Raw genomic sequence first — 56062 nt, 5'->3', positions numbered from 1 at the left:
AGGCGCATGTCGATGATGCGCACGCCATAAAAGCCCTTGAGTTCCACTCTCAGGCTGCCATCGGCCCTGTAGAAGGCATCGGTCCAGCCCCACTTGCAGTCGCGGGGGATGCAGGAGGTGAAGGCGCGTGCGCGAATGAACACTCGGTCGTCCTCGCAGCGGCTGGTGACCTCGATCTGCGTCAGCTCCTTCGGCTTGGCACCGCGGGTCACCCAGGTTCCATGTTCGGGAATCGGGCAATAGCTGCGCTGCTCCTGCGCTGTGGCGGGCACAACGGGCAGGATGAAAAGACCGCTCATGATCACCAGGGCGGCGAGGCCAGCGTTAAACATCATGTCCTCCTGCCTTCAGCCTGAAGCCTGCGCATTAACGTTGCGTTAACGGATTGGCGGGAGGGGCACAGGAGTCACGGACAAAAGAAAAACCCCCGCTGGCAACGGGAGTATCCCGTGTCAGTCAGGGGTCTTTTATCCGGTTGTCCGGAGATGCCCTGCCAGATGGTTGCATCTGGCAGACAGGCAATTAGCGGCGCGGACCTGCGGCGACCTTGCGCTTCGGACCTGCGATCAGGCCTTCGCGCTGGGCGAGCTTGCGCGCTGCCTTGCGGGCGCGGCGAACAGCTTCGGCCTTTTCACGGACGCGCTTTTCGGACGGCTTTTCGAAGGAGCGGCGCGCCTTCATCTCACGCAGCACGCCCTCGCGCTGCAGCTTCTTCTTCAGGACGCGGAGCGCCTGCTCGATGTTGTTGTCGCGAACGAGTACCTGCAAGGTAAATCCTGACGTTGCCTGCGCCGCAGCACTCATGTGAGGGCAGCAGGGGTTAGACCTAAAGCCATATGGCACGAGAAGTGGCGCAACCTAACAGGTTCCGCGCAAATTGCACCCCCTTGGGTGCAAAAAAATGCTGCGAGCCCGATTTTTCTTTGCGATGCGCCAGTTCTGACCGGCGTTTCCGGTCCCGATACATGACGTTTTGCACTGTCTGCTGCACAACGCCGGGAGGTTTCCTTGGTCCGGACAGTACCCCTTCGGGCTTGGCTGCCGGTCGGCAGAAACGCCGCAGATACAGGCCTGCATCGCGCTGAATGCAGAACCGGGCACCCCTTGGATGCCCGGTCCTTGTCACTTGCAGAGGAAGCTGGGCTGCTGCCGTGCCCTTTCGGGCTGGCGCAGGGGGTGCTTCCGCCTGAAATCAGGCGATCTGCAGGTTGGCAGCGGCGCTGCGGCCCTGACGGTCGGTTTCCAGCTCGAAGCTGACCTTCTGACCTTCATTGAGGTGGCCGATGCCAGAGCGCTCGACGGCACTGATGTGAACGAACACATCGCGCTCGCCGTTATCCGGCTGGATGAAGCCGAAGCCCTTCTGGGTGTTGAAGAACTTTACGGTTCCAGTTTTCATGATGATAGTACCTTGCAAAAAGAGTCATACCCGCCCCGCAGGACAGGCGTCGATACATCGCCGGATTTTTCGAAGAAAGATTTGGCGGGTCGATATCGTTGACACCGCAAACAGCCAAGTCTGGCCCAAAAAGACGATGACTTACTGTGACGGTAGAATGAGGCTTATGCAAGGCATTCTTTTATTTTATTTTCGCGGGTGAGCCTTGTCATAGGCCTCCAGCAGCCTTGCCGCATCCACTTCCGTGTAAATCTGGGTGGTAGAAAGGCTTGCGTGACCCAGAAGCTCCTGAATTGTACGCAGGTCCCCGCCCCCGGCCAGAAGGTGGGTTGCGAAGGAATGACGCAGGGCATGCGGCGTTGCGCTGTCCGGCAGGCCGAGCGCTCCACGAAGTTTTGCCATGGCCAGCTGGATCAGGCGCGGATTGAGCGGCCCGCCGCGTGCGCCAAAGAACAGCGGCCCGTTGGGCTCCGGCGTGTAGGGGCAGAGCTTGAGGTAGGCCTCCACGGCCTCGCAGACGACGGGCAGCACCGGCACCACCCGTTCCTTGCCACCCTTGCCGATGATGCGAAGGCTGCGCGTGCCTGTGCGCGGCGCATTGCGCCCGGTGATCGACAGGGCCTCGGAAATGCGTAACCCGCAACCATAGAGCAGTGTCAGCACCGCGGCATTGCGGGCCTCGATCCAGGCCTCGCTTTCCATGGCCAGGTCACCGGAGGCAACGGCGGTGGCATCGGAGGCAGTGAGGGGCTTGGGCAGGGAGCGCGGCTGGCGCGGCGCGCGCACAGCACCGGCCGCCGCAGCATTCACCTCGCCCTTGCGTTCCAGAAAGCCAAGGAAGGACCGGATGCCGGCCAGCCCTCGCGCCAGCGACCGGCTGCCCGTTCCGCCGGTTCGCCGCCGTGCCATGAAGGCGCGGAAGTCGGCAGGCTTCAGTTCCTGCACGTCCTTGAGGTCCGGGGCCCCGCCCAGATGGGCTGTCAGAAACCGCAGGAACTGGCGCACGTCACGCTCATAGGCAACCAGCGTCTTGTCCGCGAGGCGCCGCTCATCGCCCAGATGATCCAGCCATGCGCCGACGCGCGCGTTCAGCTCCGGCGTTGCGGTGACCAGCAGGGAATCAGTGTCGCTCATCGTGTGAGTTTACCGTGGCCAAGGGCCGCGCCAAAGCGAAAGAGGCGGCCCCTGCCGGGTGCCGCCTCCTGATACGGTTGCACTTGTGTCTCGGGATCAGGCCGTGGTGTCGACGCCGCCGGTCTGGCCAGCCTGCGGGGCTTCCTTGGGGCCGCCCTTGGAAACGCCAACGAGGGCGGGGCGCAGCACGCGGTCACCGATGACGTAACCGGCCTGCACCACCTGCACGACGGTGTTGTTCGGCACTTCGGTATTCGGCACTTCGAACATGGCCTGATGGAAGTTCGGATCGAACTTCTGGCCCGCCGGGTCCAGCTTCTTGACGCCATGCTTGTCCAGCTGGTTCAGCAGCTCGCGCTCGGTCATTTCCACGCCTTCGATCAGCGCGGTCAGGCCGGCATCGGCGCTCTCGCGGGCGTCAGCGGGCAGGGCATCCAGCGCACGGCGCAGGTTGTCGGATACGGTCAGGATGTCGCGGGCAAAGCCGGTGACCGCATAGACGCGGGTATCCTTGATTTCCTTTTCCGTGCGGCGGCGCAGGTTTTCCATTTCGGCCATGACGCGCAGCGCACGGTCCTTCAGCTCCGCGTTCTCCGCCTGGAGAGCCTCAATGGGATCGACGGTGGTCCCGGCCTCGGGCGCAGCGGCTTCTTCGTTTTCCGCTTCGGGGGTCTTGCTCTCGTCGGTCATCTGGGTTCCATCAATTGGGTCTGCGAATATGAAAACGCAGGCCGTTCAACCATCGGGCAGGCGGTGTTTCCGCAAGGGAAAATTCTCACCTGTTGCTTGCCCGTGACTGGAAGCGGCCTGCGGCTGTCTTTATCCATTCCCGCCGCCGCTGCCAACCTCTGCAAGAACGGCGTTGCCGGTGGCGGGAAAAAGAGATGCAGGATCAGAGGGCGCTCTTGATCCAGTCGGACAGCTTGCTCTTGGGAGCAGCGCCGACCTGAACAGCCATCGGCTCGCCATTCTTGAACATGACGAGCATCGGGATGGAGCGCACGCCATACTTGACGGCCATGGCCTGATTCTCGTCGATGTTGATCTTGGCGATCTTCACCTGGCCTGCCAGCTCTTCGGAAATTTCCTCCAGAGCCGGGGCAATCATCTTGCACGGACCGCACCACTCGGCCCAGAAATCAACCACGACCGGCTCGGACGACTTGAGGACGTCGGCATCGAAGCTGGCGTCGGTGACTGCGGTGGTAGCCATTTGCGTTCACTTTCCATGCGGTGGCCCCTGAAGCAGCTGGCTTCAAGGACTCACCTTGTTGCGTTGTCCCGAACGTAGGAAGGCGGACCCGCCCCGTCAAGTAATCCAGCCCCTGAAGCAACTGGACATCAAGCTATCTTGTCCGTGCTCTTGAGGCTGGCGAGCACTGCATCCAGTGCATCGCCGGGCACGGGCATCAGCTTCGGCGCGCTGGTCCACAGCAGTGCCGCCGTCACTCTGCGGTCCGGATAGATGTCCGAAACCAGCCGGCGGTAGACGGCAAGCTGGGCCAGATAGTCCGGTGGAATGCCTGAAGCATCGGCCGGCACATGCCGGTTGGTCTTGTAATCGGCAATCAGCACTTCGTCCGGCATAACCACCAGCCGGTCGATCTGGCCGGAGACGAAAGCTGTCACGCCGTCCGCCGTCACCATATGGCCGGAGATGGGCACCTCCGCCCGCCCGCCGGGGGTAAACAGGGGGGCAAGATCCGGGTCTTCCAGAATGGCCATCACCTCGCCCAGCAGCTCGTCCTTGCGGGCGGCAAAGCGGGCGGGCAGGGAGGTTTCGACAAAGCGGCGTCCAGCGGCTGCGCGTTCGGCCTCCGGCAGATCCGGCAGCAGCTCCAAAAGCCGGTGCAGCAGACGGCCGCGCTCCAGCGGATAGGCTTCCGCCTGCCGGTGCGCTTCCAGCGCCGAAAGCCCGTCCGGCGCCTCGATGCCCTCCTTCATCTCCATGGCCTCGAACACGCGCGAGGGCTGAAGCCGGGGCATGCGGGCGGGCGGTGTCACCGGGCGGGTCAGCCACTCCGGCACGGCAGCAGCAGGTTTCTCTGCCTCAGGCTCAGTGTGGGAGCTGTGCTTTTTCAAAGGCGCTGCCGGATCGGTGCCTGGTTTGCGCCACAGCCAGGCGGTGACCGTGCCATCGGGGGCTGCCACTTCCTCGGCTTCCGGCTTCAGCGCCCTGGCGGCTAGATCATACCAGCAGCCTTCTTTGGGGCCTTTGGCAGGCTGCCAGCCGCAGATGATCAGCCGGTCCTCGGCACGGGTCATGGCCACATAAAGCAGGCGCCGGTATTCCTCGGCGGCACTGGCGCGGAACTTGTCGATGGCCTCAGTTTGCCAGCTCATGCGCTCGGCCTTCACCGGCAGCCACACCAGTGCGGGGGCCTGTTCTGCGTCATCCTTCGGTTTGAAGGGCAGGAAGGACGGGTCGTGATGGCTGCTGACGGGGGCGTTGCACGGGTCCACCAGAATGACAATCGGCGCTTCCAGCCCTTTGGAGCCGTGCACAGTCATGATGCGCACCAGCCCGGCGGCATTTGTCAGCTCGCGCTTGATCTCGGTGGGAGCAGCGGCGAGCCAGGCGAGGAAACCTTCGAGGCCGGGAATGCCGGTCTGCTCATAGCCCATGGCCAGCGCCAGAAACTCGTCCAGCACGTCATCCACTTCCGGCCCCATGCGGCCCCGGAAGGCCCGCCGCCCGCCATCGACGGACAGCAGCCTTGCGTAGAACTCGAAGGGCGGCATGAAGTCGGCCCGCGCGCGCCAGGCTTCCAGCTGCAGGCGCACATGGTCCCAGCGGTTACCGTCCTCTGCCTTCTTCAAAAGCCCCTGCCACAGGGTGCCGGGGCGCAGCCGTTCCACCGGATCGCGGGCAATTTCCAGCAGGGCATCGTCATCAAGGCCGAAAAGCGGGCTTTTCAGCACGGCGGCCAGCGACAGATCATCTTCCGGCAGCAGCATGAAGCGGCCAAGGGCAACCAGATCCATCACCGCAATATGCTCGGTCAGCACCAGCCGGTCACTGCCTGCGGCGGGTACGCCAAGCCGTTTCATCTCCCGGTTCAGCGCTTCCACAAAGGGCCCGCGCTTGCGCACCAGGATCATCACGTCGCCGGGCCCAGCGGTGCCTTCGTCCATCCACCGGCGCAAGGTGGTGGCAATGCGCCTGGCCACCCGCAGCATGGGCGAGCCGGTGCCCAGATGATCGACGGGCAAGGTCCAGTCTTCCGGCTCCTCGCTTTCCAGCGGCTCTTCCAGCGGCCAGATTTCAACGAGTCCCGGATCCCGGCGGATCGCCTCATGCACCGGGGGCTTTACCTCCTGCGACAGGCCTGCATGGGCTTCGACGGGCAGGAACACCCGGTCCACCGCGCCCAGCACATCGGGCGTCGAGCGGAAGGACAGCTGCAGCTCCACCGGATGGAACGGCTGGTCCGCCTGCGCGGCGCGCTTGTCGAAATAGCGGCGCATCTCGTCGAAATAGGCGGGCACGGCACCTTGAAAGGAATAGATCGACTGCTTCTCGTCGCCCACGGCGAAGATGGTGCGCGGGCCGCGTCGTGCGCCTTCGCCGGAGAAGAACTCTTCCGCCAGCGAGCGGATTACCTGCCACTGCCGGGGGCTGGTGTCCTGCGCCTCGTCCACCAGAATGTGGTCTAGGCCCTGATCCAGCTTGAACTGCACCCACTGGGCCGCATCGCTGTTGGCCAGAAGATTGGCGGCGCGCACGACGAGATCTTCGAAGTCCAACAGCCCGCGCCGGGCCTTGCCCGCCTCGTAATGGCCGATCACCCCATCGGCGAGGCGGAAGATGGCGGCGGTGCCTTCCAGCGTGACGATGGCGCGGCGCTTGTCCAGCAGGGCCACAAGCCGGTTCTGCTCGGCCAGCATGGCCTCTGCCACTTGCGGAAACTGCTTGGTGACGCCAGCCGTGCACAGGCGCTTGGCCGGTTCCATGGCCTGCGTGAAGAATGCCCGCAGCCAGTTGTGGCGGAAGGCGGCGGGATCACCGCCGGGCTTCAGTCCCTCGGCGGCGGCAGTCAGAAGGTCCGCCTTGTCGCCATCGGTCTTGGTGCCCAGCCGCAGCGCTTCGGCAACGGCCAGCGGATCGCGGATGAGGCGGCCTTCCAGAAGCTCCTTGTCCAGCGCCTCAAGACTTGCGCCCGGCTCCAGCCCGAAATCCCGAGCAAGGCTTTCGAGCGCGGCGTCCAGATCTCCGGCACTGACGATCCAGTTGCGCAAGGCATCGCGCCGGTTGATTGCCTCGGCCAGCACATCTTCCACCGCCGCATCCGGCATCAGCCCGATCAGCCGTTGCAAGGCCGCACCCAGCGGGCTTTCCGGCTCGGTCTCTGCCGCATGCAGCACGTAGGCGCGCGCTTCTGCCATCAGCTCTGCCGCCAGCCGGTCGTCCAGCACGGAGAAATGCCCGGCCACATTGGCTTCCAGCGGAAACTGGTGCAGCAGCGCTTCGCAGAAGGCGTGGATGGTCTGGATCTTCAGCCCGCCCGGCGTTTCCAGCGCCTGCGCAAACAGCCGCCGTGCCCCGGCAAGGCGGGCGCGGGACGGGGGCGTTCCGTCGATGGCGGCAATTTCCTTTGCCAGCTCATCATCGCTCAGCGCGATCCACTGGCCGAGGATCTTGAACACACGTGTTGCCATCTCCGCAGCAGCCGCCTTGGTGAAAGTGAGGCACAGAATGCGCGAGGGATCGGTGCCATCCAGCAGCTGGCGCACCACCCGGCGGGAGAGAACGAAGGTCTTGCCTGAGCCCGCATTGGCGCTCACCCAGGCCGAGGCGTGAGGCCTTGAGGCAAGGTCCTGCCGCTGCAGCGTTGCAAGGGGGATCTGCGGCCCGCTCATTCGCTGTCCTCCGAACCGCTGGCCCATTCCTTCACCCGGGCAAGGTGATCATAGGGGCCGTTGAGGTCGCGCTCCTTCTCCACCCTTGCACGGGAGAGATAGCCGCGCCCCTCGTCCTGATAGGCGGCCACCAGCTGTTCCAGGCGCTTCCAGGCATCTTCGGCCAGTTCCTCGATGGTGCGGTCCTTCGGCTGGCGTGATTCCACCTTCAGCGCCGTGCGCCCGCCTTTCAATTCGATGTAGAGCATATCGGACACCGGATCGCCCGCAGGCACGCTGCCGAAGCCGCCGCGCCGGATCATGGCCACTTCCAGCGGCAGCTGCGGCGAGAGCAGCGCCTCCACCTGCTTGATGCTGGGCACGGCGCCGGTCTTGTAGTCGATCACCGCCAGCGTGCCGTCCTGCATCAGGTCGATGCGGTCAGCGCGGCCGGTCAGGCGGAATTCGGCACCCGGCAGGGTCAGCTCGACGCCGCCGGAGATTTCAAGGAAACGCTGGCGGATGGAAGGTTCCCGCTGGCGTTCAAAGGCCACGAATTCTTCGGCAATGCGCAGGAAGCGCGGCCACCACAGGGCGCGGATGGCCGGGAAGGCATCGAGCGGGGCAAACAGTTCCGCGCCGATTTCGATCAGCCGCGCCACAGCCGTGTGGTCCAGATCACCATGCCATTCGGACAGGAACAGCGCCAGCGCGTCATGGATGATCGAGCCCTTGTCCGCCAGCGTCGGCGAGCCGCCGATGGGGTCCACCGGCTCAAGGCCGAGGATGCGGCGGGCAAAGATGGCGTAAGGATCACGCACCAGCCGTTCGACTTCGGTGACCGACAGGCGCACAGGCCTTGCGCTCAGCGGCGGCTTCGGGGCGGGCCGCTCCGCCGGGGTGACGGGGCCTTCCGCGAGGTCCAGAAGGCCAGCAAGCTCCGTCCAGCGCCGCCCTCGCTCCAGCAAGGCAGCTTCCGCTTCAGGTCCGGCCAGTGTCAGCAGCCTTTGCAGCCAGCGTGATGTGACGGTTGGCGCGCCATCGGCGCGGCTGGCGCGGGAAAGAATCACCCGGCGTGCGCCCAGCCCTTGCACGAAGTCATGGGCGCCAGCCCCGATGCGCCGCTCCGGCGGCTCCAGCCCCATGTCGCGCTTCATCGGGCGGTTGAGCCATGGATCGTTGCGGGTGCGCTGCGGCCAGATGCCTTCATTGAGGCCGCCGAGAATGACCAGATCAGGCCGCTGCAGGCGCGCTTCCATGGGGCCGAGGATCTGCACCCGCGGATCGCCCGGCAGGCGCCGCCGCACGGCGGTTCCGGCAATCAGCGCGGCGAAGACGGAAGGCCATTCGCGCGCGGGCACGGCAAGGCCCGCACGGCTGCTGTCCATCAGCCCGGTCAGCATCAGCGCCAGCGCATCGCCCGTCTCGCCCCGGTAAAGCTCTGCATCCGAGCCAGCGGGGTCGCCAGCAATCTGTTGCAGCACCCTTGCATGGGCACGGGCGAGTTCATCGACGGGAACGGGTTCTTTCCGCTCCAGCAGGCATTCCAGCGGCTCCAGCGCCGTAATCAGCCGGTTGGCAAGATCGCTGACTGCGGCCCAGTCGTCTTCCACCAGCTTCTTCCAGCGGGGCGTATGGGCATCTTCGGCAGCAAGGCGCGCGGCGGCAATCGCATCAGGCAGCCCGCGAGAGCCGAATTTCGGCGCAGGCCCGCGCAGCACGCCGCGCTCCAGCGAGCGGGCGGCAGAGCGGATGTCTTTTGTTTCCAGACCGAGGCGTGCCAGCGGATGCTTCAGGAGGGCCAGCAGATCCAGCGGCGCGCAGCCTTCGAGCGCAAGGCGCGCAGCCAGCATGGCCAGCACGGCGGGCGGCGTCTGGTCGAGCGGGCGTCCGGCGCTGTCATCCACGGTGATGTTCCAGCGGCCCAGCTCTTCCGCCACGCGGCGGGCGAGCAGGCGGTCGGGGGAGACAAGCGCCGCCGTCCCGCCGCGCTCCACCGCCTCGCGCAGGGCTATGGCAAGGCTCAGGGCTTCTTCCGCTTCGTTGCGGGCAATCACCAGTTCCACCCCGTCAAGCGCGGCCTTGCGCTCCTCTGCCGGTGTCTGTTGCAGGAAGGCGGTCCATGCGTCGGTGGTGGAGGCCGGGCGCAGGGCTTCGCTCACCAGCGCCTCGCGGGCGGCGAGCTGCGGGGTTTCCGGCGGGCAGAGCGGCGTGACTTCGCGCCGGTCCACGCCCAGCCGGTCGAGCAGCTGCTTCAGGCCATATTGCGGATGCCCGTTGGCGCTGGGCTCATCCTGCGGCAAAGTCTTGCCTGCTGCAGTCACCCGCCGCTGCGGGGCGCGGCCAAGGGCGGACCAGGAGGCATCATCCATGCGCATGTCCAGCCCCGGCAGCACGATGGCACCCTGCGGCAGGTCTGCAATGGCTTTCAGCAGCTCGGCTGTGGCGGGCACGGTGCCGGTCGATCCGGCGGCGATCACGGGGCCCTTGGGCGGGGTGAGGCGCAGGCGCTCCGCCTCGCGCCGGATCAGCGCCGACCGGCGGGCCTTGGGGTCCATGGCGCCGCATTCGGCCAGATAGGCCGGCCAGGCAAGGCGCACGATATCGAGGAATTCCAGCGTCACCTGCCAGTAGCGGGCGTGATCCTCCGGCACGAGGCTGGCGAGCGCCGACGAGTCGGCTTCCTCGGTTTCCAGCTCGTCCATCAAGGTGATGAGATCACCGGCCAGCCACGCGGCATCAGCGGCGGAAGCAGGAAGGCCCAGAGGCTCATCCTCGCCAAGGGCCAGCACCTGACGGCGCAGCGCCGCCTTCCAGCCCATCACCAGCCGCGTCATCGCCAGCTTGCGCTCCAGCGGCGGCAGTTCAGGCGGCAGCGCCTCGCCATCGCCGGGGGCGGAGAGAAGCTGCAAGTCCTCATCCGCATCGCCCAGCGGGCGGATGCGCGGCAACAGAACGGGCCGGCCGCCGAACATGTCCTGCACCAGCGCGGGCAGGGCGCGGGCGGCACGGCGGGTCGGCAGATAGAGGGTGACATCGGAGAGCAGCAGCGGATCATCCAGCGGGCGGAAGCCCTCGATCAGCCGCCCGTCCACCAGCGCTGCGATCAGCTCCCGGGAAAAATCCGCCGAGGGCGGAATGGAGAAAATCCGCGCTGCCATCTGCTCCTGCCTGCCTTCGGGAATGGTTTCAGTCCGCGCTTTCGCGCACGGCGAGTTCCGCTTCGGCAATCGCTTCCGGCGTGCCGATATGCAGCCAGATCCCTTCCATCAGCGTGCCATGCAGGCGCCCTGCCTCGATGGCCCGGTCAAACAGCACGTTGAGCGAGAACTTGCCCTCCGGCGCATCCCGGAAGAGGCGCGGATGCAGGATGGCCGCGCCTGCATAGGCAAAGGGCGCCACCGAGCGTTCCGGACGGCGCTCCAGAATGCCGTTCGGATCCATCAGGAAATCGCCGCGCCCATGATAGCCGGCGCTGTTCACCATGTCGGACACCAGCAGCAGCGCATCCATGCGCTCCGGGTCAAAGGCCTCGATCATGTGTTCCAGATTGGGCTTCACGCCTTCCACCCAATAGGCAGTATCGGCATTCAGCACGAAGAACGGGTCATCGCCCAGCAGCGGCAGAGCCTTGGCTATGCCGCCGCCGGTTTCCAGCAGCGCCTCGCGCTCGTCGGAAATGATGATCTCAAGGTCCTTGCGGCGGCGGGCATGCACCTCCACCAGATCGGCAAGGTAATGAACGTTGACGACGCAGCGTTTCACCCCGGCAGCTGCCAGCTTGTCCATGCCATGGTCGATCAGAGCCTTGCCGTTCACCTCGATCAGGGGCTTGGGTGTCGTTGCCGTGATCGGGCGCATGCGCTTGCCAAGCCCGGCAGCCAGGATCATCGCGCTATGGGGACGGAAAACGCCGTTCGTCATGAGAAACCTGCAAACTGCTCCGGTTGAAATCACCTGCCGGAGATAGGAAATGCCGAAGCCTCCAGCAAGCCGGGGCCTTCGCCCGGCACCTTTCAGGCTCGGATCGAGCCTGAAAGGTGCCGGGTGACTTTGTTTCGTTTGTCTTTTCGGGAAAACCGGTACCCACTTTTCCCTGACAAACTCTAGCAGTGCCTGCTTCGCGCCCTCAAGGCAAGTGGGGCCGGGTGCGGCTTGTGAGCCTCTACCAGCTACCGGCTGGAACGTGACTGAATTCTCAAGGCACATGAGCATTTTTCGCGGTGTGCCATTTGACCGGTTTTTTCAGCTATGCAAAGCACAGGGTGCCTTGGTGAGGCCTCTCAAGGGCCCGGTCCGGAGTTTGCCATGACAGTGAATGCGCCCGTTCTGCTCTTCTCCTATGGCACGCTGCAGCTGCCGTCCGTCCAGCAGTCTTCTTTCGGCCGTCTGCTTTCCGGGGAAGAGGATGCCATGACCGGCTACACAACCGGCATGATCGAGATCACCGATCCCGAGGTTCTGCGCCAGAGTGGTCAGCGGTTCCACCCAGTGGTCGTGCCCAGCAGCAATCCGGACGATGAAGTGAAGGGCACCGTGTTTGCGATAACGGCTGAAGAGCTTGCCGCCGCAGATGCCTATGAGGTGGATGATTACATCCGTGTCGAGGTGCTGCTGAAGTCCGGAAAGCGGGCTTGGGTCTACGTCAGGGCCTGACCGGAAGGCGTCAGGGAACCGGCCTCTGACGCCTTGCAAATGCCCATGGATGGCTCGGGTTAACTCACCCGTGCCCGGAACCAGTCAGCCAGTTCCGCCAGCGCCGGATGGGCGAGGGTGCGGTCGAGATAGTCCGTCATGCGCGTCATATGAGCCATGTACTGCGGCTTGCCATAGGCATATTTCAGCCGGACGAAAGCGCCGAGGATCTTCGCAACGCGCTGCGCACCCATGACCGCATAAGCGGCCCGGAACAGCTCTTCGTCAAAGCCCGCATCCTGCGCCTTGCGGCTGGCGAGATAGCCGGCCAGCAATTCGTCTTCCAGCGTGCGCGGGATATCCACCCTCGCATCGAGCAGCAGGGAGGCAAGGTCATAGGCAACGGGGCCGATGACGCAATCCTGATAGTCGATGAGGCCCAGCTTCGCGTGCCCCTCGCGTTCCTTCAGCCACAGGATGTTGGGAGAGTGATAGTCCCGCATCACCCAGCCTGTCTGGGCACCTGCGATCCGGGCTAAGGCCGTCTGCCACAAGGCGCGGTATTCGGCCCGCTCCTGCGCATCCGGTGTTGCGGGCAGGGTGGCGGGATCAGCTCCGGCGCGCCAGGGCACATACCATTCGAGAAAGAGATCAGCCTCCGTCAGCAGGGCATTTTCCGAATAGGCCGGGACGGCATGGCGCGCCAGCTCCATGCCACCCATGCCGGACACGGGCAGATCCTGCGGCCAGTCAGTGTCCGCATGCATCTCCGCCAGCAGCTGCACGGCGGCGGCATAGCGCTCCGGAATAGGGCGGCGGTCAGGCGTGATGATCCCTTCGCCGCCAAGGTTCTCCTGCAGCAGCAGGCCCGCGTCCCGGTCGATGGCATAAAGCTCCGGCGCGCTGTAGCCGCGCCGCCGCAGCTCGCCGGTCAGCGCGATGAAGGCATCGACGGTGCGGGCGCGGTGCACGGTCTCGCTGTAGCTCGGCATACCGCCCGGCTTTGCCAGGTCATAGGCGGCAGGGGAATTCATCAGCACCGCAGATTTCTGCGGCTTGCGGATCACCTCATAGGCCCGCGCCGAGGCGTCTCCGGTCAGGTAGCGCCGCTCTGCGCCTTGGAAACTGGCAGCATCTGCCAGCGCCCGGATGCGCTGCGTCCGCGCCAGCCGCTCTGTCCAGCGGCTTTCAGCGGCGGGGCTGGCGAAAGAGAAGGTCACCTCACGGGCGTCATCTGCTCCCGAATGGGCGATGGACAGGATCAGGCGGCTGGCTGGAAGGAAACGGCCGGCCTTTTCCGGCCATTCGATCAGCGCAGCGCCCGTGGCCGTCAGATCATCCAGCCCCAGTTCTTCCAGCTCTTCGGGCTCTTCCAGGCGGTAGAGATCAAGGTGGGAGATGGTCAGCCGCTTCAGATCATAGGTCTGGACAAGGGTGAAGGTGGGGCTCGGCACTTCCAGCGCGGGGTCACCGGCAAAGGCACGCAGCAGGGCGCGGCTGAAAGTGGATTTGCCCGCGCCCAGATCTCCACTGAGTGCAATTACATCACCGGGGCCAAGGATGGCGGCCATGTCTTCGGCCAGCCGCTCCATGGCGGCTTCATCGGCGATGGTGAGGCTGAGTGTGGGGGAGAGCGGATGCGCGGGGCTCATGCCGGGCTTACTCGGCAGCAACCCGGCCGGTCACTTCGGGCTTGGCGGGAAACGTGCAGGTCACGGTCGTGCCGTTACCCTCCCGTGACTGGATCTCCACATGGCCGCCGTGCAGTTCCACGAAGCTCTTGACGATGGACAGGCCCAACCCTGCACCCCGGCGCCTTGCGCCCGAGTCATGGCCGACAAAGCGGTTGAACACGGCCTCGATCATCTCCTGCGGAATGCCGCAGCCATGGTCCTTGACAGTGAAGACGACAGTCGCGCCCTGCCGCTTGCACGTGACATCGATGATGCCGCCTTCCTCGGAATAGCGGACGGCGTTGGAAATGAGGTTGAACAGCACCTGCCGCAAGCGGCGCTCGTCCGCCAGAATGGTGCCGATATCGTCCGGGACATGGGTGCGCAGCACGATCTGGGAGTCGACCAGCCGGTCCTTCAGGCCCTCGACGGCGGCAGACACGGTCTGTGCCACGTCCACTTCGCTCAGATCCAGCTCCATGATGCCCGCATCGATGGTGGCAAGGTCGAGAATGTCGTTGATGATGGCCAGCAGCGCCGAGGACGAGGACAGGATGTACTCTGCGTACTCGCCCTGCTTGTCGGAAAGCTCGCCGAATTTCGGATCGGACAGAAGCTGGGCGAAACCGATGATGTTGGTCAGCGGCGAGCGCAGTTCGTAGGAGACGTGCTGGATGAAGGCGTTCTTCAGATCGTCCGCCTGCTGCAGCGCCTCGTTCTTTTCAACGAGCGCGCGCTCCATGTTGACGCTGTCGGTAACGTTAACAAAGGTCACCAGCGTGCCGCCATCCGGCAGAGGCACGGTGGCATAGTCCAGCACCGAGCCATCGCGCCGCTCCATGCGGCCTGCCAGATGGGTACGGCTGTCCATCAGTCCGGTGATGGAGCCTGCCAGCTGGCGCCAGGCATCCATTTCGCCCGTATTGGCGGCGCAGGTGTTCACGATGTCATTGACATGCGGCATCACCGAAAGCTGGTCTTCCGGCATCGCCCAGATTTCGCTGAAGGCCGGGTTCCAAAGGCGCAGGCGCCCGTCGGAGCCGAACACGGCAACGGCCTCGGACAGATTGTCCAGCGTCTCGCCCTGCACGCGGATCAGCGCGTTGTAGCGGCTTTCGAGGTCCAGCCGCTCGGTCACGTTCTCGTAGATATAGGTGACGCCGCCCTGCGGATGCGGGTTGGCGATGACGCGCAGCGTGCGCCCGTCCGGCAGATGCCACCAGCTTTCCCGCGCTTCCAGCGACTGATAGCTTTCCAGCATCTTGGTGCGCCAGACGCGGTAATCGGCCTGCTCGGGCAGCTTGCGCCCGGCACGCAGCGTGTCGAGGACGATGCCGTCTTCCGGCTGGCCATCGAGGAAACCGGTGTCCAGATCCCACAGGGCGCGGAAGGCGGCGTTGTAGAACTGCAGCTTGCGGTCGGCGCCATAGATGGCCACGGCCGTTGCCAGCTGGTCCAGCGTGCGTCCGTGGAATTCCTCGGTGCGCTTCAGTTCCTTCTTGGTGCGGTCCAGCTCGGAAATGTCGATGGCAATGCCGGCACTGCCGACGTTGGAGCGGACATCCGTCACTTCAAAGACGCGGCGCTCACCAGCGGCCACGATCGGCATGCGCGAGCGGAAGCAGCCGTCATCGTTGCGCTCGCGGCTCATGGCCTCGCGCGCCGGGGCATCCAGGAATTCAACGGCGCCGCTGACGGCCGCCTCGGGCGAGGCGCAATCGACGGCGCGGGCATAGGCGCGGTTGGCCCAGTTGACCTTGCCTTCCGCATCCGTCTGCCAGGCCGGGGCGGGCATGGCCTCCAACAGGGCATGCAGCATGTAAAGTTCGCCGGACAGGCGCGCGTTGCGGGCGGCAAGTTCCGCCTGCGACTGGCGGTCACCGGTCAGATCGCGCAGGCGCAGCACGGAGGCGGCGCCCGCCGTGCGGCCTACAGCCTCGATATAGGTCCGGTGGCGGGTTTCCAGCGTGATGCAGAAAGCCTCGCCAATGCTGCGCAGGCGGGCGAGGTGATCTTCCAGCAGCTCGGCCGATTTCGCATCCAGCCAAGTTGAAAAGCTCAGGAGCTGGGCGGCGCTGCGCGGCGCACCGCAGGTGTCGGGCAGATTGCCCCAGACATGCGGCGTCAGGCCCGGGCGTTCGCCAAGCCCGGTCCAGGCGATGATCCGCTGCTCTTCGGTATTGAGCATGGATTCGAGCCGGTCGACGAAAAGCTTGAGATCGCGGTTCTCGCGCGAAAGTGCGCCGATGCGGGCAGCGCTGGTGCGGCGGTTGCGCAGGAAGGCGAAGGAGGCCGTGACGGCAAAGGCGCAGGCCCCGCCAAGGGCAGCCAGCCAGACCATCTGGTCGGCGCCGAACTGTGTGGTGGAGGTGTTTGCAGCCTGTGCCAGGCTGCTGCCCATGCTGGCGGCGAGGGCAAGAGCGCTCACGCCCGAGAGGGAGAGCGTTTTCAGAATCCGTCTCCGCCGCCCTGCGCCCTTGCGCAAGCGTGAACCGCCGTCTACCGGCATCTGCCTACCTCTTTTGCCGCCATTCAGTCCGGCCGGGGGCCGGAGTCGTCAGGGAGCTGCCTCAATCCCCTGATTCGTCTTGACCATACCTTGTTCGGGAATCGCGCTAAAGAGTCTGTTGATGAAAAGTTAACAGGCCCCGTCAGGGTGGACGGGGCCTGCATTTGTGCTTCTACGCAAGTCCGATTCCATACGGCACAATATCTGGTGTGCCGTGCGCTTGAAATCAGTACTTGTAGTGCTCGGACTTGAACGGACCGGTCTTGTTAATCCCCAGATATTGGGCCTGGTCGTCCGACAATTCGGTTAACGTGACGCCCAGCTTGGCGAGGTGCAGGCGGGCAACCTTCTCGTCCAGATGCTTCGGCAGCACGTAGACCTCGTTCTTGTACTGGTCACCACGGGTGAAGAGTTCGATCTGCGCCAGCACCTGGTTGGTGAAGCTGGCCGACATCACGAAGCTCGGATGGCCGGTGGCGTTGCCAAGGTTGACGAGGCGGCCCTGCGACAGAAGGATCATGCGCTTGCCGTCCGGGAAGACGACCATGTCCACCTGATCCTTGACCGGGCGCCACTGCAGGTTCTTCAGCGCGGCAACCTGGATCTCGTTGTCGAAGTGGCCGATGTTGCAGACGATGGCCATGTCCTTCATCGCCCGCATGTGGTCGAGGGTGATGATGTCCTTGTTGCCGGTGGCGGTGACGAAGATGTCAGCCGTGCCTGCCACCTGATCCAGCGTCTTCACGTCGAAACCGTCCATGGCGGCCTGCAGGGCGCAGATCGGGTCGATTTCGGTGACGATGACGCGCGCGCCGGCACCGGCCAGCGACTGGGCCGAGCCCTTGCCCACATCGCCATAACCACAGACCACGGCGACCTTGCCGGACATCATCACGTCGGTGCCGCGGCGAATGCCGTCCACCAGCGACTCACGGCAGCCATAGCGGTTGTCGAACTTGGACTTGGTGACGCTGTCGTTCACGTTGATGGCCGGGAAGGGCAGCTGGCCCTTCTTCTGCATCTCGTAAAGGCGCAGCACGCCCGTGGTGGTCTCTTCGGTGACGCCCTGGATCAGATCGCGCTGCTTGGTGAACCAGCCCGGGTTCTTGGCCATGCGCTTCTTGATCTGGGCAAAGAGGTATTCTTCCTCTTCGGACTTCGGGTCTTCGATGAGGCCGGTCTCACCGGCTTCGACGCGCGCGCCGAGCAGGATGTAGAGCGTGGCATCACCGCCATCGTCGAGGATCATGTTGGCGCCTTCCGGGAAGTCGAAGATCCGGTCGGCATAGTCCCAGTACTCTTCCAGCGTCTCGCCCTTGATGGCGAAGACCGGAATGCCGGCAGCAGCGATGGCAGCGGCTGCCTGATCCTGGGTGGAGTAGATGTTGCAGGAAGCCCAGCGGACTTCGGCGCCCAGAGCCACCAGCGTCTCGATGAGCACGGCCGTCTGGATGGTCATGTGCAGCGAGCCTGCGATGCGGGCGCCCTTCAGCGGCTGGGACGCGGCAAACTCGGCGCGGCTGGCCATCAGGCCCGGCATCTCGGTTTCGGCGATCTCGATTTCCGTCCGGCCCCAATCGGCGAGCTTGATGTCCTTGACGATATAGTCGGTCATGACCTGATCCTGTTCTGTTTCAGCAACCGCCCCTTGGCGGCACGAAGGTGCGATGCACCCGGCCAGGCCTGCCCGCCTCACGGCAGCAGCCCCGGAATCCCATTCCGCTCCTTATATAGCGGCCTTTCAGACCTATCAATGCGGATATAAAGATTTCTTTATATGAGGAACGAAATGCGGGAACGGGGTTAAGGGAGTGTTGGCGGGCGCGCGCAAATATCCGGCACGCTGAAATGCGCGCGCGGTCAGGCTCTAGATATCACTGGGAAAATTCCGGAAAGTGCGAAGATGGGGCGTTGCCCCTCAATCTTCCTCGCCAAACTTGTCCGCCACAAGTGCAGCGATGGCGGTCAGGGCAGCTTCGGCTTCGGGGCCGGTCACTTCCACATGTATGCTGCAGCCGGGCGCAGCGGCGAGCATCATCAGGCCCATGATCGAGGTGCCGCCGACGGTCTGTCCGTCCTTTGACACGCGCACATCCGCGTTGAACGTGTCCACCAGCTTCACCAGCTTGGCGGAGGCGCGGGCGTGGAGGCCGCGCTGGTTGACGATCAGCAGGCTGCGTTCGAGGCGTGTCATGTTTGGCGCGGCATCCATCGTGGTCAGTGTCTTTCTTCGGGGCGCTGGCGTCAGCCGTTGCCGGACAGAACCTGGCTGGCGACGGAGATGTATTTCTGGCCGGCCTTGCGGGCTTCTTCCACCGCATCGGCAAGGCCCCGGTCGGCGCGCACGCTGGCCAGCTTGATCAGCATCGGCAGGTTCACCCCGGCAATCACCTCGATGGTCTTGCCGTCCATCACGGAGATGGCAAGGTTCGAGGGCGTGCCGCCGAACATGTCGGTCAGGAGCACGACACCTGCACCGGTGTTGACCTCCTCGACAGCGCCGAGGATATCCTGACGGCGCTGCTCCATGTTGTCCTCCGGACCGATCGCAATCGTTGCGACCTGCGTCTGCGGGCCAACCACGTGCTCAAGTGCCGCCTTGAACTCTTCCGCCAAGCGGCCATGGGTCACGAGTACCAGTCCAATCATGCCTTGCCGACCTGTGTCTTTCGTCGTGGGTCCGGTCTGTCCGGTTTCCCGGGGCTTGCGCCGGATCTGAACGCTGTTGCCGCAATGTCGGCAAGCGTGGCGCCCAAAGCAAGCAGTTTTCTCTTTACACGGCCTAAACAGGCGGCCGCTTTCCCGGATAAATCGCGCGCAGAGCCTCCCGGATCAAGGCCACTGCGCCTGCCGCATCGCCAGAGGGCACTGGCTGACGGGCAATCCTGCTATCAAGCAGCACTGTGGAGAGGGCATCTGCCTCCGGCATGCGCTCGATTTTTGCTGCCGGCTCAAGATCGGCCACAAGGCTGATCAGGGCCGCGGGTTCATGAATGACAGGCACGATCCCGCGCCCGCGCAGCTCCGCCAGCCCGGCGATGGTCTGCGGAGCCCGTGCTCTCAGGCCGGCCTCCGTCGCGTCCAGCAGGCACTGGTCATCGGCCACATGGGCAGCGAAATGGCCGTTGCGGCCTGCCCGCTCCACCAGTTCCGCCGCCAGCCGCGACTTGCCGGACCCCGAGGGGCCGCGGATCAGCACACCCGTGGTGCCGAGGATGACCGCACAGCCATGCACCAGCAGGCCACCATGAGACGCGTGGCCATTCATGCGCTGCCGCCTGCGGGCAGGGTGATGATGAAGCGCGCACCCAATATGGTCTTCTCTCCGGTTTCCGGATCGGTCTCCGTGCGGTTCTCCGCCGTGATCGTGCCCCGGTGCGCCTCGATGATCTGGCGCGAGATCGACAGGCCAAGGCCGGAGTTGTTGCCAAAGGCCTCACCATCGGGCCGGTCGGTATAAAAACGCTCGAAAATGCGCTCGATCTTTTCGGCACGGATGCCGGGTCCGTCGTCATCGACGGTGATGACGACTGCATTGCCCTTGCGGCTGGCGCCAACGCGCACAGTTCCCCCAGGGGGGGAGAAGGAGCGGGCATTGTCGATCAGATTGTTGATCACCTGCGCCAGCCGGCTGTCATGGCCAAGGATCAGATAGCCCTTCTCTTCCGCCTTTTCAGTTGCCTTGTCTGCATGCCGGTCCTGCCGGGTGCTGCTGCCCTTCACATCGGCATTCTTCACGTCAGCGATGGTCAGGATCACGCGCGGGGCATCTTCGGCGGCACGCTGGTTGGCCATGTCGGCGACATTGCGCAAGAGGCGGCTGGCGTCCAGCGCTTCCGCACTGCCTCGCGCCAGTTCTGCATCCAGCCGCGAGGCGTCGGAGATGTCGGTGATCAGGCGGTCAAGGCGGCGCACGTCATGCTGGATCACCTCCAGCAGGCGGGCGCGCGAATTGTCTGATTTCGCCAGCGGCAGGGTTTCCACGGCGCTGCGCAGCGAGGTCAGCGGGTTTTTCAGCTCATGCGCCACATCGGCCGCAAAGCGCTCGATGGCATCCATGCGGTTATAGAGCGCATTGGTCATGTCGCGGAAGGAGCGGGCAAGATGGCCGATTTCGTCCTGCCGGTCGGAAAACTCCGGGATCTCCTGACGAGACTTGCCGCCGCGCCGCACCCGCTCTGCCGCCGCAGCAAGGCGGCGTACGGGGCCGGCAATGGTTCCGGCCGTCAGGATCGACATGACGAGCATGACGCCTGCGGCCACCATGAACACGCGGATGATCGCAATCCGTTCGGCGCTGACGATCGCGTCAATGTCTCCCCCTTGCGTGGAGAGCAGAAGTGCGCCCACCACCTGACGGAACCGCTGGATCGGCACGGCCACGGAGACGATAAGCTCGCCGCGCGGTGACAGGCGCACGATGCTGGCCGGGGAGCCGGAAACGGCGGCTTCGACCTCTGGATAGATCAGCCCGTCACCGGCACCGGCCTCCTGATAGACAGGCAGATCGCCGCGCCGCAGCCAGGTTTTCACCGACTGCCAGATCCGGTCAAAGAAGCCATCCTCCTGCACCGTGGGCGGGGACAGGTCGTAGCGCATGACCTGGCTGTAAAGCTGGCGCGAATCGAGGATCAGCATCCCTTGCGTGTCGTAAATCCGGGCACGGGTCTTGGTCGGCGAGATGAGCCGCCGCAGCACCGGCCCCACACGCTCGGGATTGACGGGAAAATCGAGGGATTCCACCGTTGTCGTGCTGGGCATCAGCGTTTCGCCCGCCTGCATCTGCAGCAGGCGCTCCGGGTCCACGGTGATGGCACCCGTGTCCACCGTGGCCGATGCGGCGATGGCGCCGGCGATGATCTCGCCCTGGGTCAGAAGGCTCTGCACACGCGCGTCGATCAGCCCGGCGCGGAACTGGTTGAGATAGAGAATGCCGGACACCAGAGCAATGAGTCCGGCAAGGTTCAGCACCACGATGCGCCGGGTCAGCGATGAGAAGACATAGGTGCCGAGAAGCGCGCCGGCCCGGTTCAGGAAGCGTCTGCGCAGGCGCGGGTTGCCGAGGTGCCGCAAGGCAGCCGGAGACGTGCGTTCACCCGCGCTGGCTTCAGCGCGGGTGTTACCGTCCTGCTCCTTCTCGTGAAGGTGCGTGTCTTCCCCGGTGTCAGTTGCCATCTGGCGTCAGGAACCCTCAGGTCTCCCGGAACCGGTAGCCGACGCCATAAAGGGTCTCGATCATGTCGAAGTCGTCGTCCACCATCTTGAACTTCTTGCGCAGGCGCTTGATGTGGCTGTCGATGGTCCGGTCGTCCACATAGACCTGGTCGTCGTAAGCTGCGTCCATCAGTGCGTTGCGGCTCTTCACCACGCCCGGGCGCTGGGCCAGCGCCGAGAGGATGAGGAATTCGGTCACGGTCAGCGTCACCGGCTTGCCGTTCCAGGTGCAGGTGTGGCGCTCCTGATCCATCAGAAGCTGGCCGCGTTCCAGCAGCTTGTCGCCATCCTCGCGCGGGGCGGAGGCATCGCGCGGCTGCACCCGGCGCAGCACGGCGCGCACGCGCTCCACCAGCAGGCGCTGGGAGAAGGGTTTGCGGATGAAATCGTCCGCGCCCATCTTCAGGCCGAACAGCTCGTCGATCTCGTCATCCTTGGAGGTGAGGAAGATCACCGGCAGGTCCGAGGTCTGGCGCAGGCGGCGCAGCAGTTCCATCCCGTCCATCCGCGGCATCTTGATGTCGAAGATCGCAAGATTGGGCGTGTCGCTGAGAAGACCATCCAGGGCGGAAGCGCCATCCGTATAGGTCTGGACCCTGTATCCTTCGGATTCCAGTGCAATGGAAACCGAAGTCAGGATGTTACGGTCATCGTCGACGAGTGCAATAGTCGGCATGATGCGGGTCTTCGTCCTTTGATCCGTCAATGTCGTAACTCACCTTCAGCCTTTGGCCCCGCAATTGCGCATAAAATAAGGCAAAGGCAATTGCATACCAACTCTTTAATATTGTGCCGGTTCCATTAGCCGCCGTTTTTATAAGGCAGGAACCTGAGCGTCCCTCTGTCATGTGGGTGTGATCTGCGAAAGACAAAGTGTTCTGCGTCACAGTTTTGCTTAAATTCACGGTCCGAAATAAATCGTTTTGCCAAGTCTTTGTTTTTTAATCGATTAAATGGTCAAATCATCCTTTCTGTTCTCTTGTTGCGCAGCAGCAGATCAACTAGGGTCCGCCTGCGCCGGGACTTGAGGGGCAGCAGATCAGGTGCGATCCCCCGGCCCTCCGGCGCGTGTAGACAGATTAAGGGACTGCGCGATCATGAAAGAGACAGGTGTCCGGAACCCGGCCTGCGGCCTTGAAACAATCGGCCTGACGGGGCTCGGTGCGATTTATTGGAACCAGAACGAACCGTCTCTTTACGAATACGCGCTGCAGCGCGGTGAGGCGCGGCTGTCGGCCGGCGGGGCTCTGGTGGCTGACACCGGCACCCACACGGGCCGTTCGCCGAAGGACAAGTTCGTTGTCTGTGATGCTTCGACCGAAGATCAGGTCTGGTGGGACAACAACGCAAAGATGACGCCGGAGCAGTTCGACGTTCTGCTGGGCGACTTCCTCGATCATGCCAAGGGTAAGGATCTGTTCGCGCAGGATCTCTACGGCGGCGCCGAGGCGGCCTATCGTCTTCCCGTACGTGTCTATACCCAGTTTGCCTGGCACTCGCTGTTCATCCGCAACCTGCTGATCCGCCCGAAGGCGGACGAGCTGTCCACCTTCGTGCCGAAGATGACCATCATCGATCTGCCGGACTTCAAGGCAGATCCGGCACGTCACGGCTGCCGCTCCGAAACGGTCATCGCCTGCGACCTGTCGCGCATGATCGTGCTCATCGGCGGCACGTCCTATGCAGGCGAGATGAAGAAGTCCGTCTTCACCTTCCTCAACTACCTTCTGCCGCCGCAGGGCGTCATGCCGATGCATTGCTCGGCCAACGTTGGCAAGGACGGCGACACGGCTGTCTTCTTCGGCCTGTCGGGCACCGGCAAGACCACGCTCTCCGCTGATCCGGAGCGCACTCTCATCGGTGACGACGAGCACGGCTGGGGCAAGACCGGCGTCTTCAACTTCGAAGGCGGCTGCTACGCCAAGACCATCAAGCTGTCGAAGGAAGCCGAGCCGGAGATTTTCTCCACGACGCAGCGTTTCGGCACCGTGCTGGAAAACGTGGTGCTGGATGAAGCCCGCGTGCCGGATTTCGACAATGGCTCGAAGACCGAAAACACCCGTGCGGCCTATCCGATCCACTTCATCTCGAATGCCAGCACCACAGGCGTTGCACCGCAGCCGAAAACGATCATCATGCTGACCGCCGATGCCTTCGGCGTGATGCCCCCGATCGCCCGGCTGACCCCGGCGCAGGCGATGTACCACTTCCTCTCCGGCTACACCGCGAAGGTGGCGGGCACGGAAAAGGGTGTCACCGAGCCGCAGGCGACCTTCTCGACCTGCTTCGGCGCGCCTTTCATCCCGCGCCATCCGAGCGAATACGGCAACCTGCTGCGTGATCTCATCGCCGAGCAGGGCGTCGATTGCTGGCTGGTGAACACCGGCTGGACGGGTGGGGCCTATGGCACGGGCAGCCGCATGCCGATCAAGGCAACCCGCACGCTGCTGCGTGCGGCGCTGGATGGCTCGCTGAAGAGCGCTGCCTTCCGCATGGACCCGAACTTCGGCTTCGCCGTTCCGGAAGCCGTTCCGGGCGTCGACAGCGCCATTCTGAACCCGCGTGAAACCTGGGCGGACAAGGCCGCCTATGACGCGCAGGCCAAGAAGCTGGTGCAGATGTTCATCGACAACTTCGCCAAGTTCGAAGACGCAGTGGACAGCTCCGTGCTGGCCGCAGCTCCGGCATCGCGCAACGCGGCTGAGTAATCCGCTTCCCGGCTGGGAATGACGGAAGGAGAACAGAGACAGCCGCAGCAATCGCTGCGGCTGTCTTGCGTTTTACAGCTTTCCAAACGGGCCCCGGCATGCGCACCCATCATGCCGGGTTCCGCTGCAGCGCCCCGGCCCTCCGGGGCGCTGTTCCTTTTTCGGCCCGTATTTATGCAGCTGGTCCGGCTGAACGGGTTTTTCTTTCCAGCGCCTGCATCATCCCTATATCCTTGTGGGAAAGACCATGAGGGAGAGAGCCATGGCGGACGAACTGGCAGTGGCAGAAGCCTGGGTGAAGGCAGGCCGCAAGGTGGCGGTGGCGACGGTGGTGGAGACCTGGGGCTCGGCCCCCAGACCTGTAGGCTCCCATCTTGTTATTGACGCGGAGGGCAATTTTGAGGGCTCGGTCTCTGGCGGCTGTGTCGAAGGCGCAGTGGTGGCTGAAGCGGCGGATGTGATCGCTTCCGGCAAGGCCTCCATGCTGGAGTTCGGCGTTGCCGATGAAACAGCCTGGCGGGTTGGCCTGTCCTGCGGCGGGCGCATCCGCGTCTATGTGGAGCCGGTGACCCATGCAGCTTGATCTTCTTGCCGCTCTCAATGAGGAGCGTTCGGCCCGCCGTGCCGCTATTCTGGTGACGGAGCTTGCCAGCGGCGCCCAGCGGCTGGTGAAAAAAAGGGAGCTGGATGCCGCGGACCCTTTTGCCGCAGAACTTGGCAAGCGGTTTTTATCCGGTGCGTCCGGGCTGGTGACGGCAGAAGATGGATCGCAGGCGTTCCTCACCGTTTCCGTGCCATCACCGCGCCTCATGATTATCGGCGCGGTGCATATTTCGCAGGCGCTTCTGCCCATGGCGCAGATTGCCGGATTCGACGTCACGGTCATCGACCCGCGTACGGCCTTTGCCTGTCCGGAGCGCTTTCCGGCTGACGTGCTGATGGCCGACTGGCCGCAGGATGCCTTGAGCACCCGCCCGCTGGATGCCTATACGGCACTGGCAGCTGTTACCCATGATCCGAAGATCGACGACTTTGCGCTGGAAAGCGCCCTTGAGGCCGGGTGCTTCTACGTGGGGGCGCTTGGCAGCCGCAAGACCCATGCCTCCCGCTTGCAGCGGCTGGCGGCAGCAGGCGTTTCAGAAACGGACCTTGCCCGCATCCGCGCCCCCATCGGCCTTGATATTGGCGCGGCCTCCCCGGCAGAAATCGCTGTCGCGGTTCTGGGCGAGGTGATTGCCGCGCTGCGCAAGCCGGGCGGAGGGCGCTGATGCAGTTTGGCTCAGTTCCTCTGGCGCAGGCCGAAGGTGCGTTGCTGGTTCATGCGACGCGCACCGCAAACGGGCTGCTGAAGAAGGGGCACCGCCTTACCGCAGCCGACATTGAGGCGCTGGCCGCAGCGGGACTGACGGACATAACGGTGGCGCGGCTCGAACCGGGCGACGTGGATGAAAACACGGCAGCGCAGCGGCTGGCAAAGGCAGCCGCAGGCAGCGGCTTGATCCGCGACGGGGTGCAGACCGGCCGCGTCAATCTTCATGCGGAGGTGAATGGCGTGCTGGTCATTGACCGGCAGAAGGTCGATGCCATGAACCGCATTGATCCGGCGCTGACCTTCGCCACCCTGCCGGAATTTGCCGCCGTCAAGGCGGGCCGGATGGTGGCGACAGCGAAGATCATTCCTTATGCGGTGGCCGAACAGCATCTGGCTGCGGCGGAACTGGCCGGAGCCGGGGCAATCCGCGTTGCACCCTACCGGCCCCGCCGGGTGGGGCTGGTGGCAACCCTGTTGCCGCAGCTAAAGCCGGTCACCATGGACAAGACCCGCAAGGTGCTTGAGCGCCGGCTAGAGCCTTCCGGCAGCACGGTGATTGCCGAGCACCGGGTGCCCCATGACAGAGACCCGGTAGCTGAAGCGCTTGCCGCCCTGAAGCGCCAGGGGGCGGATTTCTTCGTTCTGTTCGGCGCCTCCGCCATCGCCGACCGGCGCGATGTTCTGCCCGCAGCCATCGAACAGGCGGGTGGCCGGGTGATTCACTTCGGCATGCCGGTGGATCCGGGCAATCTGATGCTGCTGGGCGAGCTGGAGGGCATGCCGGTCATCGGCGCGCCGGGCTGTGCCCGCAGCCCGGCGGAGAATGGCTTTGACTGGGTGCTGAACCGGCTTCTGGCGGGGCTTCCTGTCACGCCAGATGTTGTGACCGGGCTTGGCGTCGGCGGTCTCCTTATGGAAATCGCCAGCCGGCCGCAGCCCCGGCAACAGGGGGCGGGCAAGTTTTCAGCCGCGAGTGCCAGCGGCCGTTATGGCGGCATCATTCTGGCGGCGGGCAGCTCCAGCCGCATGGCGGGCGGCAACAAGCTTCTGGCGCAGCTGGAGGGCAAGAGCGTGGTGCGTCATGTGATTGACGCGGCAGATGCCAGCTATCTCGAAGAGGTGATCATGGTCACCGGCCACATGGCGGAGCGGGTGAGTGAAGAAGCAGACGGAAGCCGCGTGCGGGCGGTCATCAATCCCGGCTTTGACGAGGGCATGGCGAGTTCCATCCGGCTTGGGCTGCGGACCCTGCCGGAAGATCTCGATGGGGTCGTGATTCTGCTGGGTGACATGCCGCGCATCACCGGCGCCATGATCGATGCCCTGATCGCAGCCCATGACCGCAGCGAAGGGCGTCTGATCGTGCTGGCGACGGCAGAGGGCAAGCGCGGCAATCCGGTGCTCATCGACACGCGTTTTCGCGAAGATCTCATGCAGCTTCAAGGTGATACGGGTGCCAGACATCTCATTGGCGCGCATGGTGATGTCTGTGCCGAAGTTGAACTGGGCCGGGCGGCGCGGCTTGATCTCGACACGCGTGAGTCTCTGGCTGCGGAAGGCGGAGTATTGACAGAAAGTTAACTGCAGTTGCAGCCATGCTTTGCCTGCAGGTCTTCCATGACGGCTAAGCTCTTGCGCAAAGTCTGCAAGGGCATTATGTAACCTGCACTTGATTTGCGGTTGCTGACGCGGACTTGGTCCTGTTTGGCTCCGCCATGAAATTCCAGCACGAGAATGCGACGTCTGGCCGCCCGGGATGCTCCGGAGGAGCGGCCTGTCTTTTGCTTTTCCGTGCAACAGAGACCGCCAAGAAGGAAAAGAAGATGGAAAATGCTCTGAGCCTCCCGCGTCCTGGCCGCTGCAAGTGGGCCGAAGGTGACAGCGGCAACTACACGTTCCCGTGCAATGTGCGTGTCGAGTCCGGCACGTCTTACTGCGCTGATCACCGCGCGCTTGTCTACATGCCGCCGGAAGAACGCCGCCGCTCCAGGAGCGCAGCTGCTCCGGTCTTCAAGCGCATCGCAGCCTGAGACAAGCGGAACTCAAGACAGGGCAGCTTTCCTCCTCCTGGCTGTCCTTTTTCAACCCGGCTCCCCGTTGAGCCGGGTTTTTTCTTGGGCGGACGCGTGCTTTGAGCTTGCGATCAGGCAAACAAAAAACGCGGCTCCGGAGAACCGCGTTTCGAAATGCATACGGTATGAGCGTGACCGTTCGTTACCCTCAGGCCGCCTTGAGCGCCGTCTGGATCTCGATCAGCTGGGCCAGCGTTGCTTCGGCTTTGGTGCGGGCCTCATCGTCGCGGGCGTCGGCAACATCCTCACGGGCGTCCTGCACCTGCTGGGCGATGACGTCGGCCTTCAGCTCCGAAACCGGAATGGCCTGCTCGGCCAGAACGGTGAGGCCGCTGGTGGACACGTCGGCAAAGCCGCCGCGCACGAAGTACTCGACCAGCTTTCCTTCGCCGGTGCGAACCTTCAGCAGGCCCGGACGCATGGTGGCCATGAACGGGCTGTGATCCTTCAGGACACCAAACTCGCCTTCGCTGCCGGGAACGGTGACCTCGAGAACCTTGTCCGACAGGAGAAGGCGCTCAGGGGAGACAAGCTCAAACTGAAATGGCTGTGCCATCTGGCGTGTCCTTTGTTCGTCGCAATGCGGGCGGCAAAGCCGCCCTGCAAGAGGCGGCGCCACGCGGGCGCCCGCCGGTTACAGGCCGCTGCCGGGGTCCGGCAGCGGCAGATCGCATCAGGCAGCTTCAGCAGCCAGGCGCTGGGCCTTCTCGATCGCTTCCTGGATGTTGCCAACCATGTAGAAGGCAGCTTCCGGCAGGTGATCGTATTCGCCTTCGACCAGACCCTTGAAGCCCTTGATCGTGTCTTCGAGAGCGACGAGCTTGCCCGGCGAACCGGTGAAGACTTCGGCCACGAAGAACGGCTGGGACAGGAAGCGTTCGATCTTGCGGGCGCGGGCCACGGTCAGCTTGTCTTCTTCAGACAGCTCGTCCATGCCCAGGATCGCGATGATGTCCTGCAGAGCCTTGTAACGCTGCAGGGTCTGCTGCACCTGGCGAGCCACATTGTAGTGCTCTTCGCCGATGATGCGGGCATCCAGCATGCGCGAGGTCGAGTCCAGCGGGTCCACGGCCGGATAGATGCCCTTTTCGGCGATCGAACGGTTGAGAACCGTCGTTGCGTCGAGGTGGGCGAAGGTCGAAGCCGGCGCCGGGTCGGTCAAGTCGTCGGCGGGCACGTAAACGGCCTGCACCGAGGTGATCGAACCCTTGGTGGTGGTGGTGATGCGTTCCTGCATGGTGCCCATGTCGGTCGCCAGCGTCGGCTGGTAACCCACGGCGGACGGGATACGGCCGAGCAGAGCGGACACTTCGGAACCGGCCTGGGTGAAGCGGAAGATATTGTCCACGAAGAACAGCACGTCCTGGCCCTGGTCACGGAAATGCTCGGCGACGGTCAGACCGGTCAGAGCAACGCGGGCACGGGCCCCGGGGGGCTCATTCATCTGGCCGTAAACGAGAGCAGCCTTGGAGCCTTCGCCGCCGCCCTTCTTGTTCACGCCCGATTCGATCATTTCCCAGTAAAGATCGTTGCCTTCACGGGTACGCTCACCCACGCCTGCGAACACGGAGTAACCGCCGTGCGCCTTTGCGACGTTGTTGATGAGCTCCATGATCAGAACGGTCTTGCCGACGCCAGCGCCGCCGAACAGGCCGATCTTGCCGCCCTTGGCGTAGGGAGCCAGCAGGTCCACCACCTTGATGCCGGTGACCAGGATCTGCGCTTCGGTCGACTGCTCGACGAAGCTCGGAGCTTCCTGGTGAATGGCACGCTTGGCGTCATGGGGGATCGGACCGGCTTCGTCAACCGGCTCGCCGATCACGTTCATGATGCGGCCGAGGGTGCCATCGCCAACCGGCACGGCAATCGGGGCACCGGTGTCGGTGACCTTCTGGCCGCGCACGAGGCCTTCGGTGGAGTCCATCGCAATGGTGCGAACGGTGTTTTCGCCGAGATGCTGGGCAACTTCGAGCACCAGACGGGTGCCCTGGTTGTCCGCTTCCAGGCTGTTCAGAATCTGCGGCAGGTGGCCGTCGAACTTGACGTCGACCACGGCGCCGATGACCTGGGTGATCTGTCCGACTTTATTGTCAGCCATCCCTCAATCCTCGATCCGGTCAGAGCGCTTCGGCGCCCGAGATGATTTCAATCAGTTCCTTGGTGATCTGAGCCTGACGCTGGCGGTTGTAGCGCAGTGTCAGTTTCTTGATCATGTCGCCTGCGTTGCGGGTCGCATTGTCCATGGCGGACATGCGGGCGCCCTGCTCGGAGGCAGCGTTTTCAAGGAGCGCACGGAAGATCTGCACCGACACATTGCGGGGCAGAAGGTCGGTGAGAATAGCGGCCTCGTCGGGCTCGTACTCGTACACCAGCGACGCACCACCGGCAGCCTTGGCCGTCTCCGGCAGCTTGGCCGGGATGAGCTGCTGCGCGGTCGGCACCTGGCTGATCACCGACTTGAATTCGGCAAAGAACAGGGTGCAGACGTCGAACTCGCCGGCCTCGAACATCTTGAAGACAGTGTCCGAGATGTCAGTCGCATTGGCATAGCCAATGGACTTCACGCCGCGCAGCTCGATGGTGCGGATGACGTACTTGCCAAGCTCGCGCTTGATGGCATCGAAGCCCTTCTTGCCCACGCAGAGGATTTTCACCTCCTTGCCCTGTGCAATCAGGCTCCGGGCCCGCTCGCGCGCCAGCTTGGCGATCGAGGAGTTGAAGCCGCCGCACAGGCCGCGTTCGGCGGTGGCAACGATCAGGAGATGTACCTGATCGCGCCCCGTACCGGTCATCAGCTTCGGCGCATCATCGCGGCCTTCAAAGGCAGCGGCAATGTTGGCCAGCACCTGCTCCATGCGTTCCGCATAGGGCCGGGCCGCCTCCGCAGCGTCCTGGGCGCGACGCAGCTTCGCCGCGGCCACCATTTTCATGGCCTTGGTGATCTTCTGCGTCGCCTTGACCGAGGCGATACGGTTTCTTAGGTCCTTCAGGCTCGGCATGGCCGCCCCTGCTCCTTATCCCGACAGCGTTTCTGGTTTACGAGAAGCTCTTGGCGAAAGCTTCGATCGCGGCACGAAGGCGCGCGGTCAGCTCATCGTCGAGGGCCTTCTTCTGCCAGATGGCGTCGAGGAGGTCAGCATGCTCACCACGCAGGGAGAGCAGCAGGCCAGCCTCGAACTCGCGAACGCGTTCCACCGGGATCTTGTCCAGGTAGCCGTTCACGCCGGCGTAGATGACGGCAACCTGCTCCTGCGTCTTCAGCGGTGAGAACTGCGGCTGCTTCAGCAGCTCGACCAGACGGGCACCGCGGTTCAGCAGGCGCTGGGTGGTGGCATCGAGGTCTGAGCCGAACTGGGCAAAGGCCGCCATTTCGCGGTACTGAGCCAGCTCGCCCTTGATCGGGCCTGCCACCTGCTTCATCGCCTTGATCTGGGCCGCGGAGCCGACGCGCGACACCGACAGACCCACGTTCACGGCCGGGCGGACGCCCTGGTAGAACAGGTCGGTTTCAAGGAAGATCTGACCGTCGGTGATCGAGATCACGTTGGTCGGAATGTAGGCCGACACGTCGTTTGCCTGGGTCTCGATGACCGGCAGCGCGGTGAGCGAACCGAGGCCGTTGTCCTCGTTCAGCTTGGCCGCACGCTCCAGCAGACGGGAGTGCAGGTAGAACACGTCGCCCGGGAAAGCTTCGCGCCCGGGCGGGCGGCGGAGCAGCAGGGACATCTGGCGGTAAGCCACGGCCTGCTTGGACAGGTCGTCGTAACCGATCACGGCATGCATGCCGTTGTCGCGGAAGTACTCGCCCATGGCGCAGCCGGCGAACGGAGCCAGGAACTGCAGCGGTGCTGCATCCGAAGCGGTCGCGGCGACGACGATGGAGTAGGCGAGAGCACCGCTGTCTTCCAGGGTCTTCACGAACTGCGCGACGGTGGAGCGCTTCTGGCCGACTGCAACGTAGATGCAGTACAGCTTGTTGCTCTCGTCCGAGCCTTCATGAAGCGGCTTCTGGTTGAGGAAGGTGTCGAGGATGATCGCGGTCTTGCCGGTCTGGCGGTCACCGATAACGAGCTCGCGCTGGCCGCGGCCGATCGGGATCAGGGCGTCGATCGCCTTGAGACCGGTGGACATCGGCTCGTGCACGGACTTGCGCGGCAGAATGCCGGGAGCCTTGACGTCGACGCGGCGCATTTCAGTCGCTTCGATCGGGCCCTTGCCGTCCAGCGGGTTGCCCAGCGGATCGACAACGCGGCCGAGCAGGCCCTTGCCGACCGGGACTTCCACGATGGCGCCGGTACGCTTGACAGTGTCGCCTTCCTTGATGTCGCGGTCGGAACCGAAGATCACGACACCGACGTTGTCGGTTTCAAGGTTGAGCGCCATGCCCCGGATACCGCCCGGGAACTCGACCATTTCACCGGCCTGGACATTGTCCAGACCGTAAACGCGCGCAATACCGTCACCGACGGAAAGCACTTGACCGACTTCGGACACTTCGGCTTCTTGGCCGAAACCCTTGATCTGGTCCTTGAGGATAGCGGAAATCTCCGCGGCCCGAATATCCATCAGCCGACCTCTTTCATTGCGAACTTGAGAGTATTGAGCTTGGTGCGCAGCGACGTGTCGATCATGCGGCTGCCGACCTTGACGACAAGGCCGCCAATGAGGGCAGGATCAACGCTCGCGGCGATCTTGACGGACTTGCCCGTGGAAGCCGAGAGAGCCTCCTTCAGGGCAGCGACATGCGCATCCGACAGGGGAGCAGCGGAAACGACTTCAGCAGTCGCCTCGCCACGCTTCTCGGCGAGAAGCGCCCGGAAGGCCTTGATCATGTCGGGAAGAACGAAGAGGCGGCGGTTCTTTGCAGCCAGCTTCACGAAATTCGCGGCAAGACCGGTGATACCGGCCTTGGCAAGCAGCGCGTCCAGAGCCGCAAGCTGCTCTTCGGCGCTGAATACGGGGCTGCGCACCAGACGGACGAGATCTGCGCTTTCGGCAAGCATGCCTTCAAACGCGTTGAGATCACGCTCGACGTCTGCGGTCACGCCGCCGTCCCCGGCAAGGTCCAGCAGGGCAGAAGCATAGCGCTTCGCGACGCCGGATACGAGAGATACGTTGTCAGTCACCAGGTCCGAGCTCTCTGACACATTTCTTGGCACCGGCAAGGGTCAACCCCGAGTCAATGCCTTGAAAATTATTGGTTTTTCAGGGTCATAAGGTTTGACGGCAGAACCGCACCCCCCAGAAGCCGCGCCTCGAATAACACAGCCCACCGAGGTGTGCAACTTTGCCAGTGGGCAGAAATGCTGCATTTCGGCGGAATCTTGCCGCAACGTGCAACAGCGGTCACAAAAACTGCTGCGGGTCGATATCGATCTGCAGCCGCAACCCGCCGCGAGCGGGGGGAACAAGGCTCATCCAGTGCCGCAGATAGCCCTGAAGGTCCACCTGCCGGGGTGCCATGGCGAGCAGGCGGAAGCGGTGGCGGCCGCGCACCAGCGCCATCGCCGCCTCGGCCGGGCCCAGCACGGTGATGCCCTGATGCGGCGGGGCGGCGCGCAGCACGGCGCGGGCAAATCCTTCAGCCTGGGCCTTCTCGGGGCCGGAGATGATCAGCGCCGCCAGCCGCCCGAAAGGCGGCAGGCCTGTAACGCGGCGGGTCTCGATCTCGGCCTGGTAAAAGGCCTCGCGGTCAGCAGAAACCAGCGCCTTCAGCACCGGATGATCGGGTGAGTAGCTTTGCAGCAATCCGCGCCCGCCGCCGGTCATGCGCCCGGCCCGGCCTGTCACCTGTGCCAGCAGCTGGAAGGTGCGCTCGGCCGCACGCGGGTCACCATGGGCAAGGCCAAGGTCCGCATCCACCACGCCGACAAGCCGCATGAGCGGAAAATTATGGCCCTTGGCGACAAGCTGCGTACCGATGATGATGTCGGCACCGCCATCCTCGACGATCTTCATTTCCCGCCGCAGCCGCTCCGGGCCGCCGCTGATATCCGACGACAGGATGAGGGTGCGTGCCTGCGGAAAAAGCCCTTCCACCTCTTCGGCGATTCTCTCCACGCCGGGGCCGCATGCAACAAGTGCATCCTGCGTGCCGCACGCGGGGCAGGCGCGGGGCACGGGCTCCTGATGGCCGCAGTGGTGGCACACCAGTTTGCCCTTCATCCGGTGTTCCACCAGCCAGGCGCTGCAATGACCGCACTGGAACCGGTGGCCGCAGGAGCGGCAGAGCGTCAGCGGAGCATAGCCGCGCCGGTTGAGGAACAGGAGCGACTGATGTTTTTCGGCAAAGGTCTGGCGGATGGCTTCGATCATGGCAGGCGCCAGCCAGCGGCCGCGCTCCGGCCCTTCGGTGCGCATGTCGATGAGCCCCAGTTCCGGCAGGGCTGCGCCCGTCGCACGCTCCGGCAGCACATGGCGCACGTAGCGGCCCGTATCCGCATTCACCCGGCTCTCGACAGAGGGCGTTGCAGAAGCCAGTACCACGGGAAAGCGCGCCAGATGCCCGCGCACCACGGCCATGTCGCGGGCGTTGTAGGACACCCGGTCATCCTGCTTGAAGGCGGTGTCGTGTTCTTCGTCCACGACAATGAGCCCCAGATTGGCAAAGGGCAGGAACAGCGCCGAGCGCGCGCCAACCACCACTGGGATCTCGCCCTTCGCCACCCCGCGCCAGACGCGGGCGCGTTTCTTCGGCGTGATTTCCGAATGCCACTCGGCCGGCGGCACGCCGAAGCGCTGCTCGAAGCGGCGCAGGAACTGTTCCGTCAGGCCGATTTCCGGCACCAGAATCACCGCCTGGCGCCCGCGCCGGATGGCCTCCGCCACAGCCTCGAAATAGACCTCCGTCTTGCCCGAGCCGGTGACGCCATCAATCAGCGACACCACGCCGCCCTTGGCGAAGCTCTCCACAAGCGCGGAAGCAACGGTGCTCTGGGCTGGTGTCAGCTGCGGCGGGGCAAAGGCCGGATCCGGCGGCAGGGGCAGGGGGCTGGCGGTCATCGCCACGGTTTCCAGAACGCCCTGCTGCAACAGCCCGTCGATGACCGAGGCGCTGACACCCGCCGACGCGGCGAGGCCCGGCTTCGTCCAGGCCATGCCGTCTTCCATCAGCGCCAGCACCCTAGAGCGGGCAGGGGTTGCCCGGTCAGGCGCCGCGCCTTCGACGCGGATGACGCCGGAAACGGGCGCTTCCGGCTCCAGCGCATCTTCCGAGCGCAGCACCATGCGGGCCACCATGCCCGGAGCGGCCAGCGTCCAGTTCGCCACCCAGTCAATGAAGCGGCGCAGTTCATCGCCCAGCGGCGGGGCGTCATAGACATGGGTGATGGATTTCAGCTTGCGCGGATCGATGCCCGCTTCCGGCTCTACATCCCAGACGACGCCCACCACCTCGCGCGGGCCCAGCGGCACACGCACGATCGCGCCGGGGCGCACGCTCATCTCCGCCGGAACCTTGTAGGTATAAGGCGCAGGCACGGCGACCGGCACCAGCACGCTGACGATGGTCTCATGGTTGCGGGGCAGATCGTCAAACAGCATGGGCCCTCGCTCCGCGGCGCGCTGTGCCGCGCACGTCAAAAAGCCGGGTCAGATGCTGAGGGACGTATCGCAATCGCTTGTCACATTCCGAATCGGGGGTGTTGCTCGGCGCAATCCTACGCTAAAGAGGCAGGGACGGGACAGACGCGCGGCATCCTCCATGGCCAGCGTCTCAACTCATGCCTGATTGCCCCAGAGGGCAAGCCGGGCGCAAGGGGAGTGGATACTCGCATGAAATTCTTTGTCGATACCGCAGACACCGCCGAGATTGCCGAGCTGGAATCCACCGGCCTGCTCGATGGCGTCACCACCAATCCGTCGCTCGTGATGAAGGCCGGCCGCCCGATGAAGGAGGTCATTGCCGAGATCTGCAAGATCACCAAGGGACCCGTGTCCGCCGAAGTGGCCGCCACCGACTATGAAGGCATGATGCGCGAAGCCAAGGTGCTGGCCGCCATTGCTGACAATGTCGTCATCAAGCTGCCGCTGACCATGGATGGCCTCAAGGCCTGCAAGGCGCTGACCTCTGCCGGTCACAAGACCAACGTCACCCTGTGCTTCTCGGCCACGCAGGCGCTGCTGGCTGCCAAGGCCGGCGCCACCTACATCTCGCCCTTCATCGGCCGTCTCGATGACATCAACATCGACGGCATGGAGCTGATCCGCGAGATCCGGGTGATCTACGACAACTACGGCTTCCAGACCGAAATCCTGGCGGCGTCGATCCGCACCATCAATCACGTCAAGGATTGCGCCATCGCCGGTGCCGACGTTGCCACCATTCCCCCGGCAACGCTGAAGGCGCTGGTCAAGCATCCGCTGACCGACAAGGGCCTCGAAACCTTCCTGGCCGACTGGGCCAAGACCGGCCAGTCGATCGCCTGATTGACCGGTTCACCGGTTTTCGAAGATGCACGGCGCCCCCCAGTGGGCGCCGTTTGCGTTTCTGGGGGGCTATTCCGCGTCGGGCTGATTCTGCGGGGCGGCAGCGATGAAGGCGGGGAGCTCCATGGCGGCGGCGTGGATGCGGGAAATCACCGGATAGGGGCTCATGTCCACGCCGAAGCGGCCGTTGTTGGCCACCTGCGCCACAAGGCAGAGATCGGCCATGGTCACCGCATCGCCGTGGCAGAAGCGGCCTGTTTCCGGGCTCTGCGCTAGGAGCGCCTCCAGCGGGCCGAAGGTCTCGGCGGCCCATGTGCGGAACCAGTCTGCGACAGCCGCATCATCAGCGCCGAAGCGGCTGCGCAGGGCGTTGAGGATGCGCAGGTTGTTCACCGGGTGGATGTCGCAGGCAATCATCTGCGACAGCATCCGCACCCGCGCCCGGCCCCTGGCATCCTCCGGCAGCAGCCGGGGCTCAGGCACCATTTCGTCCAGAAACTCGATGATGGCCAGCGACTGGCTCAGCACCGTGCCGTCGCTCCATTCCAGTGTGGGCACAAGTCCTTGCGGGTTGACGGCGAGGTATCCGGGCTCCCGGTGCTTGCCAAGGCGCAGGTGATGAAACACCGGCTCATAGGCAATGCCCTTCATCGCCAGCGCAATGCGCACCCGGAAGGACGTGGAACTGCGGAAATAGGTGTGAAGGACAACGCGTCCCATAAGCCCCTCCCAAGGCGGACTGGAAGTGCAATTGATTGCAAATGCAACTATATGCCGTCAAGTTGGAAAGGGGAAAATCCGCGCCGGGGGAGGGAACCGTTGTTTCGTTAAGGTCCGCTGCCACACCCAACAATGCCATGCGGCATTGTTGGGTGTGGCCAATCAGGCATTGGTCATTGTGCGGGGGAAACGCCCTTACAGCCCGTCGAACCAGGCCTTCCACTGCGGGGTGGCGCGGGCGAAGGTGCCGCGGTGGGTGGTGTTGCCGGTGGACACGGCCTCCACAGCCGGGTTTCCGGCGCCGATGGCCTGCTGATAGGTCATGGCCATGCGGCCGATGCCGGTGGTGATGGCTTCGTCCGTTTCGCCGTAATAGTTGCGCACCGGGGTCTTGTAGATCCAGCGGAAGACCTCGTTCTGCGCCGCAAGGCGGCCAAAGGCTGAAGCGGCGAAGAACTGGGTGTCGAAATACTCCGGCTTTAGCAGCTTGTGCAGGTCGCCCGGGATCGTGGACGGATCAATGGGCTCGCGCAGATAGGCCTTCTGCGCCACGTCATAATACTCCTCCGCGATCATCGAGCGGGCGAGGCCGGGCAGGCCGTAGTAGTGCTCGTAGGAGAAGGACGACAGGATGAACAGGCTGTTGACCCAATCCGCATCGAACTTGCGCGGAAAATTCAGGAAGCCGTTGAGGGCCGCGAAAATGTCGATTGGGGCGCTGGCGGTGGCAGCGGCCGTGACGGGAACACCGGCCTGTTCCAGCTTCTGCACCATTGCCATGGTGACATAGCCGCCCTGCGACCAGCCTGCGAGGAACAGCTTGCTGTCTTCCAGCTTCATGGCGTTGAGCACAGACCGGCTGGCAATAAGCATGTCATAGGTGGCCTGCTGGTGGCTGGCCTTGACCATGTAGCCTTCCGTCTCGGGCGAATCGCCGAGGCCGAAATAGTCCGCACCGATCAGCAGATAGCCCTGCCCGGCGAACTGGGCGATCATCAACTGGGTTTCCGGTGACTGATCCGGATAGGACGGCACCTGCTGCTTCAGGTAGACCGTGCCGTGCTGGTAGGACACGAGGGGGAAGCTGCTGCCTTCGATGTCCGGAACGGCGAGCAGGCCGGTGGCAACGGTCGGCTTGTTGCCGCGCTCCGGGATCACGGACGGATAGGTGACGCGGTAGAGCTTCACCGCATTGCGGGCCGGAGTGTAGGTCTCGGTGATACCGGCAAAGGCAGGCGTATCCTTGGTCAGGATTTCGTTCAGCTTGTCCACGTCCCAGCGGTCGAGATATTCGTAGGTCACGCCCTGTTCGACGGAGACAGGGGCGTTATCTGCGGCGTGAGCTGCGGGCGCCACGGCGAGAATGGCGGCGCAGAAGCTGGCGGCGGCCAGCAGATGGCGAAAAATCGAAAGCTGCCCTTGCACGGAAGGTCCCCTTCATGGCTGTGGCGCACCCCGCGCCAGATGGCCCGTTTTACCGGAAGGGAAGCGAAAAAAGCGTTAGGACCGGAAAACGTCGCGCAACCTTGACGTCAGGCGTGCTCCATCACCAGCAGCAGCACCGTTCCGGGCTCGAGGGCTTCGTAGAGATGGGCCGTATCGCCGGGGTAGGTGAAGTAATCGCCGGGCGAGAGTTCTTCGGTTCCCGTCTCCGGACCAACACGGGCACGCCCGGTTGCGACCACCACATGCTCCGTCGTGCCCGCAATATGGGCTGGAGAGCGGCGGGCGCGTCCGGGCTCGAGATCCATGCGGTAGATATCCCGCCGTACGCCGGTGCTGCCGGTGGACAGAAGCGTTGCGCGGAGGGCGGCTTCTTCCGAAAAAGTTGCGGGGCCTTCGCCCGCCCGTACCAGACGGGTGCTGCGCTCCGGCCGGTCGACAAGGCGGCTGAAGGGGATGTTGAGCGCGACCGCCAGCATCCACAGCGTCTCTATGCCTGGATTTCCGTTGCCCGCTTCCAGCTGTGACAGGGTGGACTTCGAAAGGCCCGCCCGCCGCGCCAGCTCGCTGAGGCTCAGTCCTGCCTTCTCCCGCTCGGTCTTGAGTGCGATGGAAATCCATTGCCGGAGGGCTTCGGCGGTGTCTGACATGCAGGGCCTTTGCGTCTTGTTGTCCGTTCTTGATGGCGAACGAATGTTCGCATTGACGAACGGTGTGGCTTTGTCCATTTTATCGCACATGCGGACGATATTTCAAACACTCACGCGCCGGGACTGGATGGACGTGCTGCTGGTCTGCGGCGCCGCCACCATTGCCGGTGTCTCCTTCGGGGCCATAGCCACGGGCGGCGGATTGCCGTTCTGGGTGCCTCTGGCCATGTCCACCATCGTCTTTGCCGGGGCCTCGCAATTTGCGGCCGTTGGCGTGGTGCTGGCGGGAGGCGGGCCGGTGGCTGCGGTTCTGGCCGGGCTGGTGCTCAACGCCCGGCATCTGCCCTTCGGCTTTTCGGTGGCAGGCCTGCTGCGCGGCGGGCTCTTGCAGAAACTGCTCGGATCGCACCTTCTCACGGACGAGGCGCTGGCCTTTTCGCTGAAGGACAGCAATCCGGAGCGCGCCCGTGCGCTTTACTGGGCCTGCGCCATCGGTCTCTACATCCTGTGGAACGTAGGGACATTCGCCGGGGCATTGCTCGGTCAGGCGGTGGGGGATGCCTCGGCGCTGGGCCTGGATGCGGCCTTTCCGGCTGTGCTGTTGGCGCTGGTTCTGCCTGCGCTGAAGGATGCCCGGCTGCGGCTGGCTGCGGGTCTGGGGGCGGCCATTGCCTTCGTACTGACGCCGGTTCTGCCCGCAGGTGTGCCGGTGCTGGCCGCACTCGGCGGGCTGATGGTGTTCGCCGTCTGGCCGCGTACGGCCGCACCAGCCCGTGAACTGTCAGGGCGTGAACTGTCTGGGGATTGCTCAAATGACTGAGAACCTGATGCCGATGGCCGCCATTCTGGCGCTTGCCGCTGGCACCTTTGCCTTCCGCGCCACGGGGCCTTTGCTGCATGGGCGGCTGGTGCTCTCAGGCAGCATGCAGCAGCTGTTTCAGGCTGCGGCTGTCGTCATGCTTGTGTCGCTGATGGCCAGTTCCGCCCTGCTGGACGGGGGCGCCTTTGCGGGCTGGGCGAGACCTGCAGGCGTGGCCGCCGGTCTCGGGCTTTATCTGCTGCGGGCGCCGTTCCCCGTCATCGTCATTGGCGCCGCTGCGGTGACAGCAGCCTTGCGGGCCTTCGGCATAGCCTGAGGCTTGAAACCAAGGCTTTTGATGCAGGCGCATCACGCCTTGAAATTGCTCAGGCGCCGCACGGGCTTGCGCCAGTTATCCGAAGAAATAAAGACCGGCAAAGCCGGCAAGCCCGACGCCAATGCGCCACCAGGCGAAAGGCGCAAAGCCATGGCGCGACACGAAGTCCAGCAGCTTGCGCACAACGAAAACGCCTGCGATGAAGGACGTGACAAAGCCGATGGCGATGACCGTTGCATCATCCATCGAGAGCGCGTCCCGGTTCTTGTAGAGGTCATAGGCAAAGGCGCCTGCCATGGTCGGCATGGCGAGGAAGAACGAGAACTCCGCGGCAGAGCGCTTGTCCGTGCCCATCAGCAGCGAGCCGACGATTGTGGCGCCCGAACGCGAGACGCCAGGCACCATGGCAAGACACTGGACAAAGCCGATGGCAAGGCACAGCGGCAGCGGAAAATCCATGGCGTTGTGATAGCGCGGCTTCAGGGGCAGCCGGTCGATCACCAGAAGCACGATGCCACCCAGCAAAAGGGTGGTGCAGATCAGCATCGGCGATTCAAACAGGACCGCCTTGATGAAACCATGCGCCAGCACACCGATGACAGCGGCCGGCAGGAAGGCCAGCAGGATCCCGGCGACAAAGCGCTGGGACCGGCGGTCATGCGGCAGCGTGGTGGCGATGGACCACAAACGGCCGAAATAGACACTGAGAATGGCCAGGATTGCACCAAGCTGGATCAGCACCTCGAAGGTGCGGCCCGTATTCTGGAAGCCCAGAAAATGCCCGAGGAGCAGAATATGGCCGGTGGAAGAGACCGGAATGAACTCGGTCAGGCCCTCGACGATACCCAGAATGAAGGCGCTGATGATCGTATCGCTTGTCATCGGAAATCAACTCCTGAAAAGACCTGTTGAGAGCCTATTGAATCCCGCAGCGGGGCATGATCTATGCGGGCGCGCTGGCTCGCGGGAAAAGAGGGCGGCAGCAAGAGGATGCTAACCATATCCTATTAGAGTTGTGGCGGGCGCTTGGGGGGCACCCGGCGCTGAAGGTCCAAATCACTGAATGCTCACGCTTTATCATCATCCGTTCTCGCCGTCTTCCCGTTTTGTGCGTCTCATCCTCGGTGAGTACGGCGCAAACTTCGAGATGCACACCATCAACCCCTGGGAGCGGCGCCGGGAATTCCTGATGCTCAATCCGGCCGGAACCGTGCCGGTTCTGATCGAGAACGGCGGTACGCCGGTCTGCGGTCCCTACGCCATCATGGAATATCTTGATGAAACGCGCGGCTACGCGATGGGCGACCGGCGGCTGATGCCGGACCATCCGGAACTGCGGGCAGAAACACGGCGTCTGGTGGAATGGGGCCTGCGCAAGTTCGATGACGAGGTGGCTGGCCATTTCGTCCGCGAGCGCATCTACAAGCAGGACATGCCCCGCTCTGTCGGGGGAGGCGAGCCCGATTCGGCCATTTTGCGTGTGGCGCGTGCCAATATTCACCATCACATGCGCTATTTCGGTTATCTTGCCGCCTCGCGCAAATGGCTGGGCGGCGACCGGTTGAGCTTTGCGGATTTCGCGCTCGCCGCCGAACTGTCCTGCGCCGATTATCTGGGCGAAGTGCCATGGGACACCGAGGAGAACGTCAAGGCCTGGTATGCGCGGGTGAAATCGCGCCCGAGCTTCCGTCCGCTGCTGAGCGAAAAGATGCTCGGCATGCCGCCATCGATGACCTACGCGGATCTGGACTTCTGACGCAGAGCCGCAACAGCCCTGCCGTGCCTTCGAGCCCCGTGCTTCCGGCAAAGGCACTGGACCGCCTTTGCAGCCAGCTCAGGGAGAAGGCCGCTCAGCTGGGCTTTGATGATCTCGCCATCACCCGGCCCGATGCCATCCCGCAGGCCCCGCAGCGGCTGGCGCAGTTTCTCGCCGATGGCCATCACGGCTCCATGGGCTGGATGGAAGAAACGGCGGACCGGCGTGCCAGCCCCAGCGTGCTGTGGCCGGAGGTGCGCTCCGTCATCATGCTGGCCATGAACTATGGCCCTGCCGGGGATGCGCTGGAGAACCTTGCTCATCCGGACCGGGGCAACATTTCCGTCTACGCCCGCCACCGGGATTATCACGATGTCATCAAGGGCAAGCTGAAGGAGCTGGCAAGTTTTCTCGTCTCCCGCGCAGGCGGCGGCGATGTGAAGGTCTTCGTCGATACGGCCCCGGTCATGGAAAAACCGCTGGCGCAGGCTGCGGGCCTCGGCTGGCAGGGCAAGCACACCAATCTGGTGTCGCGGAAGCTCGGCTCCTGGTTCTTTCTCGCCAGCATCTTCACCACCCTGGATCTGGCTGCGGCAGAGTCGGAGCGGGACCATTGCGGCTCCTGCCGGGCCTGCCTCTCCGCCTGTCCGACAGGCGCCTTCCCGCAGCCCTACCGGCTCGATGCCCGCCGTTGCATTTCCTATCTGACCATCGAGCACGCCGGACCCATCCCGGCAGAATTCCGTGAACCCATGGGCAACCGCATCTATGGCTGCGATGATTGCCTGGCCGCCTGCCCCTGGAACAAGTTTGCCGTGGAGGCCCGCGAAGCCAAGCTGCAGGCGCGGGAGGATCTGGAGGCGCCGCCGCTGGCCAAGCTCTTGAGGCTGGATGATCCAACCTTCCGCCAGCTCTTTTCCGGCTCGCCGGTGAAGCGTATCGGCCGGGACCGCTTCATCCGCAACTGCCTGATCGCAGCTGGCAACAGCGCAGACGCTGCCCACCTGCCGCAGATCATGACGCTGCTGGACGACCCCGTCGCCGTGGTGCGCGGTGCGGCCGTCTGGGCCTTGTCGCGGCTGCTGGCGCCTGAGGCGTTTGAGGCATTGGCAGAGGATCGGCTCACCCAGGAAGCAGACGCAGATGTGCGCCGCGAATGGCAGGCTGTAAAGGCTAAGGCGGCATCGGAGGCAAGGTAAAGCCAGGCGCTGCAGGCCCGGACATCATGAATGCGCCCTGGAGCAGGATCAGAGCCCCGGCACCAGCCTTGTGAAGGTCTCGACCACCTGCTGATAGACCTGCCGCTTGAAGGGAACAATCAACCCGGGAAGCTTTGCCGCTTCTTCCCAGCGCCAGCCATCAAATTCCTGCGAATGGCCCTTGGGCGGAGTGAGGATATTGATCTCGCTGTCCTCGCCTTCAAAGCGCAGTGCGTACCATTTCTGAGCTTGCCCGCGGTATTTGCCATGGCGGGAGCTGGCAAGAACTTCTGGCGGGTAGTCGTAGGTGAACCAGCCAGGGGCTTCGGCAATCAGAGAGGCGGAGCGGACGGAGGTTTCCTCATGGAGTTCGCGGAAAGCGGCAGCCAGCGGGTCCTCACCTGGATCAATGCCGCCCTGCGGCATCTGCCAGGCGTATTCTGCCTCGATCTTGCGCCCCTTGTGGGCAGCCTTGGGATCGTACCGGTGACCGGCCCAGACGCGGCCTTCCCGGTTGACAAGCATGATGCCCACACAGGGGCGGTAGGGCAGCTGGCCGGGTGCACCCGCACCCGGAAAATCATGCAAGGCCTTGCTCACGTCCTACTCCACTTAGCGTCAGCCTGGTCAGACTATCACAAAACCGCAGACTGCCATCCGCTGAAACACGGAGGGCCTTTCCGGTATCAGCCTTGCGGTGCCCTGTCGATGGTGGCGCTGACGGGAACGAGCTGCAAGCCGCGCCGCTCCAGATCTGCCGCCCATTCCTGCAGCGTCTTGATGGTAACGGGCAGGGCCGTGCCTGATGCAACAGCCACGCCGCGGGCCCGGGCGAGAGCCTCCAGCTGCAGAAGCTGACCGTTGATTTCCTCGGCCCGCGGGACACTGTCCAGAACAATATCGACCCGGCTGAAGGGCGTACGGGCCGCAGAGGCCGCTACCGGTGCCACTGTGCGGGAGGAAGAGCCATCGTCCACATACATCAGGCCGCGCTGGGTGATCTGGTCCAGCAGGAACTGCATCGAAGGCTCGGTTGCGGTGAAGCGGCCTCCTTGCGTGTTGATCACTCCGGCATAGTTGGTTGTCCGGGACAAAAGCCAGCTCAGCCGGTCGAGGAACTCGGGGCTGCGCAAGCTCACCAGCAGCGTATGCGGGCCGGGATCATTGTCTGGATAGTCGAAGGGCTCCAGCGGCAGCTGCATCAGCAGCTCGTGGCCTGCTGCCCGGGCCTGCTTCATCCAGCGGTCCGGCGAGGCGGCATAGGGGGCAATGGCCAGCGTCACGTCTGGCGGCAGGCTCTTCAAGGCATTCTCGCTGCCCGCCTCCGACAGACCGATCCCGCCGATGACGACAGCAATCCTCGGCGCGGAAATCAGCTCACCCGACAGAGGTCTGGCATAAAGGTCCAGCGGGCGGATGCCATCGCCGCCGAGTTTGGGCAAGTAGCCATATTCGACACGCTCGGTGACACGCTGGTCCGGGGTTGCCGACAAGCCCTCGCCGGTCCGGGCCGGCTGATTGGCTACGTCGTCAAAGCGGGGCCCCAAAGTGGCAAGCTCTTTGCCTGTACCGTCATCCTGCTCGGGACCCAGATCCTGCTGCACACTCAAAGCGGCGATGTCGCGGGCGGCAAGGCCCTCAACGGTACGTTCCAGCGGCAATACGGCGGTGGGCTCACCGCCGAGCGGATCGTCGACGACGCCCATCCACAGCAGTCCGGTGGTGATGACCACCGTAACTAGGCCCATGCCAATGAGCCCGAACGGCAAACGGATCAGTTTCCGTTTGCCCATGCCCAAAGGCGCTGTGAGGTCCTTCGCCGCCATGACGCTCCAAATTTTCCTGCGCCGCCTTCCTGGTGAGGGAATGCGGCGCTTGCTGCTGGTTCAGATGCCACGTTGCTCCGGCGGGCCTACAAGCGACGAAACAGCCTGCCGGAGGTAACGCGTCCGGATCAGTTCGGAACCGCAGCCTTCTGCTGCTCTGCCGAAGGCGGGAAGGCGCTGTTCGCCTGCACGCCGCGCAGAAGATCCAGTGCAAGGTTCAGCTGCTTGTCATCCTTCGGGTCCGCCGGAACATAAGCCTGGCTGCCAGACTCTTCCTTCACATCTTCACCCTCTGGCTTTTCAGAAGAAAGATGTCCGCGCAGGCCGGCCTCACCGGTGGTCTCGGCGCGGCCCTTCATGTCTTCCGGCAGATCCTGCAGGGTGACGATGTCCGGCTCAATGCCCTTGGCCTGGATCGAAGTGCCCGAGGGGGTGTAGTAGCGTGCCGTGGTCAGACGGATTGCACCGTTCGCGCCGAGCGGAATGATGGTCTGCACGGAGCCCTTGCCGAAGGACCGGGTGCCGAGCACGGTGGCGCGGCGGTGATCCTGCAGCGCACCGGCCACGATTTCCGAGGCCGAGGCGGAGCCGCCATTCACCAGAACGATGACCGGCTTGCTGCGCGTCAGATCTCCGGCACGGGCATTGTAGCGCTGGGTTTCCTCTGCGTTGCGGCCACGGGTCGACACGATCTCGCCACGGTCGAGGAATGCGTCGGAGACCGCAATCGCCTGATCGAGCAGGCCGCCCGGATTGTTGCGCAGATCGAGCACATAACCCTTCAGCTTGTCGTTGCCGATCTTGCTGGAGATTTCCTCGATGGCCTTCTGCAGCCCGTCATAGGTCTGTTCGTTGAACTGGGTGACGCGGATGTAGCCGACGTCGCCCTCTTCACGCCAGCGGACGGAACGGATGCGGATGGTGTCGCGGGTCAGCGTCACGTCGAAAGGCTCGGCGCGGCCTTCCCGGCGGATCGTCACCTTGATGTCGGTCTTGACCGGACCGCGCATCTTCTCGACCGCTTCGTTCAGGGTCAGGCCCTGCACCTGCTCGCCGTCGATCTGGACGATAAAGTCACCGGCCATCAGGCCAGCCTTGGCGGCCGGGGTGTCGTCGATGGGCGAAACGACCTTCACGAGGCCTTCCTCCATCGTCACCTCGATGCCGAGGCCGCCAAACTCACCGCGCGTCTGCACCTGCATGTCGCGGAAAGCCTTCGGCGGCATGTAGCTGGAATGAGGGTCGAGCGAGGTCAGCATGCCGTTGATGGCAGATTCGATCAGCTCGGCATCATCCGGCACCTCGACATAGTCCGAGCGCACCCGCTCGAACACATCGCCAAACAGGTTCAGCTGACGGTAGGTGTCCGAAGCTGCTGCGTTGGCCGCGCCGCTCAGGCGAATGGGCAGGTTTGAAAAGGTTGTGACCGCCACAGCGCCGATCAGTGCGCCGGTGAACAGCAGAGAAGCTTTCCGTATCATCCGCGAGCCTTTTCTTCCTCTGTGCTGGCCCACCAGGGGGTGGGGTCAATCGCACTGCCATCTTTTCTGAATTCAACATATAGGACCGGGCTGGTCGATCCCAAGCCGTAGGCCGAAGCACTCGCCCATTGGGTGGAGCCCATCACACCGACAGGCTCTCCGGCAAGAACAAACTGTCCCAGTTCGACGTCAATCCTGTCCATTCCGGCAAGCAGCACATGATAACCGTCGCCGGCGTTCAGGATCAAGAGTTGGCCGAAGGACCGGAAGGGGCCGGAATAGACCACCCAGCCATCGCCTGGGGCCGTCACCTGCGCACCCGGACGGGTGGCGAAGGTCTGACCCTCCGTCAGCCCGCCATAGTCGTCGCTCTGGCCGTAGTCCTTCACCAGACCGCCCGCAACTGGCCGTGCCAGCAGGCCTTTTGTGTCGGCAAACGCAACAGCCGGGCTCAGGCGGCCCGGGTCGAGAGGCGCGGTGCGCGATGGCTGCTGGCCGCTCTGGCGCAGCGCCGTGGCTGCTGCCGCAGCCTCTGCTGCCTTGCGCGCGCTCTCGATTTCTTTCTCCAGCGAGGCGATCAATTCCTTGAGAGAACCCGCTTTCGCGGCCAGCTCTTCCGCTTTCTGGCGCTCTGCCACCAGTTCGCCTGCCGTCTTTTCCCGCTCCTGCCGCTTGGCAGCCATCAACAGTTCCAGACGTGACTTTTCTTCCGCAAGCCGGGTGACGTCTGCCCGCAGCCGCTCTTTTTCCGCCACAATGCCGGATTTGAGACGGTTCAGTTCCTCAAGGTCGGACGCCAGTGCCTCCGCCTCGATGCGCAGGCCCGGCATCACTGCATTCAGCAATATGGCGCTGCGCACCGCAGAAAGGGCGTCGCTCGGCTGCACCACCAGCGCAGGCGGGGGACGCCGTCCGATCCGCTGCAGCGAGGCCAGGATTTCCGCCAAGGTGCCCCGGCGCTGCCAAAGCGAGGCGCGCACGGAGTCTTCATTGGCCGTCAGCCGCTCCAGCCGGCGCTCGGTATCGGCAATGTTGCCTTCCAGTCCCTTGATCCGTCCGGCCGTGCTCAGGATCGAATTGGTCAGGGATTCGCTATCCCGGTCGAGCGAGGCGATTTCCTGCTCGATTTCCTCCTGGCGCCCGGAGGACAGCTCGATATCCCGCGACAGGGCAGCCAGTTCCGCTTCGCGCTCCAGCTTGCGCTTGAGCACCTCTGCTGCGGGGCCGGAGACAGTGGCCTCCACAGTCGTGGCGGTCTGAGCTGCGGCAGGTTGCGGCAGGACTGAAATCAGCGCAAGCAAACCCGCCAGCGCCAGAGGGCGCCGTGACTGCAAAGCTCTGCTGCTTCCCGCCATTCGCAAGGGCTGCACCACGATAGTCCTGTCAGATGTGCCGGAGGCACCTGTCTTTGCATATCCTCCGCCCGGATTGATTCCTCCGGAGCAGACAGATACTTGAGACGAGGATGCGGCCTTGTCATTAACGAAGCGTTTACCGTCCCGCTCGCTCCACAGCGAAGAAACTAGAGCGCAAATGCGGCGGGATCCGGGCCGGAAAAGCTGGCGCAGATTATCATTTTGTCATCTTGCGCGAAGCTGAAAGGGAAACTGCGCTCAAACCCGGTGGTACGGGTGGCCGGACTGGATGGTCAGCGCCCGGTACACCTGCTCAGCCACCAGGATACGGACGATCTGATGCGGCCAGGTCATGGCACCAAATGCAAGCTTCAGGTCTGCCCGGGCCAGAAGGTCAGCCCCATGTCCGTCCGCCCCGCCGATGGCGAGCACGATTTCCGGGCAGCCTTCATCCATCCAGCCGCGCAGAACCTCTGCGAAGGCAGGGCTCGCCATCGTCTTGCCGGTTTCATCGAGGGCAATCAGTCTTGCACGCGGATGCAGGCCGGAGAGGAGCACCTGCGCCTCTTCCGCCTTGCGGTCCTCGCTGCGCTGGGCCCGGCTTTCCACCGTCTCGCTCACATCGACGGCGGTCACGCCAAGCGCACGGCCAGTCTTGCGGGCACGGTCGAGGTAGCGGTCCAGCAGCTCACGCTCGGGTCCGGCTTTCATGCGGCCAACAGCCGTGATCAGGTAGCGCATAGAATTCGTCCTCCCGGCGCTTCATGCCGGGAGCCCCAAGGGCCGTCAGGCCAGATGCCTTTCACGCACCTGGCCGGGCAAGCTTGGCCTTACTGCACGTCGTTCGCGTCGGCGGACCACATCTTCTCAAGATTGTAGAAGCCGCGGACTTCCGGACGGAAGACGTGGACAATCACGTCACCGGCGTCGATCAGCACCCAGTCACAGTGGGTCTGGCCTTCGATACGGGCATTGCCGAAGCCCAATTCCTTGATGTCACGCAGCAGGTGGTCGGCGATGGCGCCAACATGCCGGTGCGAACGCCCGGAGGCGATCACCATGAAATCGGCCAGCGAGCTTTTGCCCGCGATGTCGAGGGAGACGATCTCTTCCGCTTTCGAAGCGTCGAGACTGGAAAGGATCGCGTCGATCAGGTTGCCTTTGGGAGCTACGTCCAAAGACGGCTGAGTGGGAGAGGACACGTGTGCCTCTCCGGAGTGCAAGGTCATGCTCAGGTGTTTCGCCTTTCGCCACAGGTTGGATAGGGATGCCCGGGCATCCCCGTTTCGCACCACAAGGACGGCAGAGTTTCAGACCCTGGATCTGCCATCTGCCCCAAGAATAGTGCTTCATATCTGTCATTTTCAAGACACATGCTGTGTCAGTGTTAATTCTTTGCCGTCTCAGCGCGCTTCCTTCTGTGTGGCGCGCAGGGCTGTTGAGGAGACCGGATCCAGCGGCGCATGGAGAAACACCCAGTGCGGCGGCTTCATGGACAGCGCCAGCGGCGCATCCACTTCGGCCAGCCGGTAGCGGGCAAAGGCCCTTGCTGCCGGTGCATAGAGTGGTGACAGGGACGCGCCGGGCCGGTTGACCACGGCGACGGTGACCTGATTGAGAATGCCCCGCCAGTCCTGCCAGCGGTGGAAGCCTGCGAGATTGTCCGCCCCCATGATCCAGGCGAAGGAGAGATCCGGCCGCAGACCCTTCAGCCGGGCCAGCGTCTCAGCCGTATAGGCCGTGCGCAGCCGCGCTTCAATGGCCGTCACCTTCATGCGCGGATGGCGCGCGAGGGCCGCGGCCTGTTCCAGCCGCTGGCTCAGGGGCGCCAGATCCGAATGATCCTTCAGCGGGTTTCCGGGCGTCACCAGCCACCACACCTGATCCAGCTTCAGCCGGTTCAGTGCCGTTTCCGCCACAAGGCGGTGCCCGGAGTGCGCCGGATTGAACGAGCCGCCGAAAAGGCCGATCCGGTTGCCCGGTTCCGCGTGCGGCAGTCTGGTCCAGCTGGGATCGGCCTCGAACCGGCCGGTGGCGGATGATGTCACGTCATGGGTCCGTTACGGGCGAAGCTGGCCGTTGCCGTGCACGCGGTACTTGAAGGAGGTCAGCTGCTCGACACCCACAGGCCCGCGCGCATGCATGCGGCCCGTGGCAATGCCGATTTCCGCGCCCATGCCGAATTCGCCGCCATCGGCAAACTGGGTGGAGGCATTGTGCAGCACGATGGCCGAATCCACTTCTGCAAAGAAACGGCGTGCCGCCTCTTCATCCTCGGTCAGGATGCAGTCGGTGTGATGCGAGCCATAGGTCTCGATATGCTCGATCGCCTCATGCAGCCCGCCGACGATGCGCACGGAGAGGATCTTGTCGAGATACTCCGTCGTCCAGTCCTCGTCCGTTGCTGCAACCGTACCGGGGCATAGATGCTGCACCTCGGTGTCGCCGCGCACTTCGCAACCCTTGTCCTGCAGCGCGGTGATAATGCCCGGCAGCAGGTCATGGGCAACGGCGCGGTCCACCAGCAGCGTCTCCAGCGCACCGCAGATGCCGGTGCGGCGCAGCTTGGAATTGACGATGACATCCGTTGCCTTGGCCGGATCTGCTGCTTTGTCGAGGAAGATGTGCACGATGCCTTCCAGATGCGCGAAGACGGGCACGCGCGCGTCATTCTGCACCCGTGCGACAAGGCTCTTGCCGCCGCGCGGCACGATCACGTCCAGATTGCCGCCGAGGCCCTTCAGCATTTCGCCGACGGCATCGCGGTCTGCCACCGGCACCAGCTGGATGGCATCGCCCGGCAGGCCGGCAGCCTCCAGCCCCTTCTGCAGGGCAGCGTGAATGGCAAGGTTCGACTGCAGCGTGTCGGACCCGCCGCGCAGGATCACCGCATTGCCGGCCTTCAGGCACAGCGCGCCGGCATCCGCCGTCACGTTGGGGCGGCTTTCGTAGATGACGCCGATAACGCCGAGCGGGGTGCGCACGCGCTCGATCTTCAGCCCGTTGGGCCGCTCCCATGCAGACATGACGCTGCCAACCGGATCGGGCAGGGCGCCAATGGCGTCGAGCGCCTGGGCAATACCCTCGATCCGCTCCGCCGTCAGGGTGCCGCGGTCGAGGAACGAAGCCGTCTGGCCGTTGGCCGTCATGGTCTCCACATCGGCTGCATTGGCGGCAAGGATCGCGGGGGTTGCCTCACGCACGGCAGAGGCCATGGCGCGCAGGGCGCGGTTCTTCTGCTCCTCTGGGGCAAGGCTGAGCTTGCGGGCTGCGGCGCGGGCACGCTTGCCCAGCTCCGCCATCAGTGCCGTAATGCTGCTTGCTTCAACCTTGTCCTGCATCGGATGTTCCTCAGGCTTCTTTCTCGAACTGTGCATCATCCAGCGCCAGATCATCGCGGTGGATCATCTCGGCGCGGCCCGGATAGCCCACGATGGCTTCGATCTCGCGGCTGTTGCGGCCCGCTATCATGCGTGCCTCGGCCGCGTCATAGGCGATAAGGCCGCGCCCCAGCACCCGGCCTTCCTGGGAGAGGATCTTCACAGTATCCCCGCGCGAGAAGCCACCCGAAACATGAGTGACACCGGCGGGCAGCAGGCTCTTGCCGGACTTGAGCGCTGCAACGGCCCCTGCATCCAGCTGCACTTCGCCGCGCGGCTCCAGATGGCCGTTGATCCAGGCCTTGCGGGCCGTGGCAGGGGTGGAAGCGGCGAGGAACCACGTGCAGCGCACGCCTTCGTCAATGGCACGCAGCGGGTTCATGCGCTTGCCCGAGGCAATTGCCATCACCGTTCCGGCAGATGTTGCAATCTTGGCCGCATCGATCTTGGTCTTCATGCCGCCGCGTGACAGCTCCGATCCGGCACTGCCTGCCATCGCCTCGATTTCAGGCGTGATGCGCGGCACTTCCGGCAGGAACACCGCATCCGGATTGGTGGCCGGGGGAGCGGTGTAGAGCCCGTCGATATCCGACAGCAGCACGAGGCAGTCGGCGGTCGTCATGGTGGCCACGCGCGCAGCGAGCCGGTCATTGTCGCCATAGCGGATTTCCGAGGTGGCGACCGTGTCGTTCTCGTTGATGATCGGCACCGCCCCCATGCGCAGCAGGGTGCCGATCGTGGCGCGGGCGTTGAGATAGCGGCGGCGCTCTTCCGTGTCGCCCAGCGTCAGCAGAACCTGCCCCGCCTTCAGCCCCTTGCGGCCGAGGCACTCCGAATAGGCCTGCGCCAGCGCGATCTGGCCCACGGCCGCCGCCGCCTGGCTTTCTTCCAGCTTCAGCGGCCCGCGCGGCAGGCCAAGCACGCCGCGCCCCAGGGCGATGGAGCCGGAGGACACCACCAGCAGCTCGCAGCCCTTTTCCGCCAGCGCGGCAAGGTCATCGACAATGGCTTCCAGCCATTCGCGCCTCAGCTTGCCGTTTTCGACAAGCAGAGCCGAGCCGATTTTCACAACAATGCGCTTGAACTCGCCAAGCTGCCGGGTTGCCTGCTTCACGGACGCCATCCCTCTTCAGGACGGGAGGGAACCTCGTTTGCGGCGTCCTCCTTGTCCTTGTCGATTGCCCTGATGATCATGCGCAGTGCCGTGTCCACATTCTCGCGGCTGGCCGACGAGAGGATCAGCGGCTTGCGGCCGCAGGCTGCTTCCAGCGAGGCGGCCCGTTCGGCGCGCAGCTCCGGCGACAGCGCATCGGCCTTGGACATGGCGACGATTTCCGGCTTGTCTTCCAGCCCGTTGCCATAGGCCTCCAGTTCGCCGCGGACCACACGGTAGGCTTCAGCCGGATCTTCGACGCCCGAGCCATCAACCAGATGCAGCAGCACGCGGGTACGCTCGATATGGCCAAGGAAGCGGTCGCCAAGGCCCGTGCCTTCATGCGCGCCCTCGATGAGACCGGGAATATCGGCCAGCACGAAGCCGCGCCCGTCCAGCTCGACCACGCCGAGGTTCGGATGCAGGGTGGTGAAGGGGTAATCGGCGATCTTCGGCTTGGCCGCCGACACGGAGGCCAGGAACGTGGACTTGCCTGCGTTGGGCAGGCCGACGAGACCGGCATCGGCGATGAGTTTCAACCGCAGCCAGATCCACTTCTCGATGCCCTCAAGGCCCGGATTGGCATGGCGCGGCGCCTGATTGGTGGAAGACTTGAACTGGGCATTGCCAAAGCCGCCATTGCCGCCGCGCAGCAGCAGCAGGCGCTGGCCGGGCTCGGTCAGGTCGGCAATGACCGTCTCGTTGTCTTCTTCAAGGATCTCCGTGCCCACCGGCACGCGCAGCACCACATCACTGCCCTTGGCACCCGTGCGGTTGCGGCCCATGCCGTGGATGCCGGTTCCGGCCTTGAAATGCTGCTGGTAGCGGTAGTCGATGAGTGTGTTCAGGCCCTCGACGCATTCGACCCACACGTCGCCGCCGCGTCCGCCGTCGCCGCCATCGGGACCGCCGAACTCGATGAACTTCTCCCGCCGGAAGGAGACCGCACCGGCACCGCCATTGCCGGAGCGTACATAAATCTTGGCCTGGTCGAGGAACTTCATCTCATGTCCATTTCTGCTGCCCGCGCGTCAGGCATCACTAGATTCCAGAAAACGCGCGCGCTCAAGGCGTGTGCGGATTGAAGCCGCCGCCGTGCCGGTGGCAAGGCTGGCGCAGGTGCCGGTGCCCGTCTCGCGGAACCCCAGCCTGCGCAGCGCAGCCAGCGACGCGGCATTGCCCGTCATGACCTCTGCCTCCAGAGCCTCATGATCTGTGACGGCAAAGAACCAGCCAAGCGCAGCCTTCAGGGCTTCGCTCATCAGGCCCTGACCCCAGAAGGGGCGGCCAAGCCAATACCCGATCAGGGGGCTTGCGTGCAACTCGCGAAACGTGATTGCGCCAATGAAGGCATCATTCCGGTCAATGACCAGATTGATCACTGTCAGATCCGTGCCGTCCATCGCCGCCTGCAGCCAGGCTTGCGCATGCTCTGCCGTGTAGGGATGCGGCACCCGAGCCAGCGTGCGGGAGACTTCGATATCTCCCGCAAGCGTGACAAGATCAGCGGCATCTGCGGCACGTGCCGGTCGCAAGGTCAGCCGGGGTGTGGCGAGCGGCAGGCCCTGCCATTTGCCGGAGCTCTCCGCCGCGCCCATCAGGCTGCTGCCTTGCGCTGGCGGAAGGCCTTGCCATCCAGCCGCACGACGATGTTGCGCACCTTGCGGTCCAGTGCCCTTGCATAGCGCTCGGTGATGGCTTCCGGCTGGAAGCCGAGCTTTCGCAAGAGCGCCCGCGATGCGGCATTTTCCTCGAACACCCGCGCCGCGACAGCAGGGCAGCCATGGGCGGCAAAGGCCCAGTCGAGTGCCGCTTCCGCCGCTTCCCCGGCATAGCCGAAGCCCTGGAAGGGCCGGCCCAGCCAGTAGCCGATGGTCGGGCAACCGGCCGCTTCCGCCAGCTCGCCAGGTGCATCGATTGCCATGATGCCGATGAAGACACCGCCCAGCGTAATGGCGAAGACGGCGGCTTCCTCCACGGGGTCGCAGGTCATGGCCCGGGCCGTGAAAGCCTCGGCCGAGCCCTCTTCATAGGGCCAGGCCATGCTCGTCAGCCAGCGGACAACCTCGAATTCCTGCCCGCACAGGCGGGCGATGGCCTCCGAATCCTCCCCGCGCAAGGGGCGCAGGATGAGGCGGCGGGTGCGCAGTTCCGGCAAGCGGCTCATGACCGGCCTCCCCATTGCTTCAGCGAACGCCAGACGGAGCGCTCCAGCACGAAGCGCTCGATGGGCACATTGCCGCCAGCCCCCAGCGAGCGGGCCATGCCCTGATCGCGGTACTGGAAGCCGCTCTTGATCAGCACCCGGCGCGAAGCCGGATTGGTGACGCGGCAGCTGCCGTGCAGCTCATACATGTCACCGTTGCTGAAGGCATGATCGACCAGCCGGTGCAGCGCTTCTGTGGCAAAGCCGCAGCCCCAGAAGGGCTCGCCCAGCCAGTAACCGACCTGGATCGGACCGCCGGGTTCGGCAGCGGCATACTTCGCTTGGCCGATGAAACGGCCGGTGGCCTTCAGGCGGATGGCAAAGCTTGCGTAATGGGGAGTTGCCGTCTGGCTCTTCTGCACGAGCGCCCGCGCATCCTCCAGAGCGAAGGGATGGGGCATGGTGGCCAGATGCGAGGCAATCTTGCGGTTGTTGGCGAGAAATACAATGTCTGCCAGATCGTCCTTGCGCGGCGTATCGAGCCGGACACGGACCCCTTCCAGCGGCATCCGGGCCGCAACCAGACTGCTTTCGTCTAAGTATCCTTCACTCTCGACAACCATAACTTCCTCCGGTCAAAGAAAACGAAAAGGGGAGATGGCGTCCCATCTCCCCTTGAACTTTGACCGGTTCACCAGAACCGCCGGGTCGATCAGGACGCCGGCGAACATGGTTTCACTCGGCTTTACTCCGCTGCTACCGCTGCCGGCAGCACGTTAATGAAGGTTCGGCCGTTGGATTTGGCCTGGAATTCCACTTTGCCCTCTACGGTCGCAAAAATGGTGTGATCCTTGCCCATGCCAACGCCGTTGCCCGGGTGCCAGGTGGTACCGCGCTGACGTGCGATGATGTTGCCCGGAATCACGGCTTCGCCGCCGAACTTCTTGACGCCGAGGCGGCGGCCAGCGGAGTCGCGGCCGTTGCGGGATGAACCGCCTGCTTTTTTGTGTGCCATGACGAAACTCCTCGTCTTTCGCTGTTCAAGTTGCGCTGAGGTGGCGGCGATTACTCGCCAGCAGCTTCCTCAGCCTTTGCCTTCTTGGTGGTCTTCTTCGCCGGCTTTGCGTCGCCGGTGGAGATGGCCGTCACCTTGACCAGCGTATACGACTGACGGTGACCGTTGCGGCGCCGGGAATTCTGACGGCGGCGCTTCTTGAAAACGATGATCTTGCGGGTGCGGGCCTGATCGACCACTTCCGCAGTCACGGTGGCGCCAGCCACGAGCGGCGCGCCAACGGTGGTCTCGGAACCGTTGCCGACCATCAGGACCTCTTCAAAGGTCACGGTGGCGCCAGCTTCGGCGTCGAGCTTTTCGACCTTCAGGAGGTCGTCCTGTGCGACGGTGTACTGCTTACCGCCGGTCTTGATCACTGCGAACATGTCTTGCACGTCCTTTTTTTCGTTCTGTTGCCGTATCGCCCGCTCCCCTCCCGCCGGTCAAAACCACGCCGCAGGCCGCTTGGCCCATGCCGGGGTCTCTTGCTTTGGGAACAGCCAGCCCTGCGGAAAAACCGGCAGCAATGCTGGATGGCTAGGGGTTGGGAGACAGCACAATGCACAGAGCCTATTGGCCCCATTTCACTGAGCAAAGGCTGTATAACGCCGCGATCAAAGGAAAGTCAATCCACAACCCGCCGCAAACCGCCACTTTTCCTGGGCTGGCAAAGGGGGCAGCTGAGGTGCGGCGGCTTTTGTCATGGCCGTCAGGCGCAGCGCTGCCAGCATGCACCGTGTCGCCCCGGCCAAGCGCAGCGCGAGCCGGCAACTGTTTCATTGATGTCTGAATGTGGCGTTCTCCCGGAGCATGGCATTGAGGATTGTGAGGAGTTTGCGCG

53 protein-coding genes (1 of these 53 cut by a window edge) are annotated in these 56062 nt (G+C 64.1%); 11 read left to right on the top strand and 42 right to left on the bottom strand.

The genetic code is table 11. From position 1 onward, the window contains the following. From V6L75_RS05570 to V6L75_RS05530, 9 genes are all read right to left on the bottom strand, one after another. A protein-coding gene (locus tag V6L75_RS05570; protein WP_334250533.1) for a hypothetical protein crosses the window boundary here: on the bottom strand, positions 1–335 show its 5' portion. Its footprint begins 100 nt before the window's first position; 335 of the gene's 435 nt are visible here — the first part of the coding sequence; the start codon lies at positions 333–335; the stop codon falls past the left edge of the window. Positions 336–522: 187 nt separating this feature from the next. Then, positions 523–768, bottom strand: coding sequence for a 30S ribosomal protein S21 (gene rpsU / locus V6L75_RS05565; RefSeq protein WP_334250532.1), 246 nt, complete (start codon positions 766–768; stop codon positions 523–525). Positions 769–1192: 424 nt separating this feature from the next. Then, the gene (locus V6L75_RS05560; protein ID WP_019963692.1) at positions 1193–1399 is read right to left on the bottom strand and encodes a cold-shock protein; all 207 of its coding nucleotides are present in this window, start codon (positions 1397–1399) and stop codon (positions 1193–1195) included. Positions 1400–1585: 186 nt separating this feature from the next. Next, entirely contained in the window at positions 1586–2533 is a 948-nt protein-coding gene (locus tag V6L75_RS05555) for a tyrosine recombinase XerC (RefSeq protein ID WP_334250531.1), read from the bottom strand. A gap of 96 nt (positions 2534–2629) precedes the next feature. Further along, positions 2630–3223, bottom strand: a complete 594-nt coding sequence (gene grpE / locus V6L75_RS05550; protein WP_334250530.1) for a nucleotide exchange factor GrpE — start codon at positions 3221–3223, stop codon at positions 2630–2632. Between the two features lie 202 nt (positions 3224–3425). Further along, complete coding sequence (gene trxA / locus V6L75_RS05545; protein ID WP_019963689.1) at positions 3426–3746, bottom strand: thioredoxin; 321 nt, start codon at positions 3744–3746, stop codon at positions 3426–3428. A gap of 128 nt (positions 3747–3874) precedes the next feature. After that, the gene (gene addA / locus V6L75_RS05540; protein WP_334250529.1) at positions 3875–7393 is read right to left on the bottom strand and encodes a double-strand break repair helicase AddA; all 3519 of its coding nucleotides are present in this window, start codon (positions 7391–7393) and stop codon (positions 3875–3877) included. Then, the gene (gene addB / locus V6L75_RS05535; RefSeq protein ID WP_334250528.1) at positions 7390–10533 is read right to left on the bottom strand and encodes a double-strand break repair protein AddB; all 3144 of its coding nucleotides are present in this window, start codon (positions 10531–10533) and stop codon (positions 7390–7392) included. The genes addA and addB overlap by 4 nt, the downstream gene beginning before the upstream one ends. A gap of 28 nt (positions 10534–10561) precedes the next feature. Further along, positions 10562–11296: a nucleotidyltransferase family protein gene (locus tag V6L75_RS05530; RefSeq protein WP_334250527.1), complete on the bottom strand. Its 735-nt coding sequence runs from the start codon at positions 11294–11296 to the stop codon at positions 10562–10564. Between the two features lie 384 nt (positions 11297–11680). On the opposite strand from V6L75_RS05530, the gene V6L75_RS05525 reads away from it, so the two are divergent. Beyond that, on the top strand, positions 11681–12028 hold the full coding sequence (locus V6L75_RS05525) for a gamma-glutamylcyclotransferase family protein (protein WP_334250526.1): 348 nt from the start codon (positions 11681–11683) through the stop codon (positions 12026–12028). A gap of 59 nt (positions 12029–12087) precedes the next feature. Here the strand turns inward: V6L75_RS05525 and tsaE are convergent, their stop codons facing one another. The 8 genes from tsaE to V6L75_RS05485 all read right to left on the bottom strand — a co-directional run bounded on the left by tsaE (position 12088) and on the right by V6L75_RS05485 (position 22079). Beyond that, positions 12088–13659: a tRNA (adenosine(37)-N6)-threonylcarbamoyltransferase complex ATPase subunit type 1 TsaE gene (tsaE, locus tag V6L75_RS05520; protein WP_334250525.1), complete on the bottom strand. Its 1572-nt coding sequence runs from the start codon at positions 13657–13659 to the stop codon at positions 12088–12090. Between the two features lie 7 nt (positions 13660–13666). Next, complete coding sequence (locus V6L75_RS05515) at positions 13667–16189, bottom strand: PAS domain-containing sensor histidine kinase (RefSeq protein WP_334250524.1); 2523 nt, start codon at positions 16187–16189, stop codon at positions 13667–13669. A 226-nt stretch (positions 16190–16415) separates the two neighbouring features. After that, a complete protein-coding gene (ahcY, locus tag V6L75_RS05510) occupies positions 16416–17804 on the bottom strand; it encodes an adenosylhomocysteinase (protein ID WP_334250523.1) in 1389 nt (462 codons plus the stop codon). A gap of 303 nt (positions 17805–18107) precedes the next feature. Further along, on the bottom strand, positions 18108–18383 hold the full coding sequence (locus V6L75_RS05505; protein WP_334250522.1) for an HPr family phosphocarrier protein: 276 nt from the start codon (positions 18381–18383) through the stop codon (positions 18108–18110). Positions 18384–18433: 50 nt separating this feature from the next. Then, positions 18434–18838 carry a PTS sugar transporter subunit IIA gene (locus tag V6L75_RS05500; protein WP_019963681.1) on the bottom strand — a complete coding sequence of 135 codons (405 nt, stop codon included), beginning with the start codon at positions 18836–18838 and terminating at the stop codon, positions 18434–18436. 133 nt (positions 18839–18971) lie between these two features. After that, a complete protein-coding gene (locus tag V6L75_RS05495) occupies positions 18972–19457 on the bottom strand; it encodes an HPr kinase/phosphorylase (RefSeq protein WP_334250521.1) in 486 nt (161 codons plus the stop codon). Further along, on the bottom strand, positions 19454–21364 hold the full coding sequence (locus V6L75_RS05490) for a sensor histidine kinase (protein ID WP_334250520.1): 1911 nt from the start codon (positions 21362–21364) through the stop codon (positions 19454–19456). Before V6L75_RS05490 ends, V6L75_RS05495 begins: the two co-directional genes overlap by 4 nt. A gap of 16 nt (positions 21365–21380) precedes the next feature. Continuing rightward, a complete protein-coding gene (locus V6L75_RS05485) occupies positions 21381–22079 on the bottom strand; it encodes a response regulator transcription factor (protein WP_026355512.1) in 699 nt (232 codons plus the stop codon). 421 nt (positions 22080–22500) lie between these two features. On the opposite strand from V6L75_RS05485, the gene V6L75_RS05480 reads away from it, so the two are divergent. The 5 genes from V6L75_RS05480 to V6L75_RS05460 all read left to right on the top strand — a co-directional run bounded on the left by V6L75_RS05480 (position 22501) and on the right by V6L75_RS05460 (position 27453). Beyond that, positions 22501–24111 carry a phosphoenolpyruvate carboxykinase gene (locus tag V6L75_RS05480; protein WP_334250519.1) on the top strand — a complete coding sequence of 537 codons (1611 nt, stop codon included), beginning with the start codon at positions 22501–22503 and terminating at the stop codon, positions 24109–24111. Between the two features lie 262 nt (positions 24112–24373). Next, positions 24374–24694, top strand: coding sequence for an XdhC family protein (locus V6L75_RS05475; protein ID WP_334250518.1), 321 nt, complete (start codon positions 24374–24376; stop codon positions 24692–24694). Further along, positions 24684–25379: an XdhC family protein gene (locus V6L75_RS05470; protein WP_334250517.1), complete on the top strand. Its 696-nt coding sequence runs from the start codon at positions 24684–24686 to the stop codon at positions 25377–25379. Before V6L75_RS05475 ends, V6L75_RS05470 begins: the two co-directional genes overlap by 11 nt. Next, positions 25379–27004: a molybdopterin-binding/glycosyltransferase family 2 protein gene (locus V6L75_RS05465; protein WP_334250516.1), complete on the top strand. Its 1626-nt coding sequence runs from the start codon at positions 25379–25381 to the stop codon at positions 27002–27004. The genes V6L75_RS05470 and V6L75_RS05465 overlap by 1 nt, the downstream gene beginning before the upstream one ends. Positions 27005–27246: 242 nt before the next feature. After that, a complete protein-coding gene (locus V6L75_RS05460) occupies positions 27247–27453 on the top strand; it encodes a hypothetical protein (protein ID WP_334250515.1) in 207 nt (68 codons plus the stop codon). A gap of 190 nt (positions 27454–27643) precedes the next feature. Here V6L75_RS05460 and V6L75_RS05455 read toward each other — a convergent pair whose 3' ends face one another. The 6 genes from V6L75_RS05455 to V6L75_RS05430 form a co-directional block, all read right to left on the bottom strand. Further along, positions 27644–28051: a F0F1 ATP synthase subunit epsilon gene (locus V6L75_RS05455; protein ID WP_334250514.1), complete on the bottom strand. Its 408-nt coding sequence runs from the start codon at positions 28049–28051 to the stop codon at positions 27644–27646. Between the two features lie 117 nt (positions 28052–28168). Further along, positions 28169–29593, bottom strand: coding sequence for a F0F1 ATP synthase subunit beta (atpD, locus tag V6L75_RS05450; RefSeq protein WP_334250513.1), 1425 nt, complete (start codon positions 29591–29593; stop codon positions 28169–28171). 19 nt (positions 29594–29612) lie between these two features. Continuing rightward, on the bottom strand, positions 29613–30494 hold the full coding sequence (locus V6L75_RS05445) for a F0F1 ATP synthase subunit gamma (RefSeq protein ID WP_334250512.1): 882 nt from the start codon (positions 30492–30494) through the stop codon (positions 29613–29615). A 37-nt stretch (positions 30495–30531) separates the two neighbouring features. Beyond that, on the bottom strand, positions 30532–32061 hold the full coding sequence (atpA, locus tag V6L75_RS05440) for a F0F1 ATP synthase subunit alpha (protein WP_334250511.1): 1530 nt from the start codon (positions 32059–32061) through the stop codon (positions 30532–30534). Then, the gene (locus tag V6L75_RS05435) at positions 32061–32621 is read right to left on the bottom strand and encodes a F0F1 ATP synthase subunit delta (RefSeq protein ID WP_334250510.1); all 561 of its coding nucleotides are present in this window, start codon (positions 32619–32621) and stop codon (positions 32061–32063) included. Before V6L75_RS05435 ends, atpA begins: the two co-directional genes overlap by 1 nt. A gap of 220 nt (positions 32622–32841) precedes the next feature. Beyond that, positions 32842–35037: a primosomal protein N' gene (locus V6L75_RS05430; protein WP_334250509.1), complete on the bottom strand. Its 2196-nt coding sequence runs from the start codon at positions 35035–35037 to the stop codon at positions 32842–32844. Positions 35038–35268: 231 nt separating this feature from the next. Between V6L75_RS05430 and fsa the strand changes: the two genes are divergently transcribed. Further along, positions 35269–35922: a fructose-6-phosphate aldolase gene (gene fsa / locus V6L75_RS05425; protein ID WP_050473346.1), complete on the top strand. Its 654-nt coding sequence runs from the start codon at positions 35269–35271 to the stop codon at positions 35920–35922. A gap of 69 nt (positions 35923–35991) precedes the next feature. On the opposite strand, the gene maiA is transcribed toward fsa, so the two are convergent. The 3 genes from maiA to V6L75_RS05410 form a co-directional block, all read right to left on the bottom strand. Continuing rightward, positions 35992–36642, bottom strand: a complete 651-nt coding sequence (gene maiA, locus V6L75_RS05420; RefSeq protein ID WP_334250508.1) for a maleylacetoacetate isomerase — start codon at positions 36640–36642, stop codon at positions 35992–35994. 195 nt (positions 36643–36837) lie between these two features. After that, complete coding sequence (locus V6L75_RS05415) at positions 36838–38067, bottom strand: alpha/beta hydrolase family protein (RefSeq protein WP_334250507.1); 1230 nt, start codon at positions 38065–38067, stop codon at positions 36838–36840. A 107-nt stretch (positions 38068–38174) separates the two neighbouring features. Beyond that, on the bottom strand, positions 38175–38735 hold the full coding sequence (locus V6L75_RS05410; RefSeq protein WP_334250506.1) for a helix-turn-helix domain-containing protein: 561 nt from the start codon (positions 38733–38735) through the stop codon (positions 38175–38177). 43 nt (positions 38736–38778) lie between these two features. Between V6L75_RS05410 and V6L75_RS05405 the strand changes: the two genes are divergently transcribed. Continuing rightward, complete coding sequence (locus V6L75_RS05405; protein WP_334250505.1) at positions 38779–39555, top strand: AzlC family ABC transporter permease; 777 nt, start codon at positions 38779–38781, stop codon at positions 39553–39555. After that, entirely contained in the window at positions 39548–39871 is a 324-nt protein-coding gene (locus V6L75_RS05400; RefSeq protein WP_334250504.1) for an AzlD domain-containing protein, read from the top strand. The genes V6L75_RS05405 and V6L75_RS05400 overlap by 8 nt, the downstream gene beginning before the upstream one ends. A 75-nt stretch (positions 39872–39946) precedes the next feature. Here V6L75_RS05400 and V6L75_RS05395 read toward each other — a convergent pair whose 3' ends face one another. Beyond that, the gene (locus V6L75_RS05395) at positions 39947–40753 is read right to left on the bottom strand and encodes an undecaprenyl-diphosphate phosphatase (RefSeq protein WP_334250503.1); all 807 of its coding nucleotides are present in this window, start codon (positions 40751–40753) and stop codon (positions 39947–39949) included. Between the two features lie 181 nt (positions 40754–40934). Between V6L75_RS05395 and V6L75_RS05390 the strand changes: the two genes are divergently transcribed. Together V6L75_RS05390 and queG are read left to right on the top strand one after the other, a co-directional pair. After that, a complete protein-coding gene (locus tag V6L75_RS05390; RefSeq protein ID WP_334250502.1) occupies positions 40935–41627 on the top strand; it encodes a glutathione S-transferase family protein in 693 nt (230 codons plus the stop codon). Positions 41628–41650: 23 nt separating this feature from the next. Next, positions 41651–42826 carry a tRNA epoxyqueuosine(34) reductase QueG gene (queG, locus tag V6L75_RS05385; protein ID WP_334250501.1) on the top strand — a complete coding sequence of 392 codons (1176 nt, stop codon included), beginning with the start codon at positions 41651–41653 and terminating at the stop codon, positions 42824–42826. A 48-nt stretch (positions 42827–42874) separates the two neighbouring features. On the opposite strand, the gene V6L75_RS05380 is transcribed toward queG, so the two are convergent. The 15 genes from V6L75_RS05380 to rplU all read right to left on the bottom strand — a co-directional run bounded on the left by V6L75_RS05380 (position 42875) and on the right by rplU (position 55607). Next, positions 42875–43426 (bottom strand): RNA pyrophosphohydrolase, encoded by a 552-nt coding sequence (locus tag V6L75_RS05380; RefSeq protein ID WP_334250500.1) that lies wholly within the window; start codon positions 43424–43426, stop codon positions 42875–42877. An 86-nt stretch (positions 43427–43512) separates the two neighbouring features. After that, entirely contained in the window at positions 43513–44652 is a 1140-nt protein-coding gene (locus tag V6L75_RS05375) for a divergent polysaccharide deacetylase family protein (RefSeq protein WP_334250499.1), read from the bottom strand. 128 nt (positions 44653–44780) lie between these two features. Beyond that, a complete protein-coding gene (locus V6L75_RS05370) occupies positions 44781–46133 on the bottom strand; it encodes a S41 family peptidase (RefSeq protein ID WP_334250498.1) in 1353 nt (450 codons plus the stop codon). Next, the gene (locus V6L75_RS05365; protein WP_425498705.1) at positions 46130–47434 is read right to left on the bottom strand and encodes a murein hydrolase activator EnvC family protein; all 1305 of its coding nucleotides are present in this window, start codon (positions 47432–47434) and stop codon (positions 46130–46132) included. The genes V6L75_RS05370 and V6L75_RS05365 overlap by 4 nt, the downstream gene beginning before the upstream one ends. Before the next feature lie 312 nt (positions 47435–47746). Then, a complete protein-coding gene (rlmH, locus tag V6L75_RS05360) occupies positions 47747–48229 on the bottom strand; it encodes a 23S rRNA (pseudouridine(1915)-N(3))-methyltransferase RlmH (protein ID WP_334250495.1) in 483 nt (160 codons plus the stop codon). A gap of 89 nt (positions 48230–48318) precedes the next feature. Beyond that, positions 48319–48717, bottom strand: a complete 399-nt coding sequence (rsfS, locus tag V6L75_RS05355) for a ribosome silencing factor (protein WP_081625965.1) — start codon at positions 48715–48717, stop codon at positions 48319–48321. 174 nt (positions 48718–48891) lie between these two features. Beyond that, positions 48892–49536 carry a nicotinate-nucleotide adenylyltransferase gene (locus V6L75_RS05350; RefSeq protein ID WP_334250494.1) on the bottom strand — a complete coding sequence of 215 codons (645 nt, stop codon included), beginning with the start codon at positions 49534–49536 and terminating at the stop codon, positions 48892–48894. A gap of 12 nt (positions 49537–49548) precedes the next feature. Beyond that, positions 49549–50829, bottom strand: coding sequence for a glutamate-5-semialdehyde dehydrogenase (locus V6L75_RS05345; protein ID WP_334250493.1), 1281 nt, complete (start codon positions 50827–50829; stop codon positions 49549–49551). Between the two features lie 10 nt (positions 50830–50839). Continuing rightward, positions 50840–51991, bottom strand: a complete 1152-nt coding sequence (gene proB, locus V6L75_RS05340) for a glutamate 5-kinase (protein WP_334250492.1) — start codon at positions 51989–51991, stop codon at positions 50840–50842. Then, a complete protein-coding gene (gene obgE, locus V6L75_RS05335) occupies positions 51979–53025 on the bottom strand; it encodes a GTPase ObgE (RefSeq protein ID WP_334250491.1) in 1047 nt (348 codons plus the stop codon). Before obgE ends, proB begins: the two co-directional genes overlap by 13 nt. A gap of 27 nt (positions 53026–53052) precedes the next feature. Next, positions 53053–53619 (bottom strand): GNAT family N-acetyltransferase, encoded by a 567-nt coding sequence (locus V6L75_RS05330; RefSeq protein ID WP_334250490.1) that lies wholly within the window; start codon positions 53617–53619, stop codon positions 53053–53055. Then, positions 53619–54188, bottom strand: coding sequence for a GNAT family N-acetyltransferase (locus tag V6L75_RS05325; protein ID WP_334250489.1), 570 nt, complete (start codon positions 54186–54188; stop codon positions 53619–53621). Before V6L75_RS05325 ends, V6L75_RS05330 begins: the two co-directional genes overlap by 1 nt. Further along, the gene (locus tag V6L75_RS05320) at positions 54185–54790 is read right to left on the bottom strand and encodes a GNAT family N-acetyltransferase (RefSeq protein ID WP_334250488.1); all 606 of its coding nucleotides are present in this window, start codon (positions 54788–54790) and stop codon (positions 54185–54187) included. Before V6L75_RS05320 ends, V6L75_RS05325 begins: the two co-directional genes overlap by 4 nt. 122 nt (positions 54791–54912) lie before the next feature. Continuing rightward, entirely contained in the window at positions 54913–55182 is a 270-nt protein-coding gene (rpmA, locus tag V6L75_RS05315) for a 50S ribosomal protein L27 (RefSeq protein ID WP_019963644.1), read from the bottom strand. Positions 55183–55232: 50 nt separating this feature from the next. After that, positions 55233–55607, bottom strand: a complete 375-nt coding sequence (gene rplU, locus V6L75_RS05310) for a 50S ribosomal protein L21 (RefSeq protein WP_334250487.1) — start codon at positions 55605–55607, stop codon at positions 55233–55235. Between the last annotated feature and the right edge of the window lie 455 nt (positions 55608–56062).

The organism is Pannonibacter anstelovis, assembly GCF_036881715.1.
In the GTDB taxonomy this organism is placed as follows: Bacteria; Pseudomonadota; Alphaproteobacteria; order Rhizobiales; family Stappiaceae; genus Pannonibacter; species Pannonibacter anstelovis.
The sequence above is the reverse complement of the archived record's forward strand: the minus strand, read 5'-3'. Positions and strand labels throughout refer to the sequence as shown.

What these genes read in the sequence shown, in the direction of transcription:
- V6L75_RS05560 (WP_019963692.1), bottom strand. Translation starts at nt 1,399, where the DNA reads ATGAAAACTGGAACCGTAAAGTTCTTCAACACCCAGAAGGGCTTCGGC.
- V6L75_RS05555 (WP_334250531.1), bottom strand. Translation starts at nt 2,533, where the DNA reads ATGAGCGACACTGATTCCCTGCTGGTCACCGCAACGCCGGAGCTGAAC.
- grpE (WP_334250530.1), bottom strand. Translation starts at nt 3,223, where the DNA reads ATGACCGACGAGAGCAAGACCCCCGAAGCGGAAAACGAAGAAGCCGCT.
- trxA (WP_019963689.1), bottom strand. Translation starts at nt 3,746, where the DNA reads ATGGCTACCACCGCAGTCACCGACGCCAGCTTCGATGCCGACGTCCTC.
- addA (WP_334250529.1), bottom strand. Translation starts at nt 7,393, where the DNA reads ATGAGCGGGCCGCAGATCCCCCTTGCAACGCTGCAGCGGCAGGACCTT.
- addB (WP_334250528.1), bottom strand. Translation starts at nt 10,533, where the DNA reads ATGGCAGCGCGGATTTTCTCCATTCCGCCCTCGGCGGATTTTTCCCGG.
- V6L75_RS05530 (WP_334250527.1), bottom strand. Translation starts at nt 11,296, where the DNA reads ATGACGAACGGCGTTTTCCGTCCCCATAGCGCGATGATCCTGGCTGCC.
- V6L75_RS05525 (WP_334250526.1), top strand. Translation starts at nt 11,681, where the DNA reads ATGACAGTGAATGCGCCCGTTCTGCTCTTCTCCTATGGCACGCTGCAG.
- tsaE (WP_334250525.1), bottom strand. Translation starts at nt 13,659, where the DNA reads ATGAGCCCCGCGCATCCGCTCTCCCCCACACTCAGCCTCACCATCGCC.
- V6L75_RS05515 (WP_334250524.1), bottom strand. Translation starts at nt 16,189, where the DNA reads ATGCCGGTAGACGGCGGTTCACGCTTGCGCAAGGGCGCAGGGCGGCGG.
- ahcY (WP_334250523.1), bottom strand. Translation starts at nt 17,804, where the DNA reads ATGACCGACTATATCGTCAAGGACATCAAGCTCGCCGATTGGGGCCGG.
- V6L75_RS05505 (WP_334250522.1), bottom strand. Translation starts at nt 18,383, where the DNA reads ATGACACGCCTCGAACGCAGCCTGCTGATCGTCAACCAGCGCGGCCTC.
- V6L75_RS05500 (WP_019963681.1), bottom strand. Translation starts at nt 18,838, where the DNA reads ATGATTGGACTGGTACTCGTGACCCATGGCCGCTTGGCGGAAGAGTTC.
- V6L75_RS05495 (WP_334250521.1), bottom strand. Translation starts at nt 19,457, where the DNA reads ATGAATGGCCACGCGTCTCATGGTGGCCTGCTGGTGCATGGCTGTGCG.
- V6L75_RS05490 (WP_334250520.1), bottom strand. Translation starts at nt 21,364, where the DNA reads ATGGCAACTGACACCGGGGAAGACACGCACCTTCACGAGAAGGAGCAG.
- V6L75_RS05485 (WP_026355512.1), bottom strand. Translation starts at nt 22,079, where the DNA reads ATGCCGACTATTGCACTCGTCGACGATGACCGTAACATCCTGACTTCG.
- V6L75_RS05480 (WP_334250519.1), top strand. Translation starts at nt 22,501, where the DNA reads ATGAAAGAGACAGGTGTCCGGAACCCGGCCTGCGGCCTTGAAACAATC.
- V6L75_RS05475 (WP_334250518.1), top strand. Translation starts at nt 24,374, where the DNA reads ATGGCGGACGAACTGGCAGTGGCAGAAGCCTGGGTGAAGGCAGGCCGC.
- V6L75_RS05470 (WP_334250517.1), top strand. Translation starts at nt 24,684, where the DNA reads ATGCAGCTTGATCTTCTTGCCGCTCTCAATGAGGAGCGTTCGGCCCGC.
- V6L75_RS05465 (WP_334250516.1), top strand. Translation starts at nt 25,379, where the DNA reads ATGCAGTTTGGCTCAGTTCCTCTGGCGCAGGCCGAAGGTGCGTTGCTG.
- V6L75_RS05460 (WP_334250515.1), top strand. Translation starts at nt 27,247, where the DNA reads ATGGAAAATGCTCTGAGCCTCCCGCGTCCTGGCCGCTGCAAGTGGGCC.
- V6L75_RS05455 (WP_334250514.1), bottom strand. Translation starts at nt 28,051, where the DNA reads ATGGCACAGCCATTTCAGTTTGAGCTTGTCTCCCCTGAGCGCCTTCTC.
- atpD (WP_334250513.1), bottom strand. Translation starts at nt 29,593, where the DNA reads ATGGCTGACAATAAAGTCGGACAGATCACCCAGGTCATCGGCGCCGTG.
- V6L75_RS05445 (WP_334250512.1), bottom strand. Translation starts at nt 30,494, where the DNA reads ATGCCGAGCCTGAAGGACCTAAGAAACCGTATCGCCTCGGTCAAGGCG.
- atpA (WP_334250511.1), bottom strand. Translation starts at nt 32,061, where the DNA reads ATGGATATTCGGGCCGCGGAGATTTCCGCTATCCTCAAGGACCAGATC.
- V6L75_RS05430 (WP_334250509.1), bottom strand. Translation starts at nt 35,037, where the DNA reads ATGCTGTTTGACGATCTGCCCCGCAACCATGAGACCATCGTCAGCGTG.
- fsa (WP_050473346.1), top strand. Translation starts at nt 35,269, where the DNA reads ATGAAATTCTTTGTCGATACCGCAGACACCGCCGAGATTGCCGAGCTG.
- maiA (WP_334250508.1), bottom strand. Translation starts at nt 36,642, where the DNA reads ATGGGACGCGTTGTCCTTCACACCTATTTCCGCAGTTCCACGTCCTTC.
- V6L75_RS05410 (WP_334250506.1), bottom strand. Translation starts at nt 38,735, where the DNA reads ATGTCAGACACCGCCGAAGCCCTCCGGCAATGGATTTCCATCGCACTC.
- V6L75_RS05405 (WP_334250505.1), top strand. Translation starts at nt 38,779, where the DNA reads ATGTTCGCATTGACGAACGGTGTGGCTTTGTCCATTTTATCGCACATG.
- V6L75_RS05400 (WP_334250504.1), top strand. Translation starts at nt 39,548, where the DNA reads ATGACTGAGAACCTGATGCCGATGGCCGCCATTCTGGCGCTTGCCGCT.
- V6L75_RS05395 (WP_334250503.1), bottom strand. Translation starts at nt 40,753, where the DNA reads ATGACAAGCGATACGATCATCAGCGCCTTCATTCTGGGTATCGTCGAG.
- V6L75_RS05390 (WP_334250502.1), top strand. Translation starts at nt 40,935, where the DNA reads ATGCTCACGCTTTATCATCATCCGTTCTCGCCGTCTTCCCGTTTTGTG.
- V6L75_RS05375 (WP_334250499.1), bottom strand. Translation starts at nt 44,652, where the DNA reads ATGGCGGCGAAGGACCTCACAGCGCCTTTGGGCATGGGCAAACGGAAA.
- V6L75_RS05370 (WP_334250498.1), bottom strand. Translation starts at nt 46,133, where the DNA reads ATGATACGGAAAGCTTCTCTGCTGTTCACCGGCGCACTGATCGGCGCT.
- rlmH (WP_334250495.1), bottom strand. Translation starts at nt 48,229, where the DNA reads ATGCGCTACCTGATCACGGCTGTTGGCCGCATGAAAGCCGGACCCGAG.
- rsfS (WP_081625965.1), bottom strand. Translation starts at nt 48,717, where the DNA reads ATGACCTTGCACTCCGGAGAGGCACACGTGTCCTCTCCCACTCAGCCG.
- V6L75_RS05345 (WP_334250493.1), bottom strand. Translation starts at nt 50,829, where the DNA reads ATGCAGGACAAGGTTGAAGCAAGCAGCATTACGGCACTGATGGCGGAG.
- proB (WP_334250492.1), bottom strand. Translation starts at nt 51,991, where the DNA reads ATGGCGTCCGTGAAGCAGGCAACCCGGCAGCTTGGCGAGTTCAAGCGC.
- obgE (WP_334250491.1), bottom strand. Translation starts at nt 53,025, where the DNA reads ATGAAGTTCCTCGACCAGGCCAAGATTTATGTACGCTCCGGCAATGGC.
- V6L75_RS05330 (WP_334250490.1), bottom strand. Translation starts at nt 53,619, where the DNA reads ATGGGCGCGGCGGAGAGCTCCGGCAAATGGCAGGGCCTGCCGCTCGCC.
- V6L75_RS05325 (WP_334250489.1), bottom strand. Translation starts at nt 54,188, where the DNA reads ATGAGCCGCTTGCCGGAACTGCGCACCCGCCGCCTCATCCTGCGCCCC.
- V6L75_RS05320 (WP_334250488.1), bottom strand. Translation starts at nt 54,790, where the DNA reads ATGGTTGTCGAGAGTGAAGGATACTTAGACGAAAGCAGTCTGGTTGCG.
- rpmA (WP_019963644.1), bottom strand. Translation starts at nt 55,182, where the DNA reads ATGGCACACAAAAAAGCAGGCGGTTCATCCCGCAACGGCCGCGACTCC.
- rplU (WP_334250487.1), bottom strand. Translation starts at nt 55,607, where the DNA reads ATGTTCGCAGTGATCAAGACCGGCGGTAAGCAGTACACCGTCGCACAG.